A 46,827-nucleotide genomic window follows, 5' to 3' on the forward strand; every position below is an offset into this window, starting at 1 on the left:
TTTTATTGCACTTTACATATTGGCATAGTTTGGCCCGCCACCGCCTTCTGGTGTGACCCAGACGATGTTCTGGGTTGGGTCCTTGATGTCGCATGTTTTGCAATGCACGCAGTTTTGCGCATTGATCTGCAATTTATCTTCGCCGCTGTCTGTTTTGATGAACTCATATACGCCTGCAGGGCAATAACGAGCTTCAGGACCATCATATTTGGCCAGATTGATACGCACCGGTACCGTTGGATCTTTGAGCGTCAGATGAATGGGTTGATCTTCCGCATGATTGGTATTTGATATGAATACCGACGACAGGCGATCGAAGGTTAGTTTCCCGTCCGCTTTCGGATATTGAATGGGTTTGAATTCTGTTGCCGGGCGCAAACACTCATGATCGGCGTGCTTGTGGTGCAGCGTCCAGGGCGCCTTGCCACCAAATACTACCTGGTCGATCCCGACCAGAAGAGTCCCCATATACAAGCCTTTGCTCATCATGGGCTTGAAGTTGCGTGCCTTGTGCAACTCATCATGCAGCCAGGATTGTTCAAATCCGGTTTCATAAGCGGATAGTTCATCATGCTGGCGATTTGCACTTAATGCTTCAAATGCGGCGATTGCTGCCAGCATTCCTGTTTTAAGGGCCGCATGGCTGCCTTTGATGCGGCTTGCGTTCAGAAATCCGGCTTCGCAACCTATTAATGCCCCCCCCGGAAAGACCAACTTCGGCAGGGATTGCAAGCCGCCGGCCGTGATTGCACGGGCACCGTATGCGAGACGTCGGCCACCTTCAAAGAATTTGCGGATTTCAGGGTGCGTTTTATAACGCTGGAATTCTTCATAAGGCGACAAATATGGGTTCTCATACGAGAGGCCGACCACGTAACCGACCGCTACCTGGTTGTTTTCCATGTGATACAGAAATGAGCCGCCATAGGTTTGATTGTCCAGCGGCCAGCCGGCGGTATGAACCACTAGACCGGCTTTATGCAGGGCTGGATCAATTTCCCATATTTCCTTGATACCGATGCCGTAGGTTTGTGGATCCTTGCCTTTATTCAGGTCGAATTTTTGCATCAATTGCTTGCCCAGATGCCCGCGCGAGCCTTCGGCAAACAAGGTGTATTTTGCGTGCAACTCCATGCCGATCTGAAAGCTATCAGTTGGCTGGCCGGCACGATTGACGCCCATGTTACCGGTTGCTACGCCTTTCACCGAGCCATCCTGGTTATACAAGATTTCGGCGGCGGCAAATCCTGGAAAAACTTCGACGCCCAGGGTTTCGGCCTGTTGGCCCAGCCAGCGCACGACATTCGCAAGCGAAATAATGTAATTGCCATGATTCTGGAAGCAGCCGGGCAACAGCCAGTTTGGTGTTTTGTGGGCCTTGGTCTCGCTCAAAAACAGAAAACGGTCTTCACTGACCTCGGTGTTGAGTGGCGCCCCGCGCTCTTTCCAGTCTGGAAAGAGTTCCGTCATCGCTTGTGGATCCATGACGGCGCCTGACAGGATGTGGGCGCCCAATTCACCGCCTTTTTCCAGAACGCAGACCGATATCTCGGTACTTGCGGCTGCAGCAAGCTGTTTCAGCTTGATGGCCGCGGCCAATCCGGCGGCACCACCGCCGACCACGACCACGTCGTATTCCATTGCCTCACGGGGACCGTATTGCGCGATTATTTCTTGGTTTTGTATATTATTTTGTTCCATGTCCTTACCATCATAATTATAAATATCGAACGAGCGTTCTAATTAATGAGAATTTTGCAATAATTAGCGAGACACCGCAATCTAATCTCTGTGGATTCATGTCATGATCATATGAATTCGTTAGTAGAAGCGGTCATAAGATAAACCATCAGGAGCGATTCGTGGGCATTGAAGTTAATTTTGAAGGAAAAATTGCGCTAATTACCGGCGCATCGAGTGGTTTGGGTGCGCGTTTTGCAAAAATCCTGGCACAGGCAGGGGCGCAAGTGGTGCTGGCTTCACGCAGAATTGAGCGCCTGAAAGAGTTGCGTGCAGAGATTGAAGCGGAAGGCGGTGCGGCGCACGTGGTTAGCTTGGACGTGACCGATTACGCGAGTATCAAATCGGCAATTGCGCATGCTGAAACCGAAGCCGGGCCGATTGATATATTGGTCAATAACTCCGGTGTTTCCACCACGCAGCGCTTACTTGATGTGACGCCCGAGGATTATGCATATGTAATGGATACCAATCAGCGCGGAGCATTTTTTGTTGCGCAGGAAACCGCGAAACGGATGATTGCCCGCGCCAAGGGCGATCCCAAAAAACAGCATCGCATCATCAATATTGCTTCTGTCGCAGGTTTGCGCGTATTGCCGCAAATCGGGATTTATTGCATGAGCAAGGCAGCTGTCGTGCACATGACAAAATCGATGGCGGTGGAGTGGGGCAAGTACGGTATCAATGTCAATGCAATTTGCCCTGGTTATATTACGACGGAAATCAATGCTGAACATTTCGCCAGCGAAGAAGGGCAGAAGTTGATTAACCTGCTGCCACGCAAAAGAACCGGTTCACCTGAGGATCTGGATGGCTTGTTGTTGCTGCTTGCGGCTGAAGAGTCGCGTTTTATCAACGGCGCAGTGATTACTGCAGATGATGGCATGAGTGCCGCATAATCAGCTAATTCAGTTCACTTGATTTCTCGAATAAACATCATGCATAAAAAACTGGTTCATGCTGCGCGCATGCCGATCCGCTGGGGTGACATGGATGCACTGGGGCATGTCAATAATACGGTGTATTTTCGCTACTTGGAGCAGGCGCGTGTCGAATGGTTTGCGAGCATTGGCTGCGATCTGGATCCGGTTGCTGAAGGCCCTGTTATCGTCAATGCCCATTGCAGCTTCATCAAGCAACTGAAATATCCGGGCGAGATTGAGGTTCTGACCTACGTCGGGCCGCCAGGACGTTCAAGTTTTGAGACGGTTCAGGAAATCCGTCGTGTCGATGCAACGGATCAGATAGTTGCGCACGGCGGCGCCAAAGTTGTCTGGGTGCATTTCCCATCAGAAAAATCCACGCCCCTGCCGGATCGGTTGCGCCAGTTGCTGGCTGCCGCGGATTAACCTTCAACTGTGCACGTCGAGTAATTTCTGTACCAGTTCGCTTGAATTGGCGGCGTTGAGTTTGCGCATCAGCTTGGATCGGTACATTTCCACTGTGCGCGGGCTCAGGTCCAGCTGGCGGGCAATCAACTTGCTGGTTTTCCCTCCTACCAGCAGAGCCGATATCTCCCGCTCCCTAGGAGTAAATTCCACGGTGAGCGGCCGTTTGGTACTCATGTCTGCAAAAGTCCATATTCCGGCAGCATGCGGATCGTTGCGCAACAGCCCGCGTCCGGTCACGCGACACCAGAACAGTTCGTTATTAGCGCGCTTCATGATGCGTTCGTCAGAGTATTGCCCTTTTTCATTCATGATCGGGACGATGCGGGTTCCAGTGCGTTCGAATTCGCCTACTGTAGGATATAGCACCAGAAAGGACTGTCCAATCAGATCTTTAGCCGTGCATCCGAACATGCTGCAAAGCGCCTCGTTGCAAGACTGAATGATGCGATTTTGCGAAATGCACATCCCGACCGGTGCATACAGGAAGATTTTTTCATAATCGATAGGCAAATATGGAAACATGAGTATGGGTATTCCTTTGGCAGATTAAAACCGCGATTATCGTATTTTTACGGTATTGCGCCTTTGAATCCGGGGTCTTATGCTGTTGCGAGCGGTTATTGCCGCGATGGCGTCACGTCACATTACATCTTAAAGGGATTTTGTATGAACAAAGTTTATCCTGATGCCGCGACGGCACTGGCTGGCGTCGTCCATGACGGCCAGACTATTGCCGTTGGCGGCTTCGGCCTGTGCGGCATTCCCGAAGCACTGATAGCAGCTTTGCGGGATTCGGGTGTCAAGGAATTGACCGCCATTTCGAACAATGCCGGCGTCGATGGTTTCGGGCTGGGGCAATTACTGACCACCCGCCAAATCAAGAAAATGATTTCATCCTATGTGGGTGAAAACAAGGAGTTCGAGCGTCAGTACCTGGCCGGTGAACTGGCGCTGGAATTCACGCCGCAAGGCACTTTGGCAGAGAAATTGCGCGCCGGCGGATCCGGCATTCCTGCCTTTTTCACCAAAACCGGAGTCGGCACAATCGTCGCCGAAGGCAAGGAAATCCGCGAATTTGACGGCCAGCAATACGTAATGGAGCGCTCCTTGTCGCCGGATGTGTCGCTGGTGAAAGCATATAAAGCCGACAAGGCCGGCAATCTGGTGTACCGCAAGACTGCGCGCAACTTTAACCCAAATGTCGCGATGGCCGGCAAGATTACGATAGCCGAAGTCGAGGTATTGGTTGAAATCGGCGAAATCGATCCGGACGATGTGCACACTCCGGGGATCTTCGTGCACCGTATCGTCGTCAACGACACGCCCGAAAAACGGATTGAACAACGCACCGTTCGTGCGCAACAGGCAGGAGATTGAGATGGCATGGACTCGTGATGAAATGGCCGCGCGCGCGGCGCAGGAACTGCAAGACGGTTTTTATGTGAATCTCGGCATCGGTTTACCGACCATGGTGGCCAATCACGTGCCTGCAGGCATGGAAGTGTGGCTGCAATCCGAGAATGGATTATTGGGTATCGGTCCGTTTCCGACCGACGACGAGGTCGATCCCGACCTGATTAATGCCGGCAAGCAGACCGTAACGACCTTGCCGGGATCGTCGATTTTCAGTTCCGCGGATTCCTTCGGCATGATCCGGGGCGGCAAGATCAATCTGGCAATCCTGGGCGCGATGCAGGTCTCGGAGCACGGCGACCTGGCCAACTGGATGATCCCCGGCAAGATGGTCAAGGGCATGGGCGGCGCGATGGATCTGGTGGCCGGCGTCGGGCGGGTAGTGGTCTTGATGGAGCATGTGGCCAAGGCAAAAGACGGCACCGAGTCGCACAAGATCCTGCCGAAATGTAATTTGCCGCTGACCGGCGTGGGTGTGGTGAACCGGATCATTACCGACCTGGGTGTGATCGATGTGACGCCTGCCGGCTTGAAGCTGGTGCAGCTGGCTCCCGGCGTGAGCGCGGAAGAGATTCAGGGCAAAACCGGCGTTGCGCTGGACGTTACCGGACTTTGATGCATTAAGGTGCGGCAAGGGTAGCAAAGATAAAATGGGCTTCGGCCCATTTTTTTCTGCCATGTGCGCCCAGCATGGGCGCACTCCTGCGGGTGCAAGTCCCGCCGCGAGCTGACCACAGTGAGCGAAGTGAAGCGCAACTGCATGAGGGCAACCGAGTGCGGGAAGGAAGCGTGGAGCATAAGTCATGAGCCGATGGACAAGAATCGCATAAAAGGCGTTGCCGATCAGGGCGAGCGGGCATGGAACCGTGAAGCTCTTGTGGTCAAGGATCGGTGGCGTAAATGCGGCGGTTGTGTGATGAAGGAGTGCGGCCCTTACCTGGGGACGCCCCGCCTTGTGCCTGAAAGGGCGACGGTGAAAGCCGGAGCGGGGTCTCAGCAGAGGTCATAGTAGTCGGTGGTAGCGCCGGGAAGGCTCGACCCCGCCAACGAAGGACCGAACGAGTAGGAGTGAATCCGATATGTCGATGCAGAAAGCACAGCGTCAGATGTCCGCTAACGCGGGGCGGGAGGCCGTAGGTCAGGGTGAAGCCTTGGCTGTAACTTCCAGCGACGAAGCGTTCTGCCCGCGACATGCCACCGGAGACACGGGGTCGGCGCTGCTGCAAGCGGCGTTGACGACAGAGAACCTGCGGCGGGCGTTCAAGCGTGTGCGCGCCAATAAGGGAGCCGCTGGCGTGGATGGACTGGATATCAACCAGACCTCGCGTCATCTGGCGAGCGCGTGGCCGCGCATCCGGGAACAACTGCTGGCAGGGACGTACCGGCCCAGTCCGGTACGTCGGGTGACGATCCCGAAACCCGACGGTGGCGAGCGCGAGCTGGGCATCCCGACGGTCACGGATCGCCTGATCCAGCAAGCACTGCTACAGGTGCTGCAACCGATACTTGACCCCACCTTCAGCGAACATAGCTACGGCTTCCGTCCGGGCCGGCGTGCGCAAGGAGCGGTGTTGGCCGCCCAAGCGTACGTCCAGTCCGGTCTGCGGGTCGTGGTCGATGTTGACCTGTCGAAGTTCTTTGACCGGGTCAACCATGACGTCCTGATCGACCGTCTACGGAAACGCATCGACGACGCCGGAGTGATCCGGCTGGTTCGTGTTTATCTGAACAGCGGCATCATGGATCATGGAGTGGTGCAGTCGCGAAGCGAGGGAACGCCGCAAGGCGGCCCTCTCAGCCCGTTGCTCGCCAACGTGATGCTCGACGAGGTGGACAAGGAACTGGAACGGCGCGGCCATTGCTTCGCGCGCTACGCCGACGATGCGAACGTGTATGTGCGCAGCGTGCGGGCGGGCGAGCGAGCGGGTGATGGCGCTGCTGCGGCGCTGCTATGCCAAGTTGCACCTCGTGGTCAACGAAGGCAAAAGCGCGGTGGCCAGCGTCTTTGGCCGTAAGTTCCTCGGTTACAGCCTGTGGGTGGCGCGTGGGGGCGAAGTCAAACGCAAGGTGGCCGACAAGCCGCTGAAAACGTTCAAACAACGCATCCGGGAGCTGACCCGCCGTTCCGGCGGGCGCGGCATGTCGGAGGTGGTGGGAAGACTGCGCTCCTACATGCTGGGATGGAAGGGGTATTTCCAGTTGGCACAAACTCCCAAGGTTTGGCGCACTCTCGATGAATGGCTGCGTCACAGGTTGCGGGCTATCCAGCTCAAACACTGGAAGCGGGGAACCACCATGTATCGGGAGTTGCTGAATTTGGGGGCGTCGCCATCGGTCGCTAAGCAAGTGGCGGTTAATAGTCGTCGCTGGTGGCGCAATAGTGACAGGCTGCTTAAGACAGTGCTTACGATTGCCTACTTTGACCGGCTGGGCGTACCTCGCCTGTCTTGACCTCAACTTCTCGAACCGCCCGGTGCGGACCCGCATGCCGGGTGGTGTGGCAGGGGACCGGCCAGTTATTGGCCGCCCCTATGCCGATTGAAAACGGTGCATGCGAAAAATAGGCAAAGTGGTATTAATTCCCCTGCAAATTAAAGAATGTGAAAGCAGGAGTATGTTAAATATATTGGTTTTTCTGCGCATATTTAGGCGGGTATTAAAAATACAGGAATGTGTATATTTCTCAATGCAAATCCGGTGGGGGTGTTGCGGATCCATCAATAGCGCTGATTGGGCGCAGCTGTCAATGGACCAGTGACAGCCAGAGCGGCAGGCTCAGCGCTGAGAGCATGGTCCCGACCGAAATCAGGAATGCCACAAACGAACCGTTGCCGCCCAGCCGGCTGGCCAACACATAGGCGCTGGATGCGGTCGGCAGCGCGCAAAACATCACTGCCATTTGCAGTTGCAGCGGCGGCAGACGCAGCCAGCTGCCGAGCCCGAAAGCCAGCGCCGGCACCGCCAGCAATTTGACACCGATGAAATACGCTGCGATCCCTTTCGATGCATGCAGGCCGGACAGCCGCAAGCCGGCGCCGACCGCGATCAGCCCCAGCGCAATCGAGGCATTGCTCAGGCGCGCCAGCGTCGCACTCAGCACGTCCGGCAGCATCACGCCGGCCAGATTGCACAGCGTTCCGGCGGCAGTCGCCAGCAACAGCGGGTTTTTCGCCAATTCGCGCAGCAGGCCGCCATTATTGTGCACCAGCGCATGCACGGCCGCCATATTGCACAACGGTACTGCAAAGCCGATGATCAGCGCCATCAGTGCGGTACCTTGTTCGCCCGCCAGCCGCGACGCCACCGCCAGCCCGATGTAGGAGTTGAAGCGAAAGGCGGTTTGCACGCCCGACTCGAAAATCATCGGTTGCGACTGAAACAAGGTTTTTGCCAGCCAGCCCAGCGTGATACCGCCGCAACAGGCGGCCAGGCTCACCAGCAACAGATTGCCGGTGGCATGGAAATCAAACGGCGTGCGCGCGGTCGAATAGAACAGCAGTGCCGGAAACAGTATGAAATACACCAGACGGTCCACGCCCGGCCAGAAATCGTCGCCCCAGCGCATGCCGCGCTTGAGCAGAAAACCCAGAAAAATCAGGGAAAAATCGGGAAATAGCAGCGCGACTATCGACATGCGGCAATCAGCACTTCATCCATTCAGGGCAAGTATCTGCGCATCCCGGCTGAATATGCGATCACGACCGTTTTGTTTGGCCAGGTACATGCGCTGGTCGGCCAGATCGATCAATGCTTTCCAGTCGGCGGCGCTATCGGCGCTGCGCTCGGCGATGCCGATGCTGGCTGTCAGCGGTGTATTGTCGGGGCGCAGGCCGAAGCCGATGCTGCGCAACCGCAGCAGTGCCGCTTCGGCCTGGCTCAGATCGGTGTCAGGCATGATCAGCAGAAATTCCTCGCCGCCCCAGCGCGCCAGCAAGTCGCCACGGCGCAGATTGCTGCTGACATTGCCGGTCATGTCGCGCAGTGCCCGGTCGCCCGCTTCGTGCCCGAATTTGTCGTTGATGTTTTTGAAGTGATCCAGATCGATGAAGGCCACCGACAGTGCGGCATTGCTGCGGCTGGCGATGGTGAATTGCAATTCCAGCACCTCTTCACCGCTGCTGCGCGAAAAAACCCCGGTCAGCGGATCGCGGATGGCCTGGCGCACCAGCGCGATCATGAATGCCAGCTGGCTCATCCCGGCCAAAGTCGAGACGCTGGTGATCAGCACCAGCAGCCAGAAAGCGCCAGCGAACGAGGGCCAGTCGAGCGTAGTCCAGCGCAGCGAGCCGGCGATGGCCTGGGCGATCAGGATTGGACTGGCGATTATCAGATTCTCCAGCAGTGAGAGCGGAAAGATGGCCAGCCCGGCCAGCAGCACGAACGGCAGGAAAGCGTAGCCGGCGCCGATGGCGGCCGAGATGCCGTGCAATTGATAGTGGCCGAGTACTGTGGAAGAGGCGACATAAAAAACGGTAGGGATGGCAAATAGCAGCGCCATCGCGCGGTAAGCATCGAACAGGTTGCCGTTGGGCCGGTAATACAGCAGCAGGGTGGCGAAGGCCGCACATGTCAGCAACCGCATCAGGGCCAGATTCAGCCAGAGCGGGAACGGGAAAACCACCAGATCGACCAGGCTCCAGAGCGGCGTCAGCACCGCAAACAGGAATGCGAACAGGCGCACCCGGTTGACGACCATGGTGGCGCGGCGTCGCGTTAGCAAGCTCAGATGCTGGTGCGGAAATGCCAGCCAGCTCAGTTCAGCGTGTTTCAGCTCTCCCGGCATCAAGCCGGTCAGTCGTTGCCAGACGAAGTCTGTAAGGCGTTGCATGATCATTTTAGAGCTTTAGAGTGATTGCTTGTGTGTAAGGTTGTTAAAAATCATCTCACGATCTTAAGTCAGAAAGGGATTTTGTATTCACAAATAGATGTCAATTTACAATAAAACGACACACTTGCCGGCTTCGTTTGTCGTACTTGGCCGCTATTTGCGATTTATCTACATTTTCCCGGGTGTTCAGAATGGACTTGGAGGCGGCATACAATGTAAAAAAAGACACCGAATTATCTCGTTATCATGGCCCGCAGCGGCTTCCATACCATTTCCGGCGTCAAATTTTGCATGCAATTATGATGCCCGAGCGGGCATTCACGCTGCCGGCACGGCGCGCAATCCAGCTGCAGGGACAGCGATTGGGCGAGGTCGGAAAAAGGCGGCGCATGATCAGGGTCGGTCGGTCCATATAGCGCCACAACCGGCCGATTTAACGCCGAAGCAATGTGCAGCAGGCCTGAATCATTGCTCACCATGGCATCTGCGTATGCAATCAATGCGATGGCTTCATTAAGGGTAGTGACGCCGGCCAGACTGATCACTTTCGGTGCGAGCGCCACGATTTGCTCACAGATCGGTTGATCCTTGGTGGAGCCGAGCAGTGCGATTTGGGTGTCGGGATGGCGTTGCTGGATGGTTTGGGCTAATTGCGCAAAATGTCCGATCGGCCAGCGTTTGGCAGAACCGAATTCGGCACCAGGTGCAAAAACCAGCAATGGAAGATTCTGCTGCAGGCCAGTCCGAGCTATCGCTTGCTGTATTTGCAGGTCGGTGACAGACAAGGTTGGACGCGGCAGCGCCGATGGGTCCGGCACGCTGTGCGCAGGCGACGCTGCCAGAGCGGCATAAAAGGACACCATCGGGCGCGGCGCTTTACGATCATCCCGATGTATAACATTCAACAGGCCATAGCGCATCTCGCCACGGTATCCAATCCGCTGCGGAATGCGTGCCAGCCACGGGATCAGGGCAAATTTCAGCGTATTGGGCAATACATAGGCGCGCGCATAACCGCGCAATTTGAGCATACTTGCAAAAGCACGACGCTCCTGTAATTGCAGTGCACCATGCTTGAAAGGCGATTCAAGTACCGTATCGACTTCACGCATTGCGCGCCATACCGGTGCGACCCAGGTGGGCGCAAGCACATCAATCGGCTGGTGCGGATTCTGCTGCCGTAACAACTGCAGCAGCGGCTGCGCCATCACCGCATCACCGATCCAGTTCGGTGAAATGACCAGTGTGCGCGCTATGCTGTTTCCGAGAGTTGTCATTTATTTGCGCGGCACGCGCCCCATCAGGAAGAACGCACCATTGGGGCGGATCGAAATCACGTTGGCCATCCGGTTCGACAAGCCGGAAAATGCAGTGATCGCAGCGCTATCGAAGCCGGCTTTTTCCAGTATCTCCGGCATGATTTGCCGAATGTCGTCAGGCGCCTGGTGCAGATCCGGCAGCGGGAAGCGGGAGGTGAAAGTTTGAAGCGCTTGGCGATTCATTCCGCAGGCTCCTTGGCAAATTGTAAATGGTACAGATTGGCGTAAACGCCATTTCGTGCAAGCAGGTCGTGATGCGAGCCGACCTCCACGATATGGCCGTCAGCTAGGACCGCAATCCGACTGGCGCGTTCGATGGTGGATAGCCGATGCGCGATCACCAGCGTGGTGCGGCCCTGCATCAATTGATCCAGTGCCGCCTGCACCGCGCGTTCCGATTCCGAATCCAGAGCCGAGGTGGCCTCGTCCAGAATCAGGATCGGTGCGTCCTTGTAGATTGCTCGCGCAATCGCCAGCCGCTGGCGCTGACCACCGGACAGGCGCGAGCCGTTGTCTCCGATGTGGGTTTCCAGGCCTTGCGGCAAGCTCGCAATCACGTCATCCAGGTATGCTGCTTTGGCGGCGGTTTCGATGCGACTGCGATCCGGTGCTGCATCGCCATATGCAATATTTGCGGCAACCGAGTCGTCGAAAAGCACCACATGCTGGCTGACCATTGCAATCTGCGCACGCAGGCTGGTCAATGCAATCTGTTCGATGGGTACATCATCCAGACGAATTTCGCCGCTGCTGGCGGAGTAAAATCCCGGCACCAGATTGACCAGTGTCGATTTTCCGCCGCCCGACATGCCGACAAATGCAATGGTTTCGCCCGGCATCACGCGCAGATCGATGTGAGACAGCGCTGCTCGATTTTGATCGGGATAAGAAAAGCCCACATCGACAAAATCAAGTCTGCCTTCAGCCCGTGCTTGCAGTATCTTGCCGGTACTGCGTTCTGATGGAGCATCAATCAATTCAAACACGGACTCGGCCGCCGACAGGCCACGCTGCAGCGGGCCGTTGACTTCTGCCAAGTGCTTTAACGGAGTCAGCAGCATCAGCATTGCCGTTACAAATGAAACAAAGTCGCCTACTGTGGTCTGACCCTGGCCGGACTGAATCACTGCAATTACGATCACGATCGCTAATGCGCAGGAAGCCATGATCTGGGTAATCGGTACGGTCGCTGCAAATGTACTCGCCATCCGCATTGAGTATCTGCGCAGTTTTGTTGCACGCGCTTCAAAGCGATCGCCCTCATATTGATGACCGCCAAAAATCTTGATGACTTGCTGGGCGCGTGTGGTTTCCTCGATCACCTGCGTCAATTCGGCATTAATCTCCAGGTATTCCTGCGTCAATTTCCTCAAGCGTTTTCCCGTCAGGCGCACCACCAACGCAATCAGCGGCAACAACACCAGCGCAATTAGCGTCAAGCGCCAATTAATAAAGAGCAGATAACCAAGTAAGCCGAATACCGTCAAGGTGTCGCGGATCAGGGAGGTCAGCACGTTCCTGATCATGTCAATGATTTGCTGCACTTCGAACATCATGGCATTAATCACTCTGCCAACTGAATTATCCGCATAAAACCCTAACGGTACGTCCAGTATCCGATTGAACATCTGCTGCCGCAAATTGTTCAGGAGTCGCGTAGAAATCCAAGTCATCATGTAGCTGGTCGTGAAGGTCGATATTCCGCGCAAGACAAAAATACCAATGATAGCCGCCGGCACCATCCATAGCTGAAATGCGGGCTTGCCTGAAAAACCGTTATCGAGCAAGGATTTCATCATCGCAGCAAGCGTCGGCTCGGTTGCTGCGGTCAACATCATGCCGAGAAAAGCCAGTGTCAAACGCCCTTTATGGGGTAGTAATAGCAGAATAATCCGCTGTAAATGCGGAGATACAGTCATTATTAAACTCGCTATATGATTACCTGATTCCTGCGCAAACTGAATACGTCAGATCATGAAACCAAGTACCTACTATTTGTAGGTAAAAATTAGAGCCAAACCAAAGTTTTCGAAGGATATCATTTAAGCATCCTTACCTGGGGCGGAAACAAATGTTCATCAATCACATCAAACAGGATTGAACGCGGGGATTGACCATGTAGAGTATTTGGCAATGATTCGCTGTATGGAGTATCGGTACTTTACCTTCTTGCCTGATCCTACAGACACCTCGCTAGAAGAACAAATCAATGCACCTCCATAATTTTCCATCCAATCTATTGACGCTTACAATCTCGCCAAGAACAAGGGCTAATATAGACAGAATGATTATTCCTGTGATTAGCTGTTGCGAGTTGCTCCTATCAATGAACCCGGCAATAAAAATATATTTTCCATCGCACTCACCAAGAGGACTACCGATAGAAATCATCTCGCTATGCAGCTGATGGAGGGCTGCGGGCACGAGTGTATTCCATAGGCTTCAACCCATCATTCAATTCCCGCGCTGTTGGTCACCAACGGTCGCCAACTTCAGCGTGAAGACCAGATAGGCCAACACCACAAATCTTAGCCCCTACAGGGGAGAAAGAAGCTGCGAAAAGCAACAATTGGGGAGCAAGGCGCTGTGATGCGTTTTTCAAAATTGGACATAAAACTTAAGTATCCAGTAATTCTGAAGCGACATGATTATATGTGACAATGCGAACCCGAAGCGACTCGATCTAATCAATGTCGCTATATACGTTACGTCTCTGGCGACTTAAACACACCCGATACCCTATAATCCCAGCAGAAAAATTGAGGCATCAACTCAATCAGGGCAAGTAGCGACCGGATTGGCGCGTGCGGCCAGTATCAGCGTCATCGCGACGGCTGACCGGTGCGGTTCCGGTACGATAAAAGTGTGTACTAGCTACTGTCTTTGCCCCTGCAATAATTCTGACTGAAGGCTTGATCTTGAAAAATGACATGTTGATATCGGTGATTGTCACCACTTATAATCGTCCCGATGCGCTGTCTGCAGTGATTCAAGCATTGCTAGATCAAACCGATATGAATTTCGAAGTCGTTATCGCAGATGATGGTTCATCAGAGCCGACGCGGGAAATGATTCGTTCATTTCAGCGGTCTGCGATAAGAAAAGGTCTTAAAAGGATCATTCATGCTTGGCAACCAGACAATGGATTCAGGGCTTCCGCAGCGCGCAACCTAGGTGTCTTTGCATCGCACGGAGACTATCTTATTTTTCTTGATGGGGATTGTTTGCCGCGACCTGACTTTGTGGAGCGCCATCGATTAATTGCAGAAACAAACTTCATGGTTTCCGGTAGTCGCGTACTTTTATCCGAAAAATTTACGAATAAGTTGTTGACGGGAGCCCAACCGATTGCAGTCTATGCTCGCGGTTTTCTGTATTGGCTGGCACAGCGTCTGGCGGGAAACGCCAACAAAATTGTGCCTCTAATCCATCTGCCTGACAGCCGGATGCGACACTACCGCACTGTCCGCTGGAGCCGTATTAAAAGCTGCAATCTTGCGATCTGGAGAAATAATTTCTCAGCAGTTAATGGCTTCGATGAAAGCTTCGTCGGATGGGGCCATGAAGATGCTGATCTGGTGTTGCGTCTTGCCCGTCATGGCGTCAGGCGCAAAGGCGGAGCATTTTCTACCGAAGTTTTCCACTTATGGCACAAGGAAAATACTCGTGCCAGCGAATCTAAGAATCGGCAGCGCGTTGAAGAACGGATGAAAAGCGGCGTCACTAAAGCGACCATCGGCTTATCTGACCACCCTAAGGATGAAGAGCGGGTCGAGTCTGGCTTCGAATAATATCAAGGACCTGTTCTGCGACATTGCCCCAGGTAAAAGACTTAGCATAAGCGAGATTGGCGGTACTTACCTCCGCCCAATATGACGGATCTTCAAACTTCGTGATTTCGTTCGCCCATGAAGATTGATCAAGAAAATTGGCATAGCGCGGGTGATCATGAGCCCATGTTCTAATACTGGGTAAATCATGCGTGATGACGGGAACTCCTGCCGCCATTGCCTCCAGAATGGTCAGCCCAAAGCTTTCAAGATCAGTCGGATGAAGCAAGAGAAAAGAGTGCTGCAAAATGCCTGCCACGTCCTCTTGCCGCTTCTTGCCATGCAAAGTCATGTGACGCGATGTTCCATATTTCACTGACAGTACTTCAAGCAAAGGACCATCACCCACGATATCCAGGTGATAACCTCGTTCCGCAAGTCCACTTTCTGCAAAAAAATCTGCCAGCCAGTCGATATGTTTGCTTTTGTCCAAGCGTCCGATATAAACAAGCCTCTTTGTTTCCGGATAGACCGATACTCGGTCGGAAAAGAACGTGGAATCGACGCCTAATGGCAAGGATGGAATAGTGATGCCCCAGCGTTTTTTGGTTCTTGGCGCTGCCCGATAGCCAAAAAAGAAAACCTTAGTCGCAGGAACACGTTTGAAAAATCTCCTGAGCGATACCCCGGGCAAAAAATGTATGCAACGATCTTGAAGCGAAGGATGTCGTCTGGCGAGCAAATACGCATCTGCCTCATAAAACGTGGCGATGCAATCATATTGCGACAAATCCAGCTGGCTCTGCGCGAGTGACCTGAAGAAACTATAGCTTTCTATTTTAAAGCGGCTAGTCATCAGGATCTTGCTGAGTAGCTGGTTAAGCCGTAAATCGCGCCCGACAAAGGGAATAGTGAGTAGTTCAAACCCTTCCGCATGAATCAAGTTCCTCTTTTCCTGGCCAATATCGCCGCTCAGTACGGTGAGCTGAACTTGGTCCTTTAAGCACTGGCTGAGTTGGCTTACGACAGTCTCTGTGCCGCCAATGTAACAAGCAACAGTTGGGCAAATAAACAGTACCTTTAACATCATTGCTAGGGATTCTTTCCGTTATGTCTTGAGGTATACAAAAGGCCGCCCTGCAATCCGATGAAAAGCATGAACAGAGCATGGCTAGCCGTACCCATGACCATTGTGTTCGTGAAGCTACCCAAGACACCAATCACAGCAAAAACAAATACGACTGCGCCTTCAAGAGACTGGCGATTCGCCCACCCTGTCCACACCAATGCGGCGTACAGCCAAATCAAGGCCGCTAGTCCTATGACGCCATAACTGGATGCATAAAACAAGAAAGCGTTGTGCGGCTCGAGAAAGGCTGCAGCCTCCGCTGATCTGGGGTGATTCACCCAAGCGTGCCGGAATCCCGACGGTCCAGCGCCAATAATCGGATTTTCGAGAAAGACATTCCAGGCGGTACTCCACATGTCGAAACGATAACCAAGAGAGGTTTGCGTCTCGTTTTTCTGGAACAGTTGAAGGTCGTTGACGCCGGCTTGAATTCTGCTCCGCACCATGGGGGACATCACAAGGATCGAGCTTGCGATCAAGCACATCGCAATAATTTTGGCGCGATTTTTCTGTTTAAGAATATTGGTGAAAATCAATGGAAACAGGACAACCACGGCCAATATGCCGCTGCGTCCTTCGCCCAACATCAGCCCTAGGAAAAAAAGGCACATTCCGATCAGATAGAGTCGTTTTCTGCTTCTATGACTATCATGTTTGTATAAGATGGAAAGCAGCACAATTGCCGTGGCGAGGAATTGAGAAAAAAGGATAGAATTACCCAATGCAGAAGGCTTGCTGCCAGTTGTCAGCCAGCCTGCCATATGGATCATTGCGTAACAGAAAGCAATGAACACGCCACACAGAAATGCGCGTAGCCATGGAAGGATAGGCATTTGGCTTGCGGCTAAAAACGTGACGAACGCCAGAATCCAATAATAGCTAAGCCCCAGTTTAGCGAGACCCAGGTTCAGATCCTCATGAACAAACAAGGACAACCATGGCAAGACACACAAAATCAGAGCAGGCATTACCCATGGAAGTGTGCGCCATGACTGTTTTGCCCTTACGAAATACCCGCTTGCGATAAAAAGTAAAAATGCTGCCAGCAGCGAGGCGAACATCAGTGGTTTTGAAACCGGTAAAAAAAAGAAAGCGGCGCAAAAAGCAGTTTCTGTTGCGGTTTTAAATTTCAACTAGCTATCTCTCGGAGTTGAATCCAGGAAGCGCAATATGGAACGCGGTTTCTGGCTAAATAAATTTGTCAAAACAGGGTTAATCACTACCTGAAGGGGGGGCTCAATATCATCCCTTTCAAGACTTTTAGATGCGGATTTCATCAATGAACATGATGGCTTCCGTCAAATTGCCCATTATTACACCGACTCAAGATTACGCTCAATACTCAACGCCGACACTATCCTCGCCAAACCATTCCAGCAACGATTGCGTCAATGCATCGACAGGCGATACGCGCCACGCGTCGGCGAGTCGAATCTCGCAACCTATACCCTGCCGCGTGTAGCGCATACTGAGCGGCAAGCCAGTTTCGCAACGATACGGCGACAACAGACTCTTGATCTGTGTTGTGTCCATGCTTGCCGACAACGATAGCAAATATTGCTTGCCGAACTGTATTCTACAAGCTGCAATATCCATCACCCTCTCGGCCGTAATTCGCAACCCGCCGGAAAAACGGTCTTCCGACACCTTGCCGTGCACTGCCAGGAATTCGTCTTCCTTGAACAGCGCCTTGTTGGCGTCATAAATTTCGTTGTACACGGTCACATCCACGGTGGCGCTGCCGTCATCAAGGGTGACGATGACCATCTTACCGCGCTGGGTCATCTGGGTGCGCAGCGCCGCGATCACGCCGGCCATCAGTTTCGGCTCGCGCGACGGTTCCAGGTTGACAAGTTTGGAGCGTGCGAACTGGCGCGCTTCGGCCGCATACGCGTTGAACATGTGGCCGGACAGATAAAAGCCGAGCGCAGCCTTTTCCTCGGTCAGCTTCTGCTTGTCGCTCCAGGGCGCAACCTTGACGTACTCGGGCGGCGCGGCCAGGTCGCCGTCATCGTCGCCGAACAGGCTGACCTGGTTGATCGACGCCAGCGCCTGCTCGGCCGCGTCCATCGCGCGTCCGACCGAGGCCAGCAAAATCGCCCGGTCGACCTGGAAGCAGTCGAACGCGCCGGCGCGGATCAGCGACTCGATGGTGCGGCGGTTGATCTGGCGCTTGTCCACCCGCAGGCAGAAATCGAACAGGTCGACGAACGGCGCTTCCTTGCGCGCGGCGACGATCGCCTCGATCGCATTCTGGCCGGAGCCCTTGACCGCGCCCAGGCCGTAGCGGATGAAGGCGGCCTTCTTGCCCGGCTCGCGTTCCGGCGTGAAGCGGTAGTCGGACAGGTTGATGTCGGGCGGCAGCAGCGTCAGGCCGCAGACATCGAGCGCGTCTTCGACCAGGATCTTGATCTTGTCGGTGTCGTCCATCGCCAGCGACAAGTTGGCGGCCATGAAGGCGGCCGGATGGTGCGCCTTCAGGTAGGCGGTGTGGTACGACAGCAGGGCGTAGGCGGCGGCGTGCGACTTGTTGAAGCCGTAGCCGGCGAACTTTTCCATCAAGTCGAAAATCTCGTCGGCCTTCGCTTCCGACAGGCCGTCCTTGGCGGCGCCGTCGCGGAAGATCTGGCGATGCTCGGCCATTTCCTCGGCCTTTTTCTTACCCATCGCGCGCCGCAGCAGATCGGCGCCACCGAGCGAATAGCCGCCGACCACCTGCGCCATCTGCATCACCTGCTCCTGATACACCATGATGCCGTAGGTCTCGGACAGGATGCCCTCGGTGCGCGGGTCGGGGTAATCGAAGCGTTCGCCGTGCTTGCGCTTGCAGAAGTCCGGGATCAGGTCCATCGGCCCCGGCCGGTACAGCGCCACCAGCGCGATGATGTCCTCGAAGCGGTCGGGCCGCGCATCCTTCAGCATGCCCTGCATGCCGCGGCTTTCCAGCTGGAACACCGCGACCGTCTTGGCGGCGGTCAGCAGTTCGTAGGCGGCGCGGTCGTTCAGCGGCAGTTTCTCCAGGCTGAAATCGGCCAGCGCCGGGTCCAGCTGCTTGATGTAGCGCACCGCCCGGTCCAGGATCGTCAGCGTGGTCAGGCCCAAAAAGTCGAACTTGACTAGCCCGACCGCTTCCACGTCGTCCTTGTCGTACTGCGACACCACGCCGGAATCGCCGCCCTGCGTATACAGCGGGCAGAAATCGGTCAGCTTGCCGGGCGCGATCAGCACGCCGCCGGCATGCATGCCGATGTTGCGGGCGATGCCTTCGACCTGCTGCGCCAATTCCAGCAGCTGTTTGACCTCTTCCTCGTTTTCCAGCCGCTCGGCCAAGAGCGGCTCTTCCTTGATCGCGTCGGCAATCGTCACGTGCTTGCCCGGCTTGAACGGGATCAGCTTGGATACGCCGTCGCAGAAGTTGTAGCCGAAATCGAGCACGCGGCCGACGTCGCGGATCGCGCCCTTGGCCGCCATGGTGCCGAAAGTGGCGATCTGCGACACCGCATCCTTGCCGTACAGATCCTTGACGTGCTGGATCACGCGGTCGCGCCCCTCCTGGCAGAAGTCGATGTCGAAATCGGGCATCGAGACCCGTTCCGGGTTCAGGAAGCGCTCGAACAGCAGGTTGTAGGCCAGCGGATCGAGGTCGGTAATCAGCAGCGAATAGGCGACCAGCGAACCGGCGCCGGAGCCGCGCCCGGGGCCGACCGGCACCCCGTTTTCCTTGGCCCAGCGGATGAACTCGGCGACGATCAGGAAGTAGCCGGGAAAGCCCATCTTGATGATGGTGTCGGTCTCGAACTTCAGCCGGTCTTCGTAGCGGGCGCGCTGCTGTTCGCGTTTTTCCTCATTCGGATACAGCTGCAGCAGGCGGTTCTCCAGCCCGGCCCTGGCTTCCGCCACCAGGAATTCACCGATCGTCATGCCGTCCGGGGTCGGGAAATCCGGCAGCTGCGGCTTGCCCAGTTCCAGCGTCAGGTTGCAGCGCTTGGCGATTTCGACCGAATTCTGCAGCGCCGCCGGCAGGTCGGCGAACAGCGCCGCCATCTGCTCCTGGGTCTGGAAGCATTGCAGGTCGTTGAAGCGCTTGATGCGGCGCGCATTGGCCAGCATCTCGCCTTCGGCGATGCAGGTGCGCGCCTCGTGGGCGATGAATTCCTCTTTCGACAGGAACTGGATCGGGTGCGTGGCCACCACCGGCAGCTGCAGCTTGGCCGCCAGGGCGACCGCCTGGCGCACGTGGGCGTCCATGTTCGGCTGCCCGGCGCGCTGGATCTCGATATAGAAATGGCCGGGGAAAATTCCGGCCCACTGCCGCGCATGGCGCTCGGCGGCGGCCAGGTTGCCGTTGTCGATGGCCTGGCCGACATTGCCGAAATGGGCGCCGGAAAGGGCGATCAGGCCCGGCGGTGTGCCGTCCTGCTGCAGCGCCTGCAGCCATTCGGTGCGGATTTCGGCGCGGCCGCGGTGCTGGTTGGTCAGCCAGGCCTTCGACAGCAGTTCGCACAGCTGCAGGTAGCCGGTGCGGTTCTTGACCAGCAGCAACAGGCGCGACGGCTTGTCGCGCTCGTCGTCGTTGCTGATCCAGACATCGCAGCCGATGATCGGCTTGATGCCCTTGCTGCGCGCGGCCTTGTAGAATTTGACCATGCCGAACAGGTTGGCCAGGTCGGTCAGGGCCAGCGCCGGTTGCAGGTCTTTTTTGGCGGCCGGGATGATGTCGTCGAGCCGGACCAGGCCGTCGACGATGGAATACTCGGAATGCAGGCGAAGATGGATGAATTGCGGTGTAATCATGGCGGTATTTTACCCGCTGGCGGGTCTTGTCTCAGCCTTGCCTGAGTCTTGACAAAGAGCCGTTTATAATAGCGGCCATCATTTCTTTAGCGAAAATTGCACCATGCAGTCCACATCCCAGTTCGTCAACATCGCCGGCTACAAATTCGTCACCTTTGACGATGCGGCTGAAAAGCGCGGTGAATTTCGCGCATTGTGCGCGCAATTGGAATTAAAAGGCACCATTCTGCTGACGCCGGAAGGAATCAACCTGTTCCTGGCCGGCACCCGGGCAGCGATCGACCAGTTCCTGGTCTGGCTGCGTTCCGATGGCCGCTTTGTCGACTTTCACGTCAAGGAAAGCACTTCGGCAGAGCAGCCGTTCACCAAGCTGCTGGTCAAGCTGAAGCGCGAAATCATCACGATGAAGATGCCGCTGATTAAGCCGGAGCAAGGCCGCGCCCCGTTCATCGAGCCCAAAACCCTGAAGCGCTGGCTCGATTGCGGCCATGACGACGCCGGCCGCCCCGTAGTAATGATCGAAACCCGCAATGCGTTCGAGGTTGATGTCGGGACTTTCAAAAATACCATCGACTACCGGATCAGCAAGTTCAGCGAATTCCCGGAGGTGATCGCCGCCCACAAGAACGAGCTGGAGGGCAAGACGCTGGTGACCTTCTGCACAGGCGGCATCCGCTGCGAAAAGGCCGCGATCCACATGCAGAACATCGGCTTCGACAGCGTATACCAGCTCGACGGCGGCATTTTGCAGTATTTCGAGGATGTCGGCGGCGACCATTACGACGGCGAATGCTTCGTGTTCGACTACCGCACCGCGCTCAATCCGAAGCTGGAACCGACCGCCACCACCCAGTGCTTCGCCTGCCGCGCAGTGGTTACGCCGCGCGAGCAACTGGCGCCGGAATACGTGCCGGGGAAATCCTGCCCGCATTGCTGCAAGGCAGGCGCGGTGCCGTCCGACAGCGCACCCTGAGCCGATTGCGGCAACAGAAAAAAATACAGTGGCATGTATTTTCTTGTTGCCGCATATAAATCATGCAGTAATTGCTACATATTTTCATATACCCCATGTTTTTTCGTCTTCCTGCGGATGAAAATGCGCGCACCAGAAAGAACCCATGAATAGCATCCTGTTTGCAATCGCCGCCTATCTGATTGGTTCGATTTCCTTTGCGGTGGTGGTGAGCAAACTGCTCGGGCTGAACGATCCGCGCAGCTACGGCTCCGGCAATCCCGGCGCGACCAATGTGCTGCGCAGCGGCAACAAGGCGGCGGCGCTGCTGACCTTGCTGGGCGATTGCGCGAAAGGCTGGCTGGCGGTCTGGCTGGCGTATCGCTTCGGGCCGCAGTACGGAGTGGGCGAGGGCGGCATCGCGCTAGTGGCGCTGGCGGTTTTCCTCGGGCATCTGTGGCCGGTGTTCTTCCGCTTTGTCGGCGGCAAGGGCGTCGCGACCGCGCTGGGCGTGCTGCTGGGGGTGAGCGGCTGGCTCGGTCTGGCAACCATGATCACCTGGCTGGTGGTCGCCTATGCGTTCCGCTACTCGTCATTTGCGGCGCTGATCGCTGCGGTATTCGCCCCGTTTTACTACGGCTTGATGTTCGGCGTCGACGCGATCCTGTTCGCGGTGTTGGCGATGAGCGCGCTGCTGGTGTTTCGCCACCGCCAGAATATCGCCAAGCTGCTGGCCGGCAAGGAAAGCCGGATCGGCGGCAACAAGAAATAGTGGCAATTATTTAACTGATGTTGCGTACGGTCATAATTTGAAAGACATCGGCACGAACGGCTCGAGCACAATATGCAATATTTAAATAGCGCAGCTGCAACCGTACTTGCCACTGCTGAAAACTTGCGGTGGCTTGCTGAAATTTTCTCCTTACCTTACAATTTGCCCACCATTTCATCTCACGTGACTGGCGAAAAGCCGGAAGGATATACTTCCGGCGACAAGGTGGGCATCCACCGGGGAACGTGGGAATTCTTCAGCCGTTCGCCTGGGCAGCCCAAAATGGAGCGCACGACTGAGGCTGTCCGTTATTTGCATATTCCCGCAATGGCTTCCTCGATCGACCCAAGTAAAAACGCTTTGCAGCTTATTTGCATACTTTTGCACATTTATCGATAGGAATCCGCATGTTCTCCAAAGACCATACCCTCGCCAATGTCGACCCTGAATTGTGGGCCGTGATCCAGAAGGAAAACGTTCGCCAGCAAGAGCACATCGAGCTGATCGCGTCCGAAAACTACACTTCGCCGGCCGTGATGGAAGCGCAAGGCTCGCAGCTGACCAATAAATACGCGGAAGGCTATCCCGGCAAGCGCTATTACGGCGGCTGCGAATTCGTCGATGTCGCCGAGCAACTGGCGATCGACCGCATCAAGCAGTTGTTCGGCGCCGAAGCAGCCAACGTCCAGCCGAATTCCGGCTCGCAAGCCAACCAGGGCGTGTTCTTTGCGGTGCTGAAGCCGGGCGACACCATCATGGGCATGTCGCTGGCCGAAGGCGGCCACTTGACCCACGGCATGGCGCTCAACATGTCGGGAAAGTGGTTCAATGTGGTCTCCTACGGTCTGGATGCCAAGGAAGAGATCGACTACGACGCGATGGAACGTCTGGCGCGCGAACACAAGCCGAAGCTGATCATCGCCGGTGCATCGGCCTACGCACTGCGCATCGATTTCGAGCGTTTCGCCAAGATCGCCAAGGAAATCGGCGCCTATTTCATGGTTGACATGGCGCACTATGCGGGCCTGATCGCCGCCGGCGTCTATCCGAATCCGGTGCCGTTCGCCGATTTTGTCACCTCCACCACGCACAAATCGTTGCGCGGCCCGCGCGGCGGCTTCATCCTGATGAAGGCCGAGCATGAAAAAGCCATCAACTCCGCGATCTTCCCCGGCATCCAGGGCGGCCCGCTGATGCACGTTATCGCCGGCAAGGCAGTCGCCTTCAAGGAAGCGCTGGCGCCGGAATTCAAAGTTTATCAGCAGCAAGTCGTCAAAAACGCCGATGCGTTGGCAAAAGCCTTGATCGCGCGCGGCCTGCGCATCGTCTCCGGCCGTACCGAAAGCCACGTGATGCTGGTCGACCTGCGCGCCAAGAACATCACCGGCAAGGCCGCCGAAGCATTGCTCGGTTTGGCACATATCACCTGTAACAAGAACGCGATTCCGAACGATCCGGAAAAACCTTTCGTTACTTCCGGCATTCGCCTTGGCAGCCCGGCCATGACAACTCGCGGTTTTGGTGAAGTGGAAGCGACCAAGGTCGGCAACCTGATCGCCGACATGCTCGACAATCCGAACGACGCTGCCACCATCGAACGCGTGAAAGCCGAAGTCAAGAAGCTGACCGACGCCTTCCCGGTTTATGCCTGACCGGCTCAGCCGGGCAAGCACGCAGTAATCCTGCAAAGGATGCGCTGCTGAAACGATCGACGACTTCCCCGAAATTTTCGGGGAAGTCGTTTGCACATACAGGATACAAAGCATACAGCAGCATCTTCCGATCCAAGGCCATCATGAAATGTCCATTTTGCCATCACGAAGACACCCAGGTCCTCGACACCCGCGCATCGGAAGAGGGCGATTCCATCCGCCGTCGCCGTCGCTGCGCCAAATGCGACAAACGCTTCACCACCTATGAGCGGATCGAGCTCACGATGCCGGTCATCGTCAAGAAAAACGGCAGCCGGGTTGAGTTCGCCGCTGCCAAGTTGCGTGCCAGCTTGATGCTGGCGCTACGCAAACGTCCTGTTTCTGCCGAACTGGTGGATGTCACAATCAGCCGCATCGAACAGAAAATTCTCTCTCTTGGAGAGCGGGAAATCAGTTCGCAACGCATCGGCGAATACATCATGGAAGAATTGAAACGGCTCGATAAAATCGCCTATATCCGCTTCGCCTCGGTGTATCGCAGCTTCGAGGATGTCGCCGAATTCCAGAACGTGATCGCAGAAATCGCCAGCGGCAGCGACAAAAAGTAAGCGTCCCAATTACCGCAGGCTTCCCGGAATAGCCATTCCATTGACAATAATGGTTGTTAAATTGTCAGCGTGATTGTATGGTTTGCCTAAATGCAATATTTAGGGAGATCGTAATGCCCGTTGCGAAGCCTTTTACATTGATGCAAAACCGAATCCATCACGGTTTTACGCTGATCGAATTGACCGTCACCATTGCAATCGCGGGCGTTTTGCTCGCAGTCGGTGTTCCATCGATGCGAAATTTGATAATGGAAACCCGGCTGACCGGTCATGTGAATCAGTTCATAGCAGCGGCAACTTTTGCGCGTTCGGAAGCGATCAAGCGCGGCAGGCCGGTCACGATATGCCGCAGCGTCAATGCCGAATCCGGTACCGACAAATGCATTACAACCGCAAGCGGGGATTATGGCAGCAGCGACTGGGGTTCCGGCTGGATAGTGATCGTGCCCAGCGAAAATCTGGTGCTGCACCGTCAGGGTGTCTTGCCGGCCAAGGTCTATGTCGCCGCCAATCCTTCCACATTGCGATCAATCACTTATAACAGCTTTGGCGGCCCGGTGGGAGCGTTGGCGGGAGCCAGGCTCGTCTTTAGCTACGATGGGGAGTTCGATCGCGCTGTTTGCATCAACCGGGCCGGGCGCATCAGAGTCGTCCTTGATTCCGTCACGTGTCCGACATAAGGCGTCGCCCGCCAACCTCAAGCATTTGCAAGACCTGATTGCCGCTCATCCGACGCCATCCGCATCCCATCGTCAAAATATTGCTCAAAGTAAATACATTGCTTACACTCCGGGGAAATTAAAAGCAGATACAGGCCCATAGTGATCAAAATGTTAGTAGCCGCAAACGCATCCATCCATCTAACCAGACAATCGCTTTCTGTCGGGCGCTCACGTTCAATGCAAGGCGGCTTTACTCTGGTTGAATTAATGGTCACGATTTCGATCGCTGCCATTTTGCTGGCGGTCGGCATTCCCTCCATGCGCAACATGATTCAGCAAAACCGCCTGACCGGCAACGTCAACGAATTCGTCGCAGCAAACATGCTGGCGCGCTCGGAAGCGATCAAGCGCGGCAGTCCGGTCACACTCTGTCGCGCCGTCAATGCCGAAGCCGGTTCCGACACCTGTGCCGCTGCCGGCGACTGGAATACCGGATGGCTTGTCGGGGTTGGCACTGCCGACAACATCGCATCAGTGTTGACGCGCCAGAAAGCGCTGCCGGCAGGAACCACAGTTACTTCAACGCTCAACGCAATAACGTATACCAGCATGGGACAGCCGGTGCTGGCTGCGGCCACCGACAGTACCGGTTTTACCTTCAGTAATGATTGCAAGTCAAGTCGGCATCTTGTTGATGTCGGACGTTCCGGACACGTCAGCGTAGCCACTATCGCTGCTGTCGGCTGCTGATAACGGAGATTATTGTGCTGCGAATAAGCATGAAAATTAATAACCGAAACAGGCTGCACTCGGGTTTGCACAGGCAGGCAGGCGTCGGCCTGATCGAAGTGCTGATTTCGATCCTGATTGCCTCGTTCGGACTGCTCGGGCTGGCTGGCTTGCAGGTTGCGTCGCTACGCTACCAAAAAGTGGCGCAATTCCGTTCAACCGCCAGCCAATACACCGCAGACATTGCCGACCGCATGCGCGCCAATGTGGCCGGTGCCAAAGCGGGTAATTACGTCACTCCGACGGGTGACAAGCTGGGTGACAACGCGACTGCGACGGCTTGCACTGCCGGTTGCGACGCTGCCAAAGTCGCGGCGCAGGATATCTATAACTGGCGGCTTGGATTAGCCAGGGCAATGGCGGGTGGCTGGGGTGAGATCAGCGGCGATATTACTAACGGCTTTGTGATCACCGTGTATTTCAAGGAGCCGGGCAAGCCCACTGACGCATCGGGTTCGCTGGATACCAAATGCCGCGCTGCCGCACTGGACGCCAGCAAGGATAAAGATGTGCGCTGCTTTACAACCACATTTCTGCCATGACTAAAGCACAAACTCTCCACATCCGGCCCGCGATTCAACAAGGCTTCACCTTGGTCGAGCTGATGGTTTCAGTAACTATCAGCCTGGTGCTGGTGTTGTTCGTCAGCAGCCTGTATATCAGCAGCAAGGGCAGCTACCGGATCAACGACGACAGTGCGCGCCTGCAGGAAGATGGGCGCTATGCGATGGGGTTGATCGGTCGGAATTTGATGCAAGCGGGGTTTGGCAATGCATTGACCCGGACCACTACTGATTTTGTGGGAGTGGATGTGGATGGGAATCCTTTGCAAGGATTGAGGGGGTGTGATGCGGGATTTGTCAGCCCGGTTGCCGCAACGCCCGATTTCCATTGCGCCACTGCAGCCGGTAAGCCAGGGCTTGAAGTCAGTTACAGGGTCGCTGAGCTGTATGACGCAAATACTGGTGCAGGGGCCGACTGCAATGGACAGAGTGTTGATGAGACTCCGCCCAAGCCTGGCATTGTGAGCAATCGGTTTTTTCTGTACACCAAAGCCGGTGACAGTGCGCCATCGCTTTACTGCAATGGGCAGGGGGTGGGTAAGGTGGCCACTGTTTCGCAACCGGTCCTCAGCAATGTCGAAGATATGGTGCTGACTTATGGTGCCGATACCAAAGGGGAATTTGTCACTGACAAATTAAATCTGAATGCAGATGGCGTCAATGCCCTTCCTACAGCCAATTACAAAACGAAGTGGAATCAGGTGACCAGTGTCCAGGTTTGTCTGCTAATCAGCAGCACCAATAATGTCACACCGCAAGCGCAGACCTACGTCGACTGCAACGGGGTATCGCAAACAGCCACTGACAGAAAATTACGAATGGCGATGACCCGTGTTTTTACCTTGCGGAATAATGCAGCGTCCAATCTGGTTGATTAGGGAGAGATTAATGCATACATCAACGGACATGATGCCAAATGACATGGAACGCGGCATTGCCTTGCCGATTGTATTGATCTTCCTGGTTGTCATGATGCTGCTGGGCGTCACTACCATCCGTAATGTGACGTTGGGAGAGAAAATGTCGGGCAACCTGCACAATCAGCAACTGGCGTTCCAAGCCGCAGAGCAGGCGCTCCGATATTGTGAAAATGATTTGCTGGCTGCAGTACGGACAATTCCGGTCAAGACGCCAGGGCTTACTGCCGGCTCGAATAACTGGGAGGTGAGCACCTACTGGAGCAACGATGGCATATCTGTTGCGGTGCCAGCCGGCAGTCCGGATAAGAGCGGCTTGGCGGCACGCCCAAGATGCATGGTTGAGGACGTGAAAGACACCCTGAATCTGGATCCGAACGAGATCAAGAAGAATGAAAGCATGGAGGCCTATCGGATCACCGCACGCGGTTTCGGCGGCAGCGTCAACGCGGTCGTGATGCTACAGAGTTATTTAAGATTTAATTGATAAGGGAAGCGCCATGTTACGAGCGATTTTATTGAAACACCCGGCGCCAGGCCGGATGCAACGGTTTCTGACCCAAGGGCTTTACCTTGCGTTGGCGTTATGCTCAGGCGCTTCGCTGGCGGCAGTGTCGCAAACGCCGCTGTTTCTGGCGCAGCCGCCCAAGCCGAATGTCATGTTTACGCTGGATAATTCCGGCAGTATGGAGTGGGGGTCGGTTACTGGCTATGATGGATCATATGAATATACGGCCACTTCAAATAGCGACTCCACTGGTCCGTTGTCCAATGCGACAAGAAATACCCGCGGATATTATTCCAGTTCGTATAACGGTCTATGGTACAACCCTGCCGTTACTTATGTACTCCCTGTGGACTATCTGGGTAACTCCTATGCCAAAAGCACAACGACTGCCGCTCCTTTAGACCCTTATCCAACCACAGGTGCCTCGTATGGTAGCAATACAGTCGATTTAACGACGACTTGTTATGCTGCGAGCACTTTGCCGACATTGCCTTTGTATACGTATGCAAAAAGTTCGAGTACCTGGAGCGTAAGTCAGAACACTACGAATTGTAAAGCGAGCAGCACTAGCGGCTATACAACGAAGGTGGCGCGTTATGCGTTCTATTACGTATGGAATGGCATAGCCAATATCAAAACTGCAACTCCCGCTGACACCGCTTTTCCTACTCGAGTGGATATCATTTCGACTACGGCGACTTATCCTCAGGTTTCAACTTCAACCCGAACCGATTGCAGTACAGGTGCATGCACCTATGCGCAGGAAATCCAGAATTTCGCCAATTGGTATACGTATTACCGGACTCGGATCCTGATGACCAAGACCGCGATCGGACTGGCATTCAATGACATTGATCCGGTAGTAACTCCGGTAAACCCATCCAAGTTCCGGGTTGGTTTTAATGCGATTAATAACGCAAGCTCAAACAGCAATACGGCGGTGACTGACGATGGAGGTTGGCTCACTATCCGCGACTTCGACGCGACACAGAAGCAAAGTTTTTATACTAGGCTATATGCAATCAATCCGAATGGCGGCACGCCATTGCTGACTCAGATGAACCGGATTGGCCAGTTATATCAAAAAAATCTCACCGGTTTTGACTACACGGGCAACGACCCCTATCGTGCCAGCGCCACGGATCAATCGATGGTCAGTTGCCGGCCCAGCTATCACATCATGTCTACCGATGGCTACTGGAACGATAATCCGCTCCCCAGCTTGCCATCGGGTGTCAGTGCATCCTTGGCTTCTATCGCCGATTTTTACTACAAAACGGATCTGCGCCCAGATCTGACCGATAACGTCAAGCCGACCAATACCCGGGATACCTCGACTAAGCAGCATATGACGACCTTCACGATTGGCCTGGGTGCGGACGGTACCATACCGTATTCCGACACCGAGCCGACGACCTGGCCCACGCCAGTCGCAAATCAATCCACAACTATCGATGATCTGTGGCATGCAGCGGTGGTGGGCAAGGGCCGTTATTTCAGCGCCAAGAATCCGATGCAACTGCAATCCGGTCTGGTGGCGGTGCTGAAGGATATTGCGATCCAGCCGGGTGCGGCTGCGAGCGGCGCAATCACCGGCAGCGCGATCAGCGGCGATAGCCTGTTTTATGCGCCGAGCTTCGAGTCCGGGAAGTGGGTCGGCCATTTGAAGGCATACAGCCTTGGTACAACGGGAGCCGTTGGTGCGCTGCAATGGGACGCCGCCGCCAAACTGCCGGCCTGGAATGCGCGCAATGTCGCAACCTGGAACCCGATTACAAATGCTGCAGTCAATTTCGCCTGGACTAATCTGACCACCGGTAGCGGCAGTCAGCAGGCCGCATTGACGTCTTCCGATGTACTGGATTACCTGAAGGGGAATGGCGCCAAGGAGCAGACTTCGGATGGCAATGGCCCCGGAATTTACCGTTATCGTGAAAACAAGTTGGGAGACATCGTTAATTCTTCGCCGCTGTACGTCAAGAAATCGGATTTCGGTTACCGGGTTTTGCCTGCTGCTAGTGGCGGCAGCACCACCTATAGCACCTTTGTCAGCGGCAAGGCGAGTCGTACGGCGATGCTGTATGCAGGAGCCAATGACGGCATGTTGCACGGTTTTGATGCGGCGACCGGCGTGGAGACATTTGCTTTCGTGCCGAATGCGGTCTATCCGAATCTGATCAGTCTTTCCAGCCCAGATTATGGTCACCAGTATTACGTCGATGGGCTCCTGACCGAAGGCGATGCCTACCTTGGCAGCGCCTGGAAAACCATACTGCTGGGCTCGATCGGTGCCGGTGGCAGCAGTATTTTTGCCGTTGATATCACCGATCCTGCGGCCCTCGGTGCCGGTAAGGTCCTGTGGGAAGCCAAGGGCGGAGGCACCGATGACTTTGCCGACATGGGACGGGTGATGGGGCAACTCACCGTAGTGCGTCTGCGCAACGGTGCATGGGGCGCGATCTTTGGCAATGGCTATGACAGCAAAAATGGCAAGGCCGTGTTGTATGTGATCAATCTCTCTACCGGAGCGCTGATCAAGAGCTTCGATGTGGCACCATCTGTTGTCGGAAACGGCATGGCAGCGCCGGCGCTGTTGTTCAACAATCAGCGTGAACTGGTGGCCGCTTATGCCGGCGATCTGAAGGGCAATTTGTGGAAATTTGATTTTGATAATATATCTGCAGATAGTTGGGGCAGCAGCAAACTGTTCAGCGCCGTCAATGCCGACAACAAGGTGCAGCCCATGGTCAAGCGTCCGGCCCTGGAGAAACATCCGTTGGGCGGATACATGGTTACAGTTGCGACCGGCAAGTTCATGGAGGATGGCGACAAGGCCAATGTTGATGTGCAGAGTATTTATGGCATCTGGGACAAGGGCGACGTACCCGCAGTGGCGGTGACGGGGAGATCGCAGTTGATACAGCAGACTTTTACTGCGGCGACCGGTGGCCGTACGCTGTCGGCAAATACGGTGGATTGGACTACCAAGCGTGGCTGGTATGTTGATCTGTCGCTGACTGCTGGCGAACGTGTGATCGGGGATTTGGATATTTTCGACAATGCTGTAGTGGTCGCAACTACCTTGGCACCAGTCAGCGACATTTGTTTGAGCGGCGGTGTGTCGCAGCAAATGGCGATTGATTATTTGACCGGAGGGGCAAGCGCAAAAGCATTATTTACACGTGGCGATACGAAGCTTACCGGACTGAGTTCGATCGCCATCGATGGCACGGTGGCTAATCCTGCATGGATCAAACCTGCCCGGGGTAAACGCGTTGCCATATTTAATCCTCTGGACGGGAATATGTCAGGAGGTGGGTCTGGAGGTGGGGCAGGAACTGGACCATTCGGACTCATAACCGGCGTTGCGCCAATTCGGTCCTGGCACCAACTCACCATTAAAAATTGACCAATCCAGCCAGTCGGGGAAACTACATGCAACAAAAACACATCATGACGCGCAATGGCTTCACGCTGATCGAGGTGATGATCGTGGTGGCGATCGTGGCGATTCTGGCGTCGGTGGCGGTGCCGAGTTATCTGGAATCGGTGCGGCGCAGTAACCGGGCGGAAGCCGCTGCAACCATGCTCCAGGCCGCCAACTGGGTGGAGCAGCAGTTTACTGTGAATAACTCCTACAAACTTCCCGACGGATCTGTACCAACTCTTCCTTCAAATCTTATTCAATCGCCGTACCCGGGAACTGCAAAATATAACATCGCGTTGGCGGCCGGCACCACTGCCACGGCCTATAGTTTGGTGGCGACCAAGGTTGGTACTGCGGATAAATGTGGCAATTTCACTTTGGATCAAAGCGGAAAAAGGACTGTAAGCGGCACGGCTACTGCCGACGATTGCTGGGGTGGCCGTTAGCCGCTCCTGCTTTATGGACGTGGATGATAATGTCGTGATGGTCATGTTGGCTGGATTGCCTCTGTTACCGCAGGGGTAAATTGATTTCATGAAGCGCTACGTGCATGGTTTGATGCGTCGTACTCAGTATTGGCATGATTCACATACTCATGTAGTGGGATTGAATTTTCACAATAAATTCGTGTTAAATTTGCATATACTGTCTATATATAATGAATGATGACGAGCAATACATGTCGCAGGCTTTGCAATTGGCAAGCAATGCGCGCATCCTCTCACCGCCCAACCCCGCTGTCGGCTGCGTGATCGTCAAGGATCATCAGGTCATCGGCGCAGGCTTTACCCAGCCGCCCGGCGGCAATCATGCCGAAATCGAGGCGCTCAATGACGCCGTGGCCAAAGGATTTGATGTGCGCGGCGCAACCGTGTATGTGACGCTGGAGCCGTGCAGCCATTTCGGCCGCACTCCGCCCTGCTGCGACGCCTTGATACGCGCCGGTGTGGCGCGGGTGGTGGCTGCGGTACAGGATCCCAATCCGCAGGTGGCAGGACAGGGTTTGGCACGCTTGGCGGCGGCCGGGATCGAGGTTGAATGCGGCGTGCTGGCCGATGCAGCGCGGGAAATGAATCTCGGGTTTTTTTCCCGCATGCAGTGCGGCAAGCCCTGGGTGCGGATGAAGGTGGCGGCCAGCCTGGATGGCAAGACTGCGCTGGCCGATGGTCAAAGCCAGTGGATTACCTCGCAGGTGGCGCGCGACGATGGTCACGCCTGGCGCGCGCGCGCCGGTGCGATTCTGACCGGGATCGGGACCGTCAACGCGGATGACCCGCAAATGACGGTGCGCGCGCTGGGCGTGGCGCGTCAGCCGCAGCGCATCGTGATCGACAGTAAGCTCGAGATCCGTCCGCAGGCGCGCGTGCTGGCCGGCGGCGGTAGCTGGGTGGTGGCGGCGCAGCCCAATCCGGAAAAAGAAGCGCTGCTGCGCGACATCGGCTGCGAAGTTATTTTTCTGCCCGATTCCACAGGCAAGGTGGATCTGCCGGCGCTGATGCAGGAGCTGGGGCGGCGCCAGATCAACGAGTTGCATGTCGAGGCCGGCTGCAAGCTCAATGGTTCGCTGATCCGCGCCGGCTGCGTCGATGAGTTGCTGCTGTATCTGGCGCCCTGCTTGATTGGCGACGGCATGCCGATGTTTGCGCTGGGCGCGCTGGAATCGCTGCAACACAAGCGCCTGCTGCGGTTTCACGAAATTCAGCAAATAGGCGAGGATATGCGTATCCTTGCCCGGTTCAATTAATTTTTGGGAGAAATATGTTTACAGGAATTGTAGCTGCAGTGGGACGGATTACCTCAGTACAGGCATCGGGTGCGGACGCCGGTGTGCGCCTGACCATTGATGCCTGCGGCATGCCGCTGCAAGACGTGGCGCCGGGCGATTCTATTGCCATCAATGGCGCTTGCATGACGGTGATCGAGAAGACGCAGCAGGGCTTCATGGTGGACGTCTCGCGCGAAAGCCTGAACCATACGGTCGGGCTGGATGCAACGGGCGAAGTCAACCTGGAAAAGGCACTGACGCTGGCCGACCGGCTCGGCGGCCACCTGGTCAGCGGCCATGTGGATGGCCTGGGCACCGTCTGTAAGTTCGCCCCGATTAACGAATCGTGGGAGCTGGTGATCGAAGCACCGCCCGCCTTGGCTAAATACCTGGCCTACAAAGGCTCGATCGTGGTCAATGGCGTGTCATTAACGGTGAATTCGGTCGAAGATGTGGCCACAGGTTGCCGCTTCTCGATCAACCTGATCCCGCACACGATCGAAGTCACCGTGCTCAAGCATCTGAAGATGGGCGCAAAAGTTAATCTCGAAATCGATTTGATTGCGCGCTACGTCGAGCGGATGCTGTCGGTCAAGTAGTATTGCTGGCTTGCATGGGCATCAAAAGCAGTCTTTGGGCTGCTTTTTTGATTTTTGCGGCCACTGTCAGTCATAAACTGCGGCGAATTCGATATTACTTGGCTGTTTTAAGCTGGTTCCGACAGGTTGCCGGCTTAAATCCATTAAAATAGCGATCTCTTCAGGATTAAAAATCATGTCCATCTCAACTACCCAAGAAATTGTTGCCGAGCTGCGCGCCGGCCGTATGGTGATCCTCGTCGACGAGGAAGACCGTGAAAATGAAGGCGATCTGGTGCTTGCCGCAGAATTCGTCACGCCGGAGGCAATCAATTTCATGGCCAAATTCGGTCGCGGTCTGGTGTGCCTCACTTTGACTGAGGAGCGTTGTGCGCAACTGGATCTGCCGATGATGACGACGCGCAACGGCACTTCCTTTGGCACCAACTTCACGGTGTCGATCGAGGCTGCCGAGGGCGTTACTACCGGCATTTCCGCAGCGGACCGTGCCAAGACCGTGCAGGTCGCGGTTGGCAAGAATGTGAAATCGTCCGATATCGTGCAGCCTGGACATATTTTTCCGCTCAAGGCGCAAAAAGGCGGGGTCTTGATGCGCGCCGGCCACACCGAGGCTGGCTGCGATTTCGCCGAACTGGCGGGCTTGACCCCGGCTGCGGTGATTTGCGAAATCATGAATGACGACGGCACCATGGCGCGGCTGCCCGATTTGATCGAGTTTGCCAAGCTGCACGAATTGAAGATCGGGACCATTGCTGATCTGATCCACTACCGCAACCAGCACGAAAGCGTGATCGAGCGGATTGCCGAGCGTTCGATGCAGACCATCCACGGCGAATTCAAGGCCATCGCTTACCGCGACAAGCCCAGCGGCTCCGCCCATCTGGCGCTGGTGCACGGCAATATCACGAGTGATAGCGAAGCTCTGGTACGGGTTCATCAGCCGGTTTCGATTCTCGATTTTCTGGAAGTGCAGGCAACTACCCATTCGTGGAATATGGCGTCGGCAATGGCGGCCATCAAGGCATCCGAGTGCGGCGTGGTGGTGTTGCTCAATTGCGAAGAATCGGCCGAGGAAATGTTCGGGCATTTTGCGGCGCTCAATGCGCCGCAGGCTAACCCGCGTCCGCGCGGCGCCAGCATGGATTTGCGTAACTACGGCATCGGCGCCCAGATATTGAAGGACGTCGGAGTGCGCAAAATGCGGCTGTTGTCGAGCCCGCGCAAAATGCCTTCGATGACAGGTTTTAACCTGGAAGTAACCGGCTATCAGAATCACCCGCTGGATTAACGAAATTTCAACGCTCCCATGAGTGAGAACGTAATTAAAGCGTCTAGCGCACAAAAGGAAAAATCATGACCGTAGGAAAACTGGAATCGAACCTGAACGGCGAGGGTTTGCGGATCGGTATCGTGCAGGCCCGCTTCAATCCGGATGTCTGTCATGGCTTGCTGTCGGCTTGTATTGCAGAACTGCAGCATCTGGGCGTGATGCCCGAAGATATCCTGCATGTAAGCGTGCCGGGCGCGCTGGAAATTCCGCTGGCCCTGCAAAAGATGGCTGACACCCAGCAATTCGATGCGCTGGTGGCGCTGGGCGCCGTGATTCGCGGCGAGACCTATCATTTTGAATTGGTCTCGAATGAATCCGGCGCCGGCATTTCCCGCGTTGGCCTGGATGCAGGGATTCCGATTGCCAATGCAGTGCTGACCACCGAAAACGACGAGCAGGCCGAAGCGCGCATGGCCGAAAAAGGCGTTGATGCGGCGCGGGTTGCGGTAGAAATGGCTAATCTGGCGCTGGCATTGGAAGAACTGGCTGACCTGACCGAGCAGTAAGCCCGGAACGCGGCAAACGATCGCAGTCCGAACCAGGTTCCAGCGAACTGTCGGGCTGCGGTTCTGTATTGCAACAGTGTGCAGATGGCGCTGGCCATTGCATCGGATAGACCTGAAATTTATGACAAACAAGACCCTCCATGCCAATCCGAGCAAAAGTCGCTCGCCCCGTCACCGGGCGCGCGAGTTTGCGTTGCAGGGCCTGTATCAATGGCTGCTCAATAACGAGGATGTCGGCGCGATCGAGGCCCATATCCGCGAGGCGCATGGCTTCGGCAAGGCAGACAAGGAGCATTTCGACGCTCTGCTGTATGGCGTCATCAATGCCGCCGCGTCGTTGCGGGCCGAATTGACGCCGCTGATCGACCGCGCCATCAGTGAATTGTCGCCGATCGAACACGCGATATTGCTGATCGGCGCCTTTGAATTGCAAAACCATATCGAGATACCGTATCGGGTCGTCATCAATGAAGCGGTCGAGCTGGCCAAATCCTTCGGCGGCATTGACGGTCACAAGTATGTCAATGGGGTGCTGGACAAACTGGCCGGTAAAATGCGCGAAGCTGAAGTTCAGGCCGGCCGGAAATAATTCCATTGCAGCCGTGCCGGCTTCGCTTGCTGTACCTGCGTTTTTCCTGCACTGCATTCACGTTGATGATGGATTGTTAAATGGAGTAAGACAAATACAGCCGTTTTCAACTGGAAGAAAGAAGCGCAAGACCGCCACATCGTGATGGGTTTTCGGCAGCAGACTGCCGATTGCCGATGATCGTGTGGCGGTTTTCATTTGGAGAGAATACTTATGTCATCAATACACATTGCTTCCCGCCTGCAGCATATTGCGCCATTTCATGTAATGGAAATCACCAAAATGGCTGCTGCGCTGGAACGGGAGGGGCGTCACATCATCCACATGGGCATTGGCGAGCCGGACTTTACCGCGCCGCCGGCGGTGATCGAAGCTGCTGCCCTGGCCATGCAGAAAGGCCGGATGCAGTACACCGCAGCCACTGGCCTGCCGCAATTGCGGACTGCGATTGCGGAGCATTACCGTCAGGTGTACGGGCTGGAAGTGGCGCCGCAGCGGATTATCGTCACTGCCGGCGCCTCGGCCGCGCTGCTGCTGGCCTGCGCGGCGCTGGTCGAACAGGGTGTGCAAGTCCTGATGCCGGACCCGTCCTATCCGTGCAATCGCCATTTTGTCGCCGCTTTCGACGGTTGTCCGGTAATGATTCCAAGCGGCCCGGCCGAGCGCTTCCAGCTGTCGGATGCGATGGTGCAGGCGCACTGGAGCGACGCGACTCGCGGCGTGCTGCTGGCGTCGCCATCGAATCCGACCGGCACCTCGATAGCACCGGATGAATTGCAAAAGATTGTCAGCACCGTGCGCAGCAAGGGCGGGTTTACCATCGTCGACGAGATTTACCAGGGCTTGAGCTATGATGCGGCGCCGTTTTCGGCCTTGTCGCTGGGCGACGATGTGATCGTCATTAATAGTTTTTCCAAGTATTTCAACATGACAGGCTGGCGTCTGGGCTGGCTGGTGGTGCCGGAGGCGCTGGTGTCGCCGATCGAGAAGCTGGCGCAAAACCTGTTCATTTGCCCATCCACCATCGCGCAACATGCGGCGCTGGCCTGCTTTGCGCCGGAATCGATGGCGATCTACGAGCAGCGCAAGGCCGAGTTCAAGCGCCGCCGCGACTACATCGTGCCGGCCTTGCAGAAACTGGGCTTTACGGTGCCGGTGCTGCCGGACGGGGCGTTTTACGTGTATGCGGATTGTTCGGCGCTGACCGACGACGCCGATCAGCTGACGATAGACATGCTAAATCAGGCCGGCGTAGTGCTGGTGCCGGGGCTGGATTTCGGCACCCATACCGCACGCCACTATATTCGCCTGTCGTACGCTACATCGATGGAAAATTTGCAGGAAGCGGTGCGCCGCCTGACTATATTCCTGGCGGATAAGTGATGCATATACCGCGCATTGTATTTTTTAGTGGCATTAAAGCATGCTGAAAAATGCTTGGTTATTTCGGATGCCCTGTTTTTTTAAGCTGCGGGAGATCCTGGTTGAAATAAGAAAAGAGCCGTAAAGGCTCTTTTTCTATTGTCTTGTGTTCTACAAGACGGCAACCTGGTCGGCAAGGCCTTTCTGATCGTTTTTATGCTTGGGCAAGCCATCGATTGCAGTTGGCGGCAGTTCGGCAGACTCATTGTTTTTGACGGTTTTCGGCAGCGGTGGCGTGCTTGTTTTGGCCGTTACATACGCGGGCACTTTCTTGCCCATCGCAACTTGCTGTAGATAGTGGTATTCGGACAGAACTTTATTGCCGTAACCAAAATCGGAGTCGAACGCGGAAGCGCCGACATATTTTTTCAGGCCAGCTTCAATCGAACCGCCCTGAACCACATATTCCTTCAGAATGCGCGAGCCTACATTGATATTGGCAACCGGATTCAGGGCCGCTGCGACACCGCCATGTTTCTGGAATTTGTCCTTGTGGACATTCGACATTACCTGCATCAGGCCTTGCGCGCCAACCGGGCTTTCAGACAGCGGATTGAAACGGGATTCGATCGCAATCACGGAAAGTATCAGCAAAGGATCGAGCTTGAGTTCCCTGGCCACCTGATAAGAGGTCGATACCAGCATGTGGATGGCGTCCCCAGCCACCCGATAACGTTTGGCGAGCCAGTAGCTAACCCATTTTTGCTGCGTGGAAGTAGCTGTACTGGCTTGCTGTGGCCGGCCGGCCCTGGCCGTTTTTTGCTGGAGAGCCGGGATTTTCGGTGTGGCAATCGCTGCGATGGTGGGTGTAACGGCAGGATTTGCCGTGCTTGGCGCTTGGGGCGCTACCACTGTGGTGGTGTCGGTTTCGTATTCTTCGGCGAATGGGGATAGCTCCGTAAACCGGTCGGCGATTTCTGGCTTGACGAAGATCAGGCCGAGCAAGCCAATTGCCAGTACGCCCAGGATCAATACTGCGTGGCGTGCAACAGCGGCATAATTTTTAGTCGTGCCGCGGGCGAAGCCTGCCCATGCGGCAGACTGGACTGCGGTTTTTTGGGCGTAACCGTACATTGCCCTGGTAATCTGAGTAAACATGGAACCTCCTGAATCGTCACGGCATGCACAGGCACTCATTGACAGCGCGTCAACAGCTACATCGCGAGAGGCTTTTGTGTTTGCCGTGAATCAGAAACATCGTATGCCGCCGCATGATGCGCGCGGCATACGCCGGAGTTGCTTGCTGCAGCTGAGTGCCCTATGTGTCGGCAGGCAGTGGCAAACAACTTTTATCGGGGGTAAGGCAGACGCCTTTTGAAAACACTCCTTAAAATGTCATGTGGAGCCCCGAACTCCGTGAAATGAAAAAAGTTTTCCTTTGGCAGCTTTTTTGTGCTAGTAAAGAATTTTTTCTCATCAAGTTGGCGCATTGTAGAAGCGTGAATATATCAAGTCAATACTATAGAATTTAGTTTTTATTACTTTTATATATCATAATTATGTTGCTTTGCAGCACAATTCAATTAAATCAACTACTTGGCAGCACTTTCTCAGACAATGAGACCTACTTTTAGAAAACACTAGTTAAAAAATGAAATTATTTTGATTTGCGCGATTTTATTTCCCAGTTGCAACTACTTAACGAGTTAAAGCGCATTTCCACGCCGATTTCTCCGCATTTGGAGATGACTGAGGTGTGCGACCGCACTTTGCGTGCCGGTGGTCCGGCGTTATTGTTCGAGCGCCCGGTCGGTCACAGCATGCCGGTGCTGGGGAATCTGTTCGGCACTCCGCGTCGCGTGGCGCTGGGCATGGGAGCCGAAGATGTCAGTCAGCTGCGGAAGATTGGCCATGTGCTGGCGAGCCTGAAGGAGCCGGAGCCGCCCAAGGGCCTCAAGGATATTCTGGGCCTGGGATCGCTGGTCAAGGCGGTCTGGGACATGGCGCCGAAGGAGTTGCGCGGCGCGCCTTGCCACGACGTCGTGTGGGAAGGCAATGATGTCGATCTGGCCCGGTTGCCGATTCAGTATTGTTGGCCGGGCGATGCTGCGCCATTGATCACCTGGGGCCTGGTGATCACCAAGGGGCCGCACAAGAAGCGTCAGAATCTCGGTATTTATCGCCAGCAGGTGATCGGCCGCAACAAGGTGATCATGCGCTGGCTCGCGCATCGCGGTGGTGCGCTGGACTTTCGCGAGCATGCGATTGCCAGCAAGGGGCAGCCGTATCCGATTGCGGTAGCGCTCGGTACCGACCCGGCCACCATACTGGGCGCAGTGACGCCGGTGCCGGATAGTTTGTCCGAATATCAGTTTGCCGGCTTGCTGCGCGGCAGCCGTACTCAACTGGTGAAAGCGATCGGCAGCGAATTACGGGTGCCGGCTTCGGCTGAGATCGTGCTGGAAGGACACATCTATCCGGATGAATCCCACCCATCCGGCTACGAGCATGCATTGGAAGGGCCGTTCGGCGACCATACCGGCTATTACAACGAACAGGATTCGTTTCCGGTATTTACCATCGATCGCATCACGATGCGGCGCGATCCGATTTATCACTCGACTTATACCGGCAAGCCGCCGGACGAGCCGGCGGTGCTGGGGGTGGCGCTGAATGAAGTCTTTATTCCGTTGCTGCAAAAGCAGTTTCCCGAAATCACCGATTTTTATCTGCCGCCCGAAGGATGCAGTTACCGGATGGCGGTAGTGCAAATCAAGAAGGCGTATGCCGGCCATGCCAAGCGTGTGATGTTCGGGGTCTGGAGCTTCCTGCGCCAGTTCATGTATACCAAATTCATCGTGGTGGTGGACGAGGATGTGAATATCCGCGACTGGAAGGAAGTGATCTGGGCCATTACGACCCGGGTCGATCCGCTGCGCGACACCACGCTGGTCGATAACACGCCGATCGATTACCTAGATTTCGCGTCGCCGGTCAGCGGACTGGGCAGCAAGATGGGCATCGACGCCACCAACAAGTGGGCGGGCGAAACCAGCCGCGAATGGGGTACCACGATCCGGATGGCGCCGGAAGTCAAGGCGCGCGTCGATGCCATCTGGCAAGAGCTGGGAATCTGAAGTAAATCCGTTTGATCTGAAAACGCGATGCTGCAGGGGGAAATAAGTCGGGTATAATTCGCCTCGGCGGGCCCCTGCGCATTGTGGCATGGCTAACCTGGTCAGGTCGGGAACGAAGCAGCCACGGTCATTACCTGCAAGTGCCGCAGATCAGGCTCGCCTTCGTTTTTCCCCGGATTTACCCTTCCAGCCTTCCAGCCTTCCAGTATTTTTCCTTTTTTACATCGGCCAGGCGCGTTTCAGGATTGCTGCTTGCGCTCCGGCAGTAGCCAGCGTGCCGTAGATCCGGCCGGATGCGGCATCGACGCAAGAGGCGATGAAGGCTTCGGCGGCCGGCGCCGGTGCATGGCGCAGCATCAGCGCGCCTTGGGCGACCAGCACCAGACTTTGGGCCAGGCGACGCGCCTGCGCTTCGCGCTGTTCCGGTACCTGCCTCAAGTCGCGACGCAAGGTTTTCAGCATCCGCAACAACCCGGGATGCGCCGCAGCGGTGTCCTGCAAGTCTTCCAGCAGCAGATCGAATCCTTCCGTTTCGCGTTCGATGGCGCGCAAGACGTCCAGACACATCACATTGCCGGAACCTTCCCAGATCGAATTGACCGGCGCTTCGCGGTACATGCGCGCCATCGGCCCGCTCTCCACATAACCGTTACCGCCCCAAATCTCCATGCATTCGCCGGTGAATTCCAGTGCGCGCTTGCAAATCCAGAACTTGGCGGCCGGCGTCATGATGCGCTGCCATGCGCGCTGCAACGGGTTTTTCGGTTGTTCACAGGCACTGGCCAATTGCAGCATCAGCAAGGTTGCTGCCTCGCTTTCCAGCGCCAGGTCGGCCAATACATTGCACATCAGCGGCTGTGCCGCCAACGGGCGGCCGAATGCGCTGCGATGGCGGGCATGGTGTACCGCCTGCACCAAAGCCTGGCGCATCAGTGCGGCGCTGCCGATCACGCAATCGAGCCGGGTGATATTGGTCATTTCTATAATGGTTTGAATGCCGCGCCCCTCTTCCCCGATCATGATGCCGTAGGCATCCTGGAACTCGACTTCGGCGCTGGCATTGGAGCGGTTGCCCAGCTTGTCTTTCAGGCGCTGGATCAACACGGAATTTTTGCTGCCGTCCGGTTGCCAGCGCGGCACGAAAAAACAGGACAGGCCCGGCTCCGTGCGCGCCAGCACCAGATGGGCATCGCACATCGGCGCCGAGAAAAACCACTTGTGCCCGGTCAGCGCGTAATCGGCCCCGCGTCCGATGCCCGACAGCGGGCGCGCCAGCGTGCTGTTGCTGCGCACATCGGAGCCGCCTTGCTTTTCGGTCATACCCATGCCGATCAGGATCGCCTGCTTGTGCGCCAGCGGCAGATCGCGCCCATCATGCTGGCTGGAAAACAGTTTGGCTTTTAATGTGGCAAAGAGTGCAGTTTCGTTTTGCAGCACCGGAATCGAGGCAAAGGTCATGGTGGTCGGGCACAGGGAGCCGGATTCCACCTGCGCTTGCAGGAAATAGCCGGCGGCGCGCGCTACCTGTGCACCCGGCCGGGCATCCATCCATGGCAGCGCATGCAGGTTCTCCTTGCGCAGCAGGGTCAGCAGCGCATGCCAACTCGGATGAAATTCAACCACGTCGATGCGGTTGCCGTTGCGGTCATGGGTGTGCAGTTCGGGCGGGTGGCGGTTGGCCAGTTCGCCCAGCTCGAGTACTGCGCCGCTGCCCAGTTCAATGCCGAACTGGATCAGTGCATGGGCGTGCCAGGCTGCCGCGTGCTGCACGCCTTCAGCCAGCGCAAGATCGGTTGCAAACAGGTTGTATTCTTGCAGCTGCGGCACTTGATTGGTGACTTGGTGAGTTTGCCATTGCATGATCCGGGCCTGTGTCCATTGTGCGCTCAATCCAGAATAGGACTTTCAGGCAGGATTTGCCAAGGTTTCAGTACATTGCGATACATACCTCCGGTTGACCTGCATTGCCTTAGGTAAGTACTATCGACAGCTGCCTTATAGAAATCACTTTGATTATTTCCTATGCATTTGAATCTCAAGTATGTGTTGATTGCTGCCGGTGTTGTTGCTCTCGGCGCGGGTGCCGCCTATTACGTCATGCATTTCGACCGGAAAGCAGTCGCGTCCAAGGCGCGCGATACATCCCAGAGCGTGAAGACGGTGCTGTCCGAGCGGAAATCGATGCCGATTACGATTGCCGTCAATGGCAATGTAGTTGCCATCAATACGGTCGATGTGCGACCGCAGATTCAGAACGTGGTGCGCGCCATTCACGTGGTCGAAGGACAGCAAGTGCGTGCCGGCCAGCTATTGTTCACGTTGGATGAGCGCGGCGATGCCTCCGCTGTTGCCAAGGCGCAGGCGCAACTGGCCAAGGACCGTGCCGATCTGGAAGATGCGGAAAGCGCGCTGAAACGCAACCAGGATTTACTGGCAAAAAATTTCGTCTCGCAGGCGGTGGTCGACACCGCGCGCAGCCGGGTCGAGGCCGCGCGCAGCGTGATCCGCGCCGACCAGGCCGGCATTGAGGCCAGCGATGTCGCACTTGGCTATAACCGGATTGCCGCCAGCATCAGCGGCCGGATCGGCGCCATTGCCGTGCATGTCGGCAGTCTGGCGCAACCGGGCGGGGTGCCGATGCTGACCATTTCGCAGCTCGATCCGATTGCGGTCGGCTTTGCGGTGCCGGAGCGCGAACTGGCCAACATCGTCACAACGTATTCGAAGCTGGATGCGCCGGTGTCAGTGCAATTGCCGAACGGGCAGGCGATCGAAGGCAAGTTGTCGTTCGTCGACAATGCCGCGGATGCCGCCACCGGCACGATACGGATGAAGGCGCAGTTCGCCAATCCGCAAAAACTGCTATGGCCGGGCGCCTTCGTCAATGTCCGGCTGATTTCGCGCACCTTGCCGGCGGCGGTGGTGGTGCCGGCGCAGGCCATCATCACCGGGCCGTCCGAGCAGTTCGTGTACCTGGTGCGGCCGGACAGCACCGTGCAATCGCGCAAGGTCGACATCGTGACGATCGAGAACGGGTTGGCTGCAGTGTCCGGGCTGGAGCCCGGCCAGCGCGTGGTGCTGGAAGGCGCGCAAAACCTGCGCCCCGGCGCCAAAGTCAAGGAAATCGGGCAAGCTCTCCCGGCTACGGAGAATGCCCGGCCACAACAGAAAAATCCATCGTGAACATCTCCGAATTGTGTATTCGCAGGCCGGTGATGACGGTCTTGCTGTCGGCGGCGCTGGTGGTGGTCGGCTGGTTCGCCTACAACAAATTGCCGATTGCGGCGCTACCCAGCTATAACACCCCGATCATCAACGTCAGCGGCGTGTTGCCGGGAGCCAGCCCGGAAATCATAGCGGCGTCGGTCGCCACCCCGCTGGAAAAGCAGTTCTCCACCATCGCCGGGCTGTCCACCATCAGCTCCAGCAATACCCTGGGCAACACCTCGATCACGCTGGAGTTCAGCCCGGACCGCGACATCGATGCGGCCGCGGTGGACGTCCAGGCCGCCCTGCTGCGCGCGCAGCGCAGCTTGCCGGTTGAAATGACATCGCTGCCGTCGTACCGCAAGCTCAATCCGGCCGATGCGCCGATTCTGTTTATTGCGCTGACCTCGCCGTCGATCTCGCTGGCCAACCTGAACGATTATGCGGAGAACCTGATCTCGCCCTCGCTATCGACCATCGACGGCGTGGCGCAAGTGCAGATCAACGGCCAGCGCCGTTATGCGGTGCGGGTCAAGGCCAGGCCGGACCAGCTGGCGGCGCGCAACATGAGCATGGACGACCTGGCCACCGCGTTGCGCGTTGCCAATGCGAACAGCCCGGTCGGCGTGCTGGACGGCCCGCGCCAGAGCCTGACCCTGCAAGCCAACGAACAGCTGCGCAATGCCGAGGCCTTTGCCAACCTGGTTATCGGCAGCAAGGATGGCGCGGTAGTGAGGCTCAAGGACGTAGCGGAGGTGCTCGATAGCGTCGAATCGACCAAGAGCGGCAGCTGGTCGAACGGGCAGCCGGCGATCACGATGTCGGTGTTGCGCCAGCCGAATGCCAATACGGTGGCGGTGGTGGACGCGGTGAAGGCCACCATCCCGCAATTCAAGGCCCAGATGCCGGGCTCGATCGAGGTCAAGATCCTGAACGACCGCTCGGTCTCGATCCGGGATGCGATTCACGATGTGAAATTCACCTTGCTGCTGACCATCGCGCTGGTGGTGCTGGTGATCTTCCTGTTCCTCAAGCGCCTGTCGGCGACCATGATCCCGGTGCTGACGCTGCCGATTTCGCTGATCGGCTGTTTCGGCCTGATGTACTGGCTCGGCTACAGCCTGGACAATATCTCGCTGATGGGCATTACCATCGCAGTCGGCCTGGTGGTCGATGATGCGATCGTGATGCTGGAGAATATCGTGCGCTACGTGGAGCAGGGCATGGCGCCGCTGCCGGCGGCCCTGAAGGGCTCGCGCGAGATGGTGTTTACCATCGTCTCGATCTCGATTTCGCTGGTGGCGGTGTTCATCCCGATTTTCTTCATGCCGGGCGTGATCGGCCAGATGTTCCACGAATTTGCGGTGGTGGTGTCGCTGGCGGTGCTGGTGTCGGCGCTGGTTTCGCTGTCGCTGGTGCCGATGCTGTGCAGCCGTATCCTGCGCCACGAAACGCATGAAAACGACGGCTGGCTTAGCCGCAATTTCGAACGCGGATTCCAGGCGGTGGTGCGCGGTTACACGCATGTGCTGGATTGGTGCCTCGGGCACAGCAAGACGGTATTGGCGGTGGCGCTGGCCACGTTCGCGCTGACCGCGGTGTTGTTCATCGAGATACCGAAAGGATTTTTCCCGAGCGAAGACATCGGCCAGATCAGCGCCGCCATCGAAGGCCCGCAGGATATTTCCTATCCGGCGATGGCGGCGCTGGTGCAGCGGGTCGCCGACATCGTCAGGCATGACCCGAATGTCGGCAGCGTGATCGTCTCGGCCAGCAGCGGCAACAGCGGCCGGATGTTCATCGGCCTCAAGCCGAGGAATCAACGCAAGCCGATGGATGCGGTGCTGGAGCAGCTCAGGCGCAAGGCCAACAGCATTCCCGGGATGGCGGTCTACCTGAGTCCGATACAGAACCTGCGTCTGGGCGGCAGGTCCAGCAAGAGCCGTTATCAATACGTGCTGCAAAGCGTGCGTGCCGATGAGCTCAGCGACTGGTCGGAGCAGTTGCAAGCCAAAATGCGCGCCGATCCGATCTTCCGCGATGTCACCAGCGATTCGCAACTCAACGGTTTGCAGGCGCAGGTCGATATCGATCGCGATCGCGCCAATAGCGCCGGAGTTCAGATTCAGGATATCCGCACCGCGCTTTACAGTGCCTACGGCGATCGCCAGGTATCGACCATCTTTACCAGCAGCAACAGCTTTCAGGTAATCCTGCAGGATGCCGACAGCGGCGGCCAGGACGAAACGGATTTGAGCAAGATCTATCTGCGCGGCAAGGATGGCAATCTGGTGCCGCTGATCAGCATTGCCAGCGTGCGCCGCACGGTCGGGCCGGTGGCGGTGAATCACCAGGGCCAGCTGCAGGCCATCACCATTTCGTTCAATCTGGCGGCGGATGTGCCGCTGGGCGATGCCAGCGCGAAAATCGATCGGTTCAAGGCCGACATGCGCTTGCCGGTCAGCGTCATTACCTCCTATGCCGGCGATGCGGCGGCCTTCCAGTCGTCCCAGGGCAGCCAGATCGTGCTGCTGGTGCTGGCGGTGATCGTGATCTACGTCCTGCTCGGCGTGCTGTACGAGAGTTACATCCATCCGCTGACGATCCTGGCCGGGTTGCCTTCGGCCGCGGTCGGCGCCCTGCTGACGCTGCGCCTGTTCGGCTTCGAGCTGACGCTGATCGCCACCATCGGCATCCTGATGCTGATCGGCATCGTCAAGAAGAACGCGATCATGATGATCGATTTCGCGCTGGCCGCGCAGCGCGAGCAGGGCATGGCGCCATCCGCAGCGATCCGCAGCGCCTGCCTGCTGCGCTTTCGGCCGATCATGATGACTACGCTGGCGGCCCTGATGGGCGCGCTGCCGATTGCGCTCGGGCTGGGGGCGGGGGCCGAACTGCGCCAGCCGCTGGGGCTGGCGATCGTCGGCGGCCTGATCTTCTCGCAGGCGATCACGTTGTTCATCACGCCGGTGATTTACCTGTTCCTCGACCGCTTCAGCGGCAGCGGCCCGTTGCAGATCGCACCGGAACTGCTGTCCGATGACGTTGCGCGCACTGCTTAAGGTTATAGAATTGGCGGAGTATATCGATAAATA

37 protein-coding genes, 1 other RNA gene, 2 pseudogenes and 1 riboswitch are annotated in these 46,827 nt (G+C 56.2%); of the genes and pseudogenes, 27 read left to right on the top strand and 13 right to left on the bottom strand.

The window, feature by feature from the left end; all coding sequences use genetic code 11:
* Nucleotides 1-12: 12 nt before the first annotated feature.
* A complete protein-coding gene (locus tag HMCN_RS0106205) occupies nucleotides 13-1,701 on the bottom strand; it encodes an electron transfer flavoprotein-ubiquinone oxidoreductase (protein WP_025916565.1) in 1,689 nt (562 codons plus the stop codon).
* 161 nt (nucleotides 1,702-1,862) lie between these two features.
* Between HMCN_RS0106205 and HMCN_RS0106210 the strand changes: the two genes are divergently transcribed.
* Both HMCN_RS0106210 and HMCN_RS0106215 read left to right on the top strand, forming a co-directional pair.
* On the top strand, nucleotides 1,863-2,639 hold the full coding sequence (locus HMCN_RS0106210) for an SDR family oxidoreductase (protein ID WP_025916566.1): 777 nt from the start codon (nucleotides 1,863-1,865) through the stop codon (nucleotides 2,637-2,639).
* Between the two features lie 69 nt (nucleotides 2,640-2,708).
* Nucleotides 2,709-3,089: a thioesterase family protein gene (locus tag HMCN_RS0106215; RefSeq protein WP_238551978.1), complete on the top strand. Its 381-nt coding sequence runs from the start codon at nucleotides 2,709-2,711 to the stop codon at nucleotides 3,087-3,089.
* Between the two features lie 3 nt (nucleotides 3,090-3,092).
* Here the strand turns inward: HMCN_RS0106215 and HMCN_RS0106220 are convergent, their stop codons facing one another.
* Nucleotides 3,093-3,653, bottom strand: a complete 561-nt coding sequence (locus HMCN_RS0106220; RefSeq protein WP_025916568.1) for a LuxR C-terminal-related transcriptional regulator — start codon at nucleotides 3,651-3,653, stop codon at nucleotides 3,093-3,095.
* A gap of 144 nt (nucleotides 3,654-3,797) precedes the next feature.
* Here HMCN_RS0106220 and HMCN_RS0106225 point away from each other — a divergent pair, with 144 nt between their 5' ends.
* The 3 genes and pseudogenes from HMCN_RS0106225 (at nucleotide 3,798) to ltrA (ending at nucleotide 6,995) form a co-directional block, all read left to right on the top strand.
* Nucleotides 3,798-4,508 carry a CoA transferase subunit A gene (locus HMCN_RS0106225; protein ID WP_025916569.1) on the top strand — a complete coding sequence of 237 codons (711 nt, stop codon included), beginning with the start codon at nucleotides 3,798-3,800 and terminating at the stop codon, nucleotides 4,506-4,508.
* 1 nt (nucleotide 4,509) lies between these two features.
* Nucleotides 4,510-5,160, top strand: coding sequence for a CoA transferase subunit B (locus tag HMCN_RS0106230; protein ID WP_025916570.1), 651 nt, complete (start codon nucleotides 4,510-4,512; stop codon nucleotides 5,158-5,160).
* A gap of 463 nt (nucleotides 5,161-5,623) precedes the next feature.
* Nucleotides 5,624-6,995, top strand: a pseudogene (gene ltrA, locus HMCN_RS17375) (group II intron reverse transcriptase/maturase).
* A 292-nt stretch (nucleotides 6,996-7,287) separates the two neighbouring features.
* On the opposite strand, the gene HMCN_RS0106245 reads toward ltrA, so the two are convergent.
* From HMCN_RS0106245 to msbA, 5 genes and pseudogenes are all read right to left on the bottom strand, one after another.
* The gene (locus tag HMCN_RS0106245; protein WP_025916571.1) at nucleotides 7,288-8,178 is read right to left on the bottom strand and encodes an AEC family transporter; all 891 of its coding nucleotides are present in this window, start codon (nucleotides 8,176-8,178) and stop codon (nucleotides 7,288-7,290) included.
* A 15-nt stretch (nucleotides 8,179-8,193) separates the two neighbouring features.
* Nucleotides 8,194-9,372, bottom strand: coding sequence for a diguanylate cyclase (locus tag HMCN_RS0106250; RefSeq protein WP_025916572.1), 1,179 nt, complete (start codon nucleotides 9,370-9,372; stop codon nucleotides 8,194-8,196).
* 233 nt (nucleotides 9,373-9,605) lie between these two features.
* Nucleotides 9,606-10,649 (bottom strand): lipopolysaccharide heptosyltransferase II, encoded by a 1,044-nt coding sequence (gene waaF / locus HMCN_RS0106255; protein ID WP_238551982.1) that lies wholly within the window; start codon nucleotides 10,647-10,649, stop codon nucleotides 9,606-9,608.
* Nucleotides 10,650-10,763 (bottom strand): annotated as a pseudogene (locus tag HMCN_RS18580) (alkylhydroperoxidase); the annotation flags it as partial. It abuts the gene before it with no gap.
* Nucleotides 10,764-10,870: 107 nt separating this feature from the next.
* The gene (gene msbA / locus HMCN_RS0106265) at nucleotides 10,871-12,610 is read right to left on the bottom strand and encodes a lipid A export permease/ATP-binding protein MsbA (protein ID WP_025916575.1); all 1,740 of its coding nucleotides are present in this window, start codon (nucleotides 12,608-12,610) and stop codon (nucleotides 10,871-10,873) included.
* A gap of 999 nt (nucleotides 12,611-13,609) precedes the next feature.
* Here msbA and HMCN_RS18585 point away from each other — a divergent pair.
* Entirely contained in the window at nucleotides 13,610-14,482 is an 873-nt protein-coding gene (locus HMCN_RS18585; RefSeq protein ID WP_238551986.1) for a glycosyltransferase family 2 protein, read from the top strand.
* Here HMCN_RS18585 and HMCN_RS0106280 read toward each other — a convergent pair.
* From HMCN_RS0106280 to dnaE, 3 genes are all read right to left on the bottom strand, one after another.
* Nucleotides 14,445-15,551, bottom strand: coding sequence for a glycosyltransferase family 4 protein (locus HMCN_RS0106280; protein WP_025916578.1), 1,107 nt, complete (start codon nucleotides 15,549-15,551; stop codon nucleotides 14,445-14,447). The genes HMCN_RS18585 and HMCN_RS0106280 overlap by 38 nt on opposite strands.
* A 2-nt stretch (nucleotides 15,552-15,553) precedes the next feature.
* The gene (locus HMCN_RS0106285) at nucleotides 15,554-16,723 is read right to left on the bottom strand and encodes an O-antigen ligase (RefSeq protein WP_155837435.1); all 1,170 of its coding nucleotides are present in this window, start codon (nucleotides 16,721-16,723) and stop codon (nucleotides 15,554-15,556) included.
* Nucleotides 16,724-16,925: 202 nt separating this feature from the next.
* On the bottom strand, nucleotides 16,926-20,384 hold the full coding sequence (gene dnaE / locus HMCN_RS0106290; protein ID WP_025916580.1) for a DNA polymerase III subunit alpha: 3,459 nt from the start codon (nucleotides 20,382-20,384) through the stop codon (nucleotides 16,926-16,928).
* Nucleotides 20,385-20,487: 103 nt separating this feature from the next.
* On the opposite strand from dnaE, the gene HMCN_RS0106295 reads away from it, so the two are divergent.
* From HMCN_RS0106295 to HMCN_RS18230, 5 genes are all read left to right on the top strand, one after another.
* On the top strand, nucleotides 20,488-21,357 hold the full coding sequence (locus HMCN_RS0106295) for a sulfurtransferase (protein WP_025916581.1): 870 nt from the start codon (nucleotides 20,488-20,490) through the stop codon (nucleotides 21,355-21,357).
* 145 nt (nucleotides 21,358-21,502) lie between these two features.
* Nucleotides 21,503-22,108 carry a glycerol-3-phosphate 1-O-acyltransferase PlsY gene (plsY, locus tag HMCN_RS0106300; protein ID WP_025916582.1) on the top strand — a complete coding sequence of 202 codons (606 nt, stop codon included), beginning with the start codon at nucleotides 21,503-21,505 and terminating at the stop codon, nucleotides 22,106-22,108.
* Nucleotides 22,109-22,281: 173 nt separating this feature from the next.
* Nucleotides 22,282-22,389, top strand: a riboswitch (ZMP/ZTP riboswitch).
* A 126-nt stretch (nucleotides 22,390-22,515) separates the two neighbouring features.
* Nucleotides 22,516-23,760 (top strand): serine hydroxymethyltransferase, encoded by a 1,245-nt coding sequence (gene glyA / locus HMCN_RS0106305; protein ID WP_025916583.1) that lies wholly within the window; start codon nucleotides 22,516-22,518, stop codon nucleotides 23,758-23,760.
* Between the two features lie 143 nt (nucleotides 23,761-23,903).
* On the top strand, nucleotides 23,904-24,368 hold the full coding sequence (gene nrdR / locus HMCN_RS0106310) for a transcriptional regulator NrdR (RefSeq protein ID WP_025916584.1): 465 nt from the start codon (nucleotides 23,904-23,906) through the stop codon (nucleotides 24,366-24,368).
* Nucleotides 24,369-24,481: 113 nt separating this feature from the next.
* Nucleotides 24,482-25,048, top strand: a complete 567-nt coding sequence (locus tag HMCN_RS18230) for a GspH/FimT family pseudopilin (protein WP_051566809.1) — start codon at nucleotides 24,482-24,484, stop codon at nucleotides 25,046-25,048.
* Nucleotides 25,049-25,065: 17 nt separating this feature from the next.
* Here the strand turns inward: HMCN_RS18230 and HMCN_RS19535 are convergent, their stop codons facing one another.
* Nucleotides 25,066-25,341 (bottom strand): hypothetical protein, encoded by a 276-nt coding sequence (locus HMCN_RS19535; protein WP_238551989.1) that lies wholly within the window; start codon nucleotides 25,339-25,341, stop codon nucleotides 25,066-25,068.
* Here HMCN_RS19535 and HMCN_RS18235 point away from each other — a divergent pair.
* The 12 genes from HMCN_RS18235 to HMCN_RS0106380 all read left to right on the top strand — a co-directional run bounded on the left by HMCN_RS18235 (nucleotide 25,268) and on the right by HMCN_RS0106380 (nucleotide 37,406).
* Complete coding sequence (locus tag HMCN_RS18235) at nucleotides 25,268-25,780, top strand: GspH/FimT family pseudopilin (RefSeq protein ID WP_025916586.1); 513 nt, start codon at nucleotides 25,268-25,270, stop codon at nucleotides 25,778-25,780. The two genes, HMCN_RS19535 and HMCN_RS18235, sit on opposite strands and share 74 nt — an antisense overlap.
* Nucleotides 25,781-25,845: 65 nt before the next feature.
* Complete coding sequence (pilV, locus tag HMCN_RS17395; RefSeq protein ID WP_025916587.1) at nucleotides 25,846-26,361, top strand: type IV pilus modification protein PilV; 516 nt, start codon at nucleotides 25,846-25,848, stop codon at nucleotides 26,359-26,361.
* Nucleotides 26,358-27,260, top strand: coding sequence for a PilW family protein (locus HMCN_RS0106330; protein ID WP_025916588.1), 903 nt, complete (start codon nucleotides 26,358-26,360; stop codon nucleotides 27,258-27,260). The genes pilV and HMCN_RS0106330 overlap by 4 nt, the downstream gene beginning before the upstream one ends.
* Nucleotides 27,261-27,270: 10 nt before the next feature.
* The gene (locus HMCN_RS0106335; protein WP_162174118.1) at nucleotides 27,271-27,786 is read left to right on the top strand and encodes a PilX N-terminal domain-containing pilus assembly protein; all 516 of its coding nucleotides are present in this window, start codon (nucleotides 27,271-27,273) and stop codon (nucleotides 27,784-27,786) included.
* 13 nt (nucleotides 27,787-27,799) lie between these two features.
* The gene (locus tag HMCN_RS0106340; RefSeq protein ID WP_081801432.1) at nucleotides 27,800-31,216 is read left to right on the top strand and encodes a pilus assembly protein; all 3,417 of its coding nucleotides are present in this window, start codon (nucleotides 27,800-27,802) and stop codon (nucleotides 31,214-31,216) included.
* A 26-nt stretch (nucleotides 31,217-31,242) separates the two neighbouring features.
* Entirely contained in the window at nucleotides 31,243-31,680 is a 438-nt protein-coding gene (locus HMCN_RS0106345) for a type IV pilin protein (protein WP_035626086.1), read from the top strand.
* Nucleotides 31,681-31,892: 212 nt separating this feature from the next.
* A complete protein-coding gene (ribD, locus tag HMCN_RS0106350; protein WP_035626089.1) occupies nucleotides 31,893-32,978 on the top strand; it encodes a bifunctional diaminohydroxyphosphoribosylaminopyrimidine deaminase/5-amino-6-(5-phosphoribosylamino)uracil reductase RibD in 1,086 nt (361 codons plus the stop codon).
* A 14-nt stretch (nucleotides 32,979-32,992) separates the two neighbouring features.
* Nucleotides 32,993-33,598 (top strand): riboflavin synthase, encoded by a 606-nt coding sequence (locus HMCN_RS0106355; RefSeq protein WP_025916593.1) that lies wholly within the window; start codon nucleotides 32,993-32,995, stop codon nucleotides 33,596-33,598.
* A 175-nt stretch (nucleotides 33,599-33,773) separates the two neighbouring features.
* Nucleotides 33,774-34,886 carry a bifunctional 3,4-dihydroxy-2-butanone-4-phosphate synthase/GTP cyclohydrolase II gene (gene ribBA / locus HMCN_RS0106365; RefSeq protein ID WP_025916594.1) on the top strand — a complete coding sequence of 371 codons (1,113 nt, stop codon included), beginning with the start codon at nucleotides 33,774-33,776 and terminating at the stop codon, nucleotides 34,884-34,886.
* Nucleotides 34,887-34,951: 65 nt separating this feature from the next.
* Nucleotides 34,952-35,434 carry a 6,7-dimethyl-8-ribityllumazine synthase gene (gene ribH, locus HMCN_RS0106370; RefSeq protein WP_025916595.1) on the top strand — a complete coding sequence of 161 codons (483 nt, stop codon included), beginning with the start codon at nucleotides 34,952-34,954 and terminating at the stop codon, nucleotides 35,432-35,434.
* A 121-nt stretch (nucleotides 35,435-35,555) separates the two neighbouring features.
* The gene (gene nusB / locus HMCN_RS0106375) at nucleotides 35,556-36,023 is read left to right on the top strand and encodes a transcription antitermination factor NusB (protein WP_025916596.1); all 468 of its coding nucleotides are present in this window, start codon (nucleotides 35,556-35,558) and stop codon (nucleotides 36,021-36,023) included.
* Nucleotides 36,024-36,236: 213 nt separating this feature from the next.
* The gene (locus tag HMCN_RS0106380; RefSeq protein WP_025916597.1) at nucleotides 36,237-37,406 is read left to right on the top strand and encodes a pyridoxal phosphate-dependent aminotransferase; all 1,170 of its coding nucleotides are present in this window, start codon (nucleotides 36,237-36,239) and stop codon (nucleotides 37,404-37,406) included.
* Between the two features lie 150 nt (nucleotides 37,407-37,556).
* Here the strand turns inward: HMCN_RS0106380 and HMCN_RS0106385 are convergent, their stop codons facing one another.
* Nucleotides 37,557-38,543 carry a lytic transglycosylase domain-containing protein gene (locus HMCN_RS0106385; protein ID WP_025916598.1) on the bottom strand — a complete coding sequence of 329 codons (987 nt, stop codon included), beginning with the start codon at nucleotides 38,541-38,543 and terminating at the stop codon, nucleotides 37,557-37,559.
* A gap of 509 nt (nucleotides 38,544-39,052) precedes the next feature.
* Between HMCN_RS0106385 and ubiD the strand changes: the two genes are divergently transcribed.
* Together ubiD and ffs are read left to right on the top strand one after the other, a co-directional pair.
* Nucleotides 39,053-40,522: a 4-hydroxy-3-polyprenylbenzoate decarboxylase gene (gene ubiD, locus HMCN_RS0106390; protein ID WP_081801433.1), complete on the top strand. Its 1,470-nt coding sequence runs from the start codon at nucleotides 39,053-39,055 to the stop codon at nucleotides 40,520-40,522.
* 65 nt (nucleotides 40,523-40,587) lie between these two features.
* Nucleotides 40,588-40,686: signal recognition particle sRNA small type (gene ffs, locus HMCN_RS18590), an RNA gene on the top strand.
* A 55-nt stretch (nucleotides 40,687-40,741) separates the two neighbouring features.
* Here ffs and HMCN_RS0106395 read toward each other — a convergent pair.
* On the bottom strand, nucleotides 40,742-42,382 hold the full coding sequence (locus HMCN_RS0106395; protein WP_025916600.1) for an isovaleryl-CoA dehydrogenase: 1,641 nt from the start codon (nucleotides 42,380-42,382) through the stop codon (nucleotides 40,742-40,744).
* Nucleotides 42,383-42,544: 162 nt separating this feature from the next.
* Here HMCN_RS0106395 and HMCN_RS0106400 point away from each other — a divergent pair, with 162 nt between their 5' ends.
* Both HMCN_RS0106400 and HMCN_RS0106405 read left to right on the top strand, forming a co-directional pair.
* Entirely contained in the window at nucleotides 42,545-43,705 is a 1,161-nt protein-coding gene (locus tag HMCN_RS0106400; protein ID WP_025916601.1) for an efflux RND transporter periplasmic adaptor subunit, read from the top strand.
* Nucleotides 43,702-46,794 (top strand): efflux RND transporter permease subunit, encoded by a 3,093-nt coding sequence (locus HMCN_RS0106405; RefSeq protein WP_025916602.1) that lies wholly within the window; start codon nucleotides 43,702-43,704, stop codon nucleotides 46,792-46,794. The genes HMCN_RS0106400 and HMCN_RS0106405 overlap by 4 nt, the downstream gene beginning before the upstream one ends.
* Nucleotides 46,795-46,827: the final 33 nt, after the last annotated feature.

The organism is Herminiimonas sp. CN, from assembly GCF_000622895.1.
GTDB lineage: Bacteria > Pseudomonadota > Gammaproteobacteria > Burkholderiales > Burkholderiaceae_D > AVCC01.

Coding starts and splice junctions, on each gene's coding strand:
- ribD (WP_035626089.1), top strand. CDS start 31,893: ATGAATGATGACGAGCAATACATGTCGCAGGCTTTGCAATTGGCAAGC.
- HMCN_RS0106395 (WP_025916600.1), bottom strand. CDS start 42,382: ATGCAATGGCAAACTCACCAAGTCACCAATCAAGTGCCGCAGCTGCAA.
- HMCN_RS0106330 (WP_025916588.1), top strand. CDS start 26,358: ATGACTAAAGCACAAACTCTCCACATCCGGCCCGCGATTCAACAAGGC.
- HMCN_RS0106205 (WP_025916565.1), bottom strand. CDS start 1,701: ATGGAACAAAATAATATACAAAACCAAGAAATAATCGCGCAATACGGT.
- HMCN_RS0106250 (WP_025916572.1), bottom strand. CDS start 9,372: ATGCAACGCCTTACAGACTTCGTCTGGCAACGACTGACCGGCTTGATG.
- HMCN_RS0106295 (WP_025916581.1), top strand. CDS start 20,488: ATGCAGTCCACATCCCAGTTCGTCAACATCGCCGGCTACAAATTCGTC.
- msbA (WP_025916575.1), bottom strand. CDS start 12,610: ATGACTGTATCTCCGCATTTACAGCGGATTATTCTGCTATTACTACCC.
- ribH (WP_025916595.1), top strand. CDS start 34,952: ATGACCGTAGGAAAACTGGAATCGAACCTGAACGGCGAGGGTTTGCGG.
- HMCN_RS0106355 (WP_025916593.1), top strand. CDS start 32,993: ATGTTTACAGGAATTGTAGCTGCAGTGGGACGGATTACCTCAGTACAG.
- HMCN_RS0106215 (WP_238551978.1), top strand. CDS start 2,709: ATGCCGATCCGCTGGGGTGACATGGATGCACTGGGGCATGTCAATAAT.
- glyA (WP_025916583.1), top strand. CDS start 22,516: ATGTTCTCCAAAGACCATACCCTCGCCAATGTCGACCCTGAATTGTGG.
- ribBA (WP_025916594.1), top strand. CDS start 33,774: ATGTCCATCTCAACTACCCAAGAAATTGTTGCCGAGCTGCGCGCCGGC.
- HMCN_RS0106335 (WP_162174118.1), top strand. CDS start 27,271: ATGCATACATCAACGGACATGATGCCAAATGACATGGAACGCGGCATT.
- HMCN_RS0106230 (WP_025916570.1), top strand. CDS start 4,510: ATGGCATGGACTCGTGATGAAATGGCCGCGCGCGCGGCGCAGGAACTG.
- HMCN_RS0106225 (WP_025916569.1), top strand. CDS start 3,798: ATGAACAAAGTTTATCCTGATGCCGCGACGGCACTGGCTGGCGTCGTC.
- HMCN_RS0106280 (WP_025916578.1), bottom strand. CDS start 15,551: ATGATGTTAAAGGTACTGTTTATTTGCCCAACTGTTGCTTGTTACATT.
- waaF (WP_238551982.1), bottom strand. CDS start 10,649: ATGACAACTCTCGGAAACAGCATAGCGCGCACACTGGTCATTTCACCG.
- HMCN_RS0106345 (WP_035626086.1), top strand. CDS start 31,243: ATGCAACAAAAACACATCATGACGCGCAATGGCTTCACGCTGATCGAG.
- HMCN_RS18235 (WP_025916586.1), top strand. CDS start 25,268: ATGCAAGGCGGCTTTACTCTGGTTGAATTAATGGTCACGATTTCGATC.
- nusB (WP_025916596.1), top strand. CDS start 35,556: ATGACAAACAAGACCCTCCATGCCAATCCGAGCAAAAGTCGCTCGCCC.
- plsY (WP_025916582.1), top strand. CDS start 21,503: ATGAATAGCATCCTGTTTGCAATCGCCGCCTATCTGATTGGTTCGATT.
- HMCN_RS0106340 (WP_081801432.1), top strand. CDS start 27,800: ATGTTACGAGCGATTTTATTGAAACACCCGGCGCCAGGCCGGATGCAA.
- HMCN_RS19535 (WP_238551989.1), bottom strand. CDS start 25,341: ATGCCGACCGCCAGCAAAATGGCAGCGATCGAAATCGTGACCATTAAT.
- HMCN_RS18230 (WP_051566809.1), top strand. CDS start 24,482: ATGCCCGTTGCGAAGCCTTTTACATTGATGCAAAACCGAATCCATCAC.
- HMCN_RS0106380 (WP_025916597.1), top strand. CDS start 36,237: ATGTCATCAATACACATTGCTTCCCGCCTGCAGCATATTGCGCCATTT.
- HMCN_RS0106400 (WP_025916601.1), top strand. CDS start 42,545: ATGCATTTGAATCTCAAGTATGTGTTGATTGCTGCCGGTGTTGTTGCT.
- nrdR (WP_025916584.1), top strand. CDS start 23,904: ATGAAATGTCCATTTTGCCATCACGAAGACACCCAGGTCCTCGACACC.
- HMCN_RS0106385 (WP_025916598.1), bottom strand. CDS start 38,543: ATGTTTACTCAGATTACCAGGGCAATGTACGGTTACGCCCAAAAAACC.
- dnaE (WP_025916580.1), bottom strand. CDS start 20,384: ATGATTACACCGCAATTCATCCATCTTCGCCTGCATTCCGAGTATTCC.
- HMCN_RS0106220 (WP_025916568.1), bottom strand. CDS start 3,653: ATGTTTCCATATTTGCCTATCGATTATGAAAAAATCTTCCTGTATGCA.
- HMCN_RS0106245 (WP_025916571.1), bottom strand. CDS start 8,178: ATGTCGATAGTCGCGCTGCTATTTCCCGATTTTTCCCTGATTTTTCTG.